The sequence below is a fragment of the Pediococcus sp. EKM201D genome, assembly GCF_011800215.1.
In the GTDB taxonomy this organism is placed as follows: Bacteria; Bacillota; Bacilli; order Lactobacillales; family Lactobacillaceae; genus Pediococcus; species Pediococcus pentosaceus.
This window is the reverse complement of record NZ_JAALFK010000007.1, coordinates 1-49845: the sequence shown is the minus strand read 5'-3', so window position 1 is coordinate 49845 and position 49845 is coordinate 1. Positions and strand designations below refer to the sequence as shown.

The following is a 49845-nucleotide window of genomic DNA, read 5'->3' as shown; positions in this document are numbered from 1 at the left end:
TTGGATTGAAGTCAATATTTGAGACAGATTTTAAGAGACATTCAGAACCGCGTTTACCTTCCACAGCTCAAATAAATCATTAATCGCGATTAATAACTTATTTGAACCCTGGAAAGCATTAAATCAGGCGGCCATTTGGCTCGTAAGTGTTGCAATTTCAACTTGTAAGGGGGCCTGGTAGCCCAGTGAACTATGAATTCTCTTCCTATTGTAGAAAGCATGCACATATTCAAAAAGGACGGCAGCGGCAGTTTCATAATCTTCAAAGACCGGCACTGGATAAACACATTCCTTTTTGAGGGAAGCGTGAAAGGATTCCATTGGCGCATTATCATACGGACAACCCTTACGGCTGTATGAGTGGCGGATATGTAGTTCAGTTAAACGTTGATTGTAATCATCACTGGTATACTGCGATCCTAAATCCGTATGGATAATCAGGTCCCCAGTAATGGTTCGATTTTTAACCGCGCTTTCAAGGGTCTTTAAGACTAAATCAGTATCCATCTTTTTTGAGAACGAATAGCCGATAATCCGTCGTGAGTGCAGGTCCATGATGGTTGATAAGTAACACCAGCCATTACGCTTCGTTTGAATATAGGTCATATCAGCGGCCCATTTTTGATTTAAACCAGTGGTCGAGAGATCCTGCTTAAGCAAGTTGGACGCTGTTCAACCTTGGTTTTGGAAGCCGAAGCCGCTTTCCACTTATTGACGGTAACGGAGTGGATACCCAGTTCCTTCATGAGCCGGGAAATCCGTCGTGGACTGCACCGAAGCTGCAGTGGTTGAAGTTCCAGATTCAATTCATGGTGGATCTTCATAACACCGTATCGCTGCTTAAATTCCGCAAAGATCCGCAGAATCCGTTGTTTCAAGTCCGCATCTTCGGCCCGGCGTTTTGAAGGTTTGAAGGATCGATAACGATAATACTGAGCTCTGGAAACACCGAGGATTCGGCACATCTTGGTTACCTGGTGGTGATGGCTTTCTTGGTGAATGTAATCAAAGATATTGGTTACTTCTGCGCAAGGAAGCCCAGGGCTTTTTTTAGGATTTCGTTCTCCTCAGACAGCGAAGCCAGTCGCTTTTCCATCGCTTTGATTTCGTCTGGCGATTTACCGGATTGAGTTTTGGCCTGGCCCTGGATCCACTTATGAACGGTTGAATAGCCAATGCCATATTCTCTGGCCAGTTGGGCAGCTGATTCGCCTTGCTTATATAGGTTGATAATGTTTTGTTTAAATTCTTTGTCGTAACGAGTTGGCATGTAAAAATTCCTTCCTTTTGAGAGATGATTTATTCATTATATCCTCTCTTAAAAGTTGTCTCAGGAATCAGCTTACATCCAGCCATATCATAAACGGGGACTGTGGATCCAATAACTATAGTGCAGGGTCTGTATATTCAAAGGAAGAATACAATGCCAATAAAAAAGCTATTCATATCTTATTAGATTACTGTACACTCAATAATCTTCACTATGAAAATTCTGTTGAATTCATGATGTCTTTTGGCATTCCCTTAAAGTTGGGCTACGTTGTAGAAATGGTATTCAAGGATAAATAAATCGTGTATTATATAAAGTGTTAATAATCTTGAGATGAGTTTAAAAATGACGATATTTGACGCTGGTATTATAACACCAGAAGAATTAATCGCTAAAAAAGAAAAAATCTTAAGATTATAAATATATTTTTGAAGGAGAATATAATTGAAAAAAACTTTATTAGGTAGCTTCATATTACTAACTCTAGTACTATCAGGGTGTGGTGACAATCACACTCACACCCACGAATCATCTAAATCATCAGAAAGTCACGTGCTAACTAAGGCAGGTGATAAAACTTACGACAAATCTCAAGGTAATATACAGCTACTTTCTGTTTCAAATAAAAGTGTTTCCAAAAACATAGACGATGTGGACTACAATATCTCAAGCGTAAAACTTCTTAAAACTGAAGCCACAAATAAAAATCAAGAATCACGCTACGAGACTACATTTGGCGATAAATGGGAATCTCCAATGAAATATATACAAGTAAAATATACATTAACGAATAATACTGATCACCCTATTTTTATTTGGGGAGCTGGTGGTATTGACGGTTCAGGTACTCAATATGATAATAACGATGGAGCACATGATTCTCTTCAAGGAAAAACTCTCCAACCTGGTGCTAAAATGGAAGGTCTTCTTCTATACAAAGCAACGTCTTTAGACAAGAAGAATTTTGATAAAGAAAAAATGATAACTGGACTGGTTGATATTAAGTCTGGAGATAGAGATATAAAAACAATTGAACATGCAACCATAGATTTAACTAAATAATTATTATAATTGGAGGAGTAAGTAATGGATCTAAATGAATATTCGGCTATTGCTGATAAACTAAATGTCGAGTTAAGAGGTTTAACAACAAAATTAATACAAAACTACAAAAATGAAGTCAATAAGAATGGTGAAACGCTTAAAACATTACCCTTTTATCATGGCTTTTATTTTATCGGGCGAAATGGTAAATTACTAAGCGACCATCATAAAATGTACATAAAGATTAACAATTCTTCTCAATCTGATGTGTACTATTCTTTAGATGATAAAGAATTAACTTATTTAACATATGATTCCGAATTAGGTTTCAAGGTTCCTACCCCTGTATCAGAAGAAAGTTTACATATTCTATTTTTAGACAGCGAATTCTACTTAGATGTTATGCATATAGTTGGCTTGAGTGGACTTCTGAAAGCCTCCGTAACAGATACCACAAATGCAATAGCTTTATTGAAGGAAGACTTAGCTGAATACCTACAATAAAATACTTATTTTATAACAAAAAAAGAACCTTTATTTTACAGGTTCTTTTTTGTATATTCTAATGGTTTATATCAATTTTAGACATTATACTTTCCGCTTCTTCTTCGTTCTCTGATAAAGAGGGTTCCAAACCTTCAACAATAAAAGTATAACTACATCTTTTGTTTTCTAGATTCCATCTAACTTTTCCATTCAAAGACTGCATTCCCTCCCAAAAAGAGATTATTTCCCATGCATTAACAACCTCTAAATCTGGAATATCTATTATAATCTGACTATCTTTTTCATTTATTACTTCATCTTTATTATTACTGATATACTCTGCTCCAAAATCAATCATTTTCCATTTATTTTCTATGAAGCTTATAACAACCATGTGATAATCATTCTTATCAAGTCTGAATACAGCTAACTTATCATTAATTATATCTCTGTATAATAAATCGCCGATGCAAGTATATGCAGGAATTCCCAATTGTTTTAATATTTTTTGGCCCGCCATCGCCCACGTTGCACAATTATGGTATTTATCTACCTTAGCTTCTTCAAAACCTTCTTCTAACTTCTTACCGATTACATTTAAATCTACTTTTTCCACTCCGAAAATCTCCTTTATTAGAATGATAAGAAGTGCATAAAAATAGCCATCTAGAATTTATCTAGATGGCTTTGTTAAAATCTCTTTTATTCAAGTTTTTAAGTGTTATTTTTAGCATTTTTCATCAACTCTTCTTAATTAATATGCACCGATACCCGATGTATTAGAATGAATTATATCATACTATATAAAAATTTCAATAGTAAATCACTCTATTATTTATGGTAAAATTACAGAGTAGAAAAGTTAAGGCGGTGGCTAATCCTCATAGAAAGTGGGGTGATGCCTATGATTAATAAGTATTATTCCACTAGAAAGGAATAGTATGTCAGTGTTCCAAGCACTAACAATCGCAATTAACTTTGCTTTGTTGGTAATTGCAATATTGAAATTTAATCAAAAAAAATAACCGTCTAATAACTTTGGCGAGTTAATCGGTTATTTTTTAATATTAACAATGTCACCGTCTTAAACGGTTCTACACGGGAAGTCATGAGCTGGAACTCATGACTTCTTTTTCATCTTCAATTATATATCTTGGTAATCTAATTCGTCAACTAATCTGACAACCAATTCGTAAACTAATACGTAAACCAATCTGTCAACTAATCTATCAATTAATCTGGCTACGAAGCCTTTTGTGTAGCAATTTGTCCATCTTTTTTAATTAAGAAAATTGGGCTACTATAGCTTGTTCCCTTTGAATTTTGGATTGAAGTCAATATTTGAGACAGATTTTAAGAGACATTCAGAACCGCGTTTACCTTCCACAGCTCAAATAAATCATTAATCGCGATTAATAACTTATTTGAACCCTGGAAAGCATTAAATCAGGCGGCCATTTGGCTCGCAAGTGTTGCAATTTCAACTTGTAAGGGGGTCTGGTAGCCCAGTGAACTATGAATTCTCTTCCTATTGTAGAAAGCATGCACATATTCAAAAAGGACGGCAGCGGCAGTTTCATAATCTTCAAAGACCGGCACTGGATAAACACATTCCTTTTTGAGGGAAGCGTGAAAGGATTCCATTGGCGCATTATCATACGGACAACCCTTACGGCTGTATGAGTGGCGGATATGTAGTTCAGTTAAACGTTGATTGTAATTATCGCTGGTATACTGTGATTCTAAATCCGTATGGATAATCAGGTCCCCAGTAATGGTTCGATTTTTAACCGCGCTTTCAAGGGTCTTTAAGACTAAATCAGTATCCATCTTTTTTGAGAACGAATAGCCGGTAATCCGTCGTGAGTGCAGGTCCATGATGGTTGATAAGTAACACCAGCCATTACGCTTCGTTTGAATATAGGTCATATCAGCGGTCCATTTTTGATTTAAACCAGTGGTCGAGAAATCCTGCTTAAGCAAGTTGGGACGCTGTTCAACCTTGGTTTTGGAAGCCGAAGCCGCTTTCCACTTATTGACGGTAACGGAGTGGATATCCAGTTCCTTCATGAGCCGGAAATCCGTCGTGGACTGCACCGAAGCTGCAGTGGTTGAAGTTCCAGATTCAATTCATGGTGGATCTTCATAACACCGTATCGCTGCTTAAATTCCGCAAAGATCCGCAGAATTCGTTGTTTCAAGTCCGCATCTTCGGCCCGGCGTTTTGAAGGTTTGAAGGATCGATAACGATAATACTGAGCTCTGGAAACACCTAGGATTCGGCACATCTTGGTTACCTGGTGGTGATGGCTTTCTTGGTGAATGTAATCAAAGATATTGGTTACTTCTGCGCAAGAAAGCCCAGGGCTTTTTTAGGATTTCGTTCTCCTCAGACAGCGAAGCCAGTCGCTTTTCCATCGCTTTGATTTCGTCTGGCGATTTACCGGATTGAGTTTTGGCCTGGCCCTGGATCCACTTATGAACGGTTGAATAGCCAATGCCATATTCTCTGGCCAGTTGGGCAGCTGATTCGCCTTGCTTATATAGGTTGATAATGTTTTGTTTGAATTCTTTGTCGTAACGAGTTGGCAGGTAAAAATTCCTTTCTTTTGAGAACGATTTATTCATTATACCCTCTCTTAAAAGTTGTCTCAGGAATCAGCTTACATCCAGACCCAGACCGCGATGACGTCGTAATCAATGTCGCTATCGATGGCGTTGGTAGCAAAGATGACTTAGCAATGGCCAAATTTGATGCGACCATCGCTTCATTCGCCCGTCACTTGCCAGCCAACAGTAAATCAATTCGTTTCCAAGCAATCCAACCGACCGAAGTGATTTCTGATCAAGCCGCCTTACAATTACTATTCAAGTTGCTAGATACTGGTCAATTGGTCACGACGATCGATGAACAACTACCGTTTAACCTCACGGGCTTCATTCAAGGTCACCAACGACTAGATGAGCCTCACGTGGGCCAAGTGGTCGCCGCGCGCTAAAAAACTGCTTTCAAAAGTTATCCTTTTGAAAGCAGTTTTTTTAGTCAGGTGGTCGCTTATTAAGACCATCGCAGAATTTTGAGCAACCCAATTCACACTAATCGTAACGATTGGGTATATTTCAAAGACCGCCTCAATTAGCCAAGTCCTGGATACCTATGCGAGTTGGTAGACCCAAGCCTCATAAGGCCGTAATTTATTTGGCTGCTGCTCGCCATAATTACTAATCAAGCATTTGGCCGTGGGCGTCAGATATTGATCCAGTGGTCGGGACAGTGTCTCGGCTGTGAAATTGCAACAAACTAGCCAGGTCCGCCCTTCCCATTGCCGTGCATATAAGAATACCTGCGGATCATCGGCCCACAAGAGCTCAAACGAACCTAACGTCACTAAGGGGTATTGATGTCGTAATTGAATCAAGTGCTGATAATAGTACCACACTGAATCCGGATCAGCCAAAGCTGCGGCAGCATTGATTTGACGATAGTTGGGATTGACCGTGAGCCATGGCGCCGCGTCACTAAAACCCGCGTTAACCTCCGTGTCCCATTGCATCGGCGTTCGCGAGTTGTCCCGAGAACGCGCCGCTAATCGGGCCATCATATCTGCCGGTGATAGCAGCTGGCGCTCAGTCACTAAATCACGATAGGCATTGAGCGATTCAATATCTCGGTAACTGGCTAGTTCAGTAAAATGAGCGTCAGTCATCCCCAGTTCCTCACCTTGATAAATATATGGGGTTCCCTGTAAGAGGTGTAAACACGTTGCGAGCATTTTAGCCGAACGTACCCGATATGCTGGTCGGTCATCACCAAAACGTGAGACCGCTCGTGGCGTATCATGATTGTTCCAAAACAGGCTGTTCCAAGCCCGCCCTTCAAGTCCGACTTGCCAGTCACTAATGACTTTCTTTAGCGCCACTAACGGTGTCTTACGCGTACTCCACTTACCAAGACCATGCTGACTATTATCAAGTCGCAGATGTTGAAATTCAAAGACCATATCTAATTCGTGCTGATCAGCGCCCGCATACTTCAGCGCATCCGCTGGTGTCACCCCGTGGGTCTCACCAACCGTCATGATATCAAACTGTGACAATACTTCTTGGTTCATTTCTTGCAAGAATTCATGAACTCGCGGTCCGTTCGTTACTCGAGCATCGCCAAACTGACTGTGCGGTTTCAGTGGACCATCTGGTAATCCGGGTAACTTAGAGATTTGGTTAATGACGTCCATTCGAAAACCGTCAACACCCTTGTTCAGCCACCAGGTCATCATCGTATAAACTGACTCTCGTAAGGTCGGATTCTCCCAGTTTAAATCAGGTTGTTTTGTTGAAAACGTGTGTAAATAATACTGCTGGGTCTGCTCATCATATTGCCATGCTGAACCACCAAAAGCCGCATCCCAATTATTGGGCGCCTTTTTGCCGTTACCTGAGCGCCAAAAGTAGAAATCACGATATTGATTGGTGCGGTCCTGGCGACTGCGTTTGAACCATGGATGCTCATCAGAGGTATGGTTAACAACCAAGTCCATGATGATCTTTAAGCCCCGGTCATGGGCGGCTTGCAATAGTTCATCAAAATCAGCCATAGTGCCAAAGTCGGCCGCAATTTGTTGATAATCACTAATATCATAACCATTATCATCGTTGGGTGAACGATAAATGGGATTGAGCCAAATGACGTCGATTCCTAATTGCTTTAAGTAGTCTAGGTGGGCCGTGATCCCCTTTAAGTCACCAATACCATCATGATTGGTATCTTGAAAACTCCGTGGATAGACCTGATAGACAACGGCTTGTTGCCACCACTTGATTGTTGCTGCCATAATTACGATTAACTCCTTAGTTACGCGGTAAGGCCCTTGATGAGCTTAACTGGTAACGTATATTTTGATTCCAGTGTACAATTCGCATCCTCAATCCGCTGCAATAGTAGAGAAACCAGTAACGTGCTAATATCCGCTAACGGTTGTTCTACTGTTGTTAATTCAGAATGATAATCACGTATGAGCGCCGTGCCATCATAACCAACAACGCGTAATTGCTCAGGAACCGTTAATGACAGTTGTTGCGCGACGTTGAGCACTAGTAAAGCGGCCAAATCATCACTACAAAAAATACCATCATACTGATGTTGTGTCATAATCGTCTTAATTTCCATCATCTTCAGCGCAGGGGTCAATTCAAACGGTAACTCATGGACATGGGGTGTTAGCTGTTGGGCAGTCAAGTAGGCTTCATATCCTTCACGGCGACCATTCGTTGGCGAACCAGCGTGTGACTTACCAGTAAAAATAGCCACGTTAGTCGCCCCCGCCTGATGCAATGTCTGGGTTGCTAGCCAGCCCCCCTGGTAGTTATCCGAACTAACGATGGGAATATTGTCGGATAAGTACCGGTCAAATGAAATAATCGGAAGACCATATTGTTGATATTCTTCAATACCTAAATTGTGGGCACCAGCAATAATCCCGTCGACCTGATTAGCCATCAACATTTGTAAGTAGTCGCGTTCTTTTTGCGGATCATCCGCACTATTACATAAAATCACCTTATAATTTTTAGCAAATAAGATTTTTTCAATCCGGGACACCAGTTCACCAAAGAACGGATTACTAATATCTGAAAAGATGACGCCAATTAAGCGCGTATTCTTTCCTTGCAGTGAGCGTGCCATATTATTCGGCTGATAATGCAGTTCTCGCATCGCCGCGAAAACTTTTTCTTTAGTCTGACTACTCAGGTAGCCATGGTTATTAATAACCCGAGAAACGGTTGTCGCTGAGACCCCCGCTAGCTTCGCAACATCATTTAATTTTGGTTTCATTGTTATCGACTCCAGTATGCTCTGATTGGCGCCATTCCCAGACTTTACCGGTAACTGCCGTAGTGTCACCTTGAACGTTAAGACGACTCGGGGTAGCGTTTAAGAAGAAACGGCCGGTCATCACGGAATAGCCGTTATCAATATAGCATTCAAAGACTGACACGTCTATGATTAGCCGGATTTTTATCGTCTTATGGGCCGTTAACTCAACTTGACGAGTCTGACCATAATCTTCAGCAAACGAATTCCCCGTATGCCGCCGATCAATCATAACCTGACCATGGTTGGCATCAACAGTCACCTGCAGCTGGCCACTTTCCTGCTGATCAGCAATGTTAACCGTGACCGTTTTATCAGCGGGAACCGTCAGTAAGAGTTCAAAGCTGCCATTCAAAGCGGCCACCGTCGCCCGTTGTTGCTCAAAGACTAGGTCATGCGCCGTCGTCCGCAAATCATCCACCGCTGCCACTGGATTTTGATAGAGGTGCTCATCTTTAAGCGTTAGTTCCTTAACTAAGCTCAAACAATGGGCCCAATTTTCACGATCAGTTGGATAGGAAATTTCAGGTAACCCAATCCAGCTGACGGCTAACGCGCGGCCATCCGGCGCATTGATTGCCTGCGTGGCATACACGTCAAAGCCGTCATCCAATTGCGTCAGGGCGTGGGGTTCAGTGAATTGTGCCTGAGCTAGGTTCAATTGATCGGCAACTAAGTACATGTTCGGATAAATATTCTGATACGGGATCGTTGCTTGCGATAACCCTTGGGGACAGAACAATAAGACGGGCTGTTGATCGATCCAGACCAGATTTGGACACTCAATCATATAACCCCGCGCATTTGCGGGAACGTTCAACTCGCCTTGACACGTCCAGGTGGTCAGATCCTTTGAGAAATAAACCAAGATAGCACCGATCTCAGTAGTCGTCTGCGCACCGATCAGCGCGTAGTAGCCGTGGTCATTCCGGATCAAGTCCGGATCACGAAACGAACTCGTGTACCCAGCCGGAGCATGCGCAATTAGTGGCCGGGACAGCTTTTTAATGTGATTATCCGTGTCCATCCAGGCACCTAATTGATACGATTCACGTTGCCAGTCGGCAGTACGGACATTACCCGTATACATAATAAATAACTGATCATCAATTGGTAGTGCTGTACCCGTGTACGCGCCGTGTGAGTCGTACGGCGTATCTGGTCGAATCGCTAAACCCTCATCATGCCAATCCACCAAGTTCTTAGAGGTCACGTGTTGCCATGACTTCAGTCCGTGTACCGGACCGAACGGAAAGACTTGGTAGAACAGGTGCCACTGACCATCAAAGTATGAAAAGCCATTGGGGTCATTTAACAAACCTGATGTAGGCTGAATATGATGTTGCATCCGCCACTTAGACTGGCGTGCCTGGGCAACGAGCTGTGGTAGCTTAGTTGCTGGCCACTGTTCATAAGGGGTATAACGGGTTTTACGATTCCATATCATGACGATGAGCTCCTTTTTAACGTTCGACTTAATTGTCACTATTATAAAACCGCTTACACCAATATGTCAATCGTTTGACATTTTTATATTATATTTTCATGTCAGCGTTTCAAATTCGGCTTTTTAACAAGATTATCAAGCAATCCAATTTTGTATCAAACGCTTGACATATTTTCCAAAATTGCTATTATTGGGTCTGTAAAGCGCTTGCATTATTAAATTAAAAATAATTTTAGACTCAGGGAGTGAATTATTATGAATCATCAAGAAGTTGCCGACCGCGTACTTAATGCAATTGGTAAAAACAACATTCAAGCCGCCGCCCACTGTGCGACACGCCTCCGTTTGGTCATCAAGGATGAATCCAAGATTGATCAACAAGCCTTAGATGACGACGCGGACGTTAAGGGGACCTTCGAAACTAACGGCCAGTACCAAATCATTATTGGCCCTGGCGATGTCGATAAAGTCTATGACGCCTTAATCGCCAAAACAGGTCTTAAAGAAGCGACACCCGATGACATCAAGGCAGTTGCCGCTGCGGGTCAAAAGAAAAATCCATTAATGGACTTCCTCAAAGTCTTATCTGATATTTTTATTCCAATCGTCCCTGCACTAGTTGCTGGGGGTCTATTAATGGCACTAAACAACGTTTTGACTGCCGAGCATCTTTTTATGGCGAAGTCAGTTGTTGAAGTTTACCCTGGCCTCAAAGGTATCGCCGAAATGATTAACGCGATGGCTAGTGCGCCGTTTACTTTCTTGCCAATCCTCTTAGGATTTTCAGCAACGAAGCGCTTCGGTGGCAACCCCTATCTGGGTGCTACGATGGGCATGATCATGGTCTTACCATCACTAGTTAACGGCTATAGCGTTGCAACGACCATGGCAGCCGGCAAGATGGTTTACTGGAACGTCTTTGGGTTACACGTTGCACAAGCCGGCTATCAAGGCCAAGTGCTCCCAGTCTTAGGCGTCGCCTTCATTCTAGCTACCCTTGAAAAATTCTTCCATAAACACATTAAAGGGGCATTTGACTTCACGTTTACCCCGATGTTTGCCATTGTGATTACTGGTTTCCTAACTTTTACAATCGTTGGTCCCGTCTTACGAACGGTGAGCGATGCATTAACTAACGGTTTAGTAGGCTTATATAATAGCACCGGCTGGATTGGTATGGGAATCTTTGGTTTATTATATTCTGCAATTGTTATTACTGGTCTCCATCAAACTTTCCCAGCAATCGAAACCCAGTTGTTGGCCAATGTTGCCAAAACTGGTGGTTCCTTTATCTTCCCAGTCGCCTCGATGGCCAACATTGGGCAAGGTGCCGCCACTTTAGCTATTTTCTTTGCCACTAAGAGCCAAAAGCAAAAAGCCCTGACTTCTTCAGCCGGGGTCTCAGCGTTACTCGGAATTACGGAACCTGCTATTTTCGGGGTCAACCTCAAGATGAAATTTCCATTTGTCTTTGCAGCGATTGCCTCAGGAATTGCTTCAGCTTTCTTAGGACTATTCCACGTTCTGTCCGTGGCGATGGGTCCCGCATCAGTCATCGGATTCATTTCGATTGCTTCAAAGTCGATTCCAGCATTCATGCTCAGTGCTGTCATCTCGTTCGTCGTCGCATTTATTCCAACTTTTATCTATGCCAAACGAACACTCGGTGACGATCGTGATCAAGTAAAATCACCAGCACCAACGAGTACCGTCATCAATGTTAATGATGAGATTATCAGTGCACCGGTAACGGGGGCTAGCGAAAGTCTCAAACAAGTTAACGACCAAGTTTTCTCAGCCGAAATCATGGGGAAAGGCGCCGCAATCGTGCCAAGCGCTGATCAGGTCGTCGCACCAGCTGACGGGGTCATCACTGTCACTTATGATAGCCATCATGCTTATGGCATCAAAACAACTGCTGGTGCCGAAATTCTGATTCACTTAGGATTAGATACGGTCAATTTAAATGGTGAACACTTCACTACTAACGTTCAGAAGGGCGATACCGTTCATCAAGGTGATCTACTCGGAACGTTTGACATCGCTGCCTTAAAAGCCGCTAACTATGATCCAACCGTCATGCTAATCGTCACAAATACGGCCAATTACGCTAATGTTGAACGACTCAAAGTCACGAATGTCCAAGCTGGTGAACAGCTCGTTGCGTTGACTGCACCGGCAGCTAGCTCAGTTGCTGCTACAACTGTCTAAACTTTATTAGGAGGACGTCATGCCTGTTGAATATGACCCCAAAACCGGCTTAATCAATCTTCATAATGACCAAATTAGCTATGTTATTCAAATTTTAGCTCATCGTTACCCAGTGCATCGATATTTTGGACGTTACTTTTCAAAACAACCGTACTTTGAGCCGATGCCATCCGGTAGCCATGCTTTTGCTAATGACCCAACAGAACGCTTTCCATATTCCGTGACTTCACTGCCACTCGAATATTCCACTATTGGCAGTGGTGACTATCGCCAGCCAGCTTACGTTATTAAGGATGCTAACAATCAATTACTGCCAATTTTAGAATATACTGGTTTTTCTGTGAATGATCAGCCAATCAACTCGCGCCAATTGCCACCCACCGTTAGCAAACACACGCCTGTAACAACCCTAGTCATTCATTTGACCGATGCAGTGACCAAGTTACAGATGGATCTTAACTACACTATTTTTGAAAATCAGCCGCTTATCTTGCGAAGCACAACTCTGCGCCATCACGGTACTACTAATTTGCAAGTAACAGCCCTATCCAGCGCTCAACTAGATCTACCAACTGACCAATATACTGCGCTGACATTAAGCGGTACCCATGCACATGAAGCTAATCCATCGTTTAACCGTTTACACCCAGGGTTACAAACGGTTCGCAGTCTGCGCGGCACTAGTGGACCACAACACCAACCGTTCATGGCTCTAGCAGAACCTAACACGACAGAATTAGCTGGGACTGTTATTGGTTGTGCACTAGCATGGAGTGGTAACTTCGACAGTACTGTCGAAGTTGACCAATATCAACATAGCCGCCTAACAATCGGTCTTGAGCCCGACACATTCGAATGGCAGCTCAAACCAAATAGCAGTTTTCAGACTCCTGAAGCCGTGCTAACTTGGACAAATACTGGTTTTAACGGCATGTCGCAAGTATTTCACGACTTTAGCTATCAGCTGATGCCCTCCCAGACTAACATTCCAAGTGTGCTTAACACTTGGGAAACACTGACATTTGCCGTTTCGGAGTCTAAAGTTCAACACTTAATCGAACACGCCCACCAGTTAGGCTTACAAATGCTTGTCTTAGACGACGGCTGGTTTGTCAACCGTAACGGCGAAAATGGGCAATTAGGTGACTGGTTTGTTGACCCCATTAAGTTTCCTAATGGTCTGAACCCCCTTGCCCAACAAGCCCATCATCATCGAATGAAATTCGGTCTCTGGGTGGAACCAGAGATGATCACCACTAACAGTCAGCTCTACCAACAACATCCTGACTGGGTATTACAATATGTTGATCGGACACCCATCACAGCTCGCCACCAGCTAGTCTTAGACCTTTCGCAGGCCGCTGTCCGTGACCACTTAATCACTACTCTGACGAACTTGGTTCAAAATAACCAACTCGATTATCTTAAATGGGATATGAATCGCCATCTTACACAGGTTGGCAGCACACACTTACCGGCTGCACAACAGGGGGAACTGTATTATCGCTATGTCTGTGGACTTTATGATATTCTCACACGCTTGAAGCGCGCCTGCCCCAAGCTGATTATCGAAAATTGTTCAGCTGGTGGTGGCCGGTTTGATTTTGGTATGCTACCATACACCAATCAGACGTGGATAAGCGATTTGACTGATCCAGTCGACCGAGCAACCATCGAGAACGGATTTAGTTATCTATTTCCACCACGGATATTCAGCAACCATATAACCGCATCACCCAATGCGCAAAATGGCCGAATAACACCATTTGAAACTCGATTACAATTAGCCTGCATCGGGCAACTAGGATTGGAACTTAATCCTAAACAACTTGCTCCTAGTGAACAGCAACTTCTTCGAGGAGCCTTGATTAAATATCAGCAACTGAAATCTACTTTTATCAAGGCCCACTTTTATCGTCTACCAACAACAAGACACGTTGTTGCGTGGTTGCTAGTAACGGCAGATAAAAAGCAGGCAATTTGCTGTTACTTAAATGGGCTTAATTCTGCTGTCAAAACTCAGCACCCATTACCATTACACTATCTCGATGCTGAATTAGCGTATAGCGATTCATCGGGTAATCGCTATACGGGGCATCAGTTAAACACGATGGGGATTCCACTTAAACCCACCAACGCTGATTTCACTAGTCAGCTAATTTATTTATGTCAAAATTAATGTAATCGTTAACAAAATTTCGAATTAAGAATATATTATTAATAAATAAGACTACATTTTTAACTACAGGAGGCACACTATGCTTTTAGGTGCAATTGAAGCTGGTGGTACAAAATTTGTTTGTGCCACGGGCGCTGAAAACGGGCAAGTTAGCGACCGAATTTCGATCCCCACGACAACCCCCGCTGAAACCATGACTGCGGTAGACGACTATTTTACGACTCATCCCGTTGACGCGATTGGTATCGGTTCATTTGGCCCCATCGGCGTTAATCCCGATGATCCGAAATATGGTTACATTACCACGACTCCCAAACCCGGCTGGGGTGACTTCGACTTTTTAGGCCATCTTAAAAGTCGATTCAACATCCCACTCTACTGGACCACTGATGTTAACGAAGCCGCTTATGGCGAATCAATGATTGGAATCGCTAAGGACGTCCCTAACAGCATCTACATGACGATTGGTACCGGTGTTGGCGCTGGCGTCATTAGTCAGAACCACATTTTTAATGGTCGCACTCATACTGAGCTTGGTCACATGCGACTCAACCGGTTACCTGGGGACGATTTCAAGTCCAACTGTCCTTACCATGACATCTGTTTAGAAGGTTTAGCTGCTGGGCCAGCAGTTGGAAAACGAACGGGGAAAGCTGGGAAAGATATTCCCGTTGACGATCCGGTCTGGCCAATCATCGCTGACTACATCGCACAGGCATGTGTCAACCTCACCGTCGCCTTCGCACCTGATAAAATTATTCTTAACGGTGGTGTTATGAATCAACGGCAGCTCTTTCCCATGATTCGTGAAAAGTTTGCCGCCTATCTAAATGGCTACGAAGAAGTCCCACCACTGGATGACTATATCGTTCCCGCTGGACTGGGTAACAATTCTGGCATTGCCGGTGGCCTATTGTTAGCTCAGGCTGCTTTAAAGAACGCTTAACACCATGCAAAAAAGTCCGCCGATACGTGTTTAAACGTATTAGCGGACTTTTAGTTTACAGTCAATTTGTCATTCGGTTAATGAATATATACGGTTAAAACAGTGATAAATCCAAAAATCACCCCGGGAACATTTGAAATAATAACGGGCCAATCCTTATAAGTCTTGAACCAGCCGTAACCAGTCCATAATATCCCATTAATCATTGCCACGAGTGGTTGTAGCGGCGATACTGGGTCACCTGAGAAATTCGAAATGATTTGCGGAATATACGACACGTACATGGTAGATTGTAAAATTAATCCGACGCTGTTCGGACAAAAAGATCAGCTTCCTTTAAAATGGTGTTTACCACAAACCCATCTTTTAGGAGCTGATCTTTTGTCTAGTATAACCTATTCCGAACGAATTAAAATCGAAACCTTTTGTGAACTAGGGCTGTCCAATATCCAAATGGGCGTTCGGCTGAACCGATCACCGTCAACAATTTCTTATGAATTATCTCGATGTCAACCTTATCAGGCTGAATTAGCACAAACAGATGCCGAATACAAGCGATCACGATGTGGTCGGAAAACTAAGCTGAGCGATGAGTTAAAGCAAAAAATTCTCAACCATTTACGTCTAAGCTGGTCACCAGGAATGATTGCTCACGAATTTAAACTAGCTACTAAATCTATTTATAATTGGCTAAATCAGGGGAGAATTGGTTTCTCCTTGAATGATCTACCTGAACATGGCGTACGCCAACGGCGTAACGTTGACCAACGATCCAAATATAATCAATCTTTGGGGCGATCAATTGAACAGCGTCCCATGATGATTAATCAACGTAAGCGCATCGGCGATTTTGAACTAGATACAGTCGTTGGTCCTCGTGGGCATAGTAAGGCAGTTTTATTAACTTTAATCGATCGAAAATCACGGTTCCTTTGGGCCTGCCGGTTAAAAGATCGGACGACAGCGACTGTTAATGAAGCCCTAAATAAGTTTCTAGCAACTTTTAATGGTCCGGTGCACAGCTTCACGGTGGACCGTGGCACTGAGTTTAGCGGTCTAGTATCACTTGAATCACAATATGGTATTAAGACCTATTACTGCCATGCTTATACTCCAGCTGAACGTGGTAGTAATGAACGCTTTAATCGGAATTTACGTTGTTTTTATCCTAAAGGGACTCGTTTTGAGCACATTAGTACTCAAGATTTAACGACGACGTTACTCCAAATTAACCAGCGACCGCTTAAAATACTCGACTGGCAAACACCGTATCAGGTTATGCTGACAAATTTGTCCAAAAATTCGGATTAAATTTGCAATCTACCAATTATCAAAATTATCCGCGCGTTTTATAATTAAGTTAGCCACGCAGCCAAAATGGTAAAAAAAAGACACCAAGACGAAAAATTCAGGTATCATTGAAGTTCCTACAACAAACAATGAAAGAAGTTTTCGTCTTGATGCAAGAACAGTCTATCACACCACGCCTAAAAGGTCACCATTTATCGGAAATCGAACGCGGTTAAATCGCCGCTTGGCACATTGAAGGATGCTCAGTACGGCAAATAGCGATTCGATTAGGCGTCTGCCACCAGACCGTCAATAATGAGCTCAAGCGTGGTCGAGTCACGCAAGTTAAACGCGTTAATAATCAGAAACACTACTTTGAAATTTACAGCCCTGAAGCCGCTCAGAATCGCTATGAAATAAAGCGGCAAAACTTTGGACGTCCATTAAAATTTAGCCAAGTGACGGCCTTCTTAGCCTACTTTGATGATAAGTTCTGCCATGAGGGCTGGTCACTGGACGCTGCCGTTGGTTATGCCCGTAAGCACCGGTTATTTAAGCCGGCCAAAATGGTCTGTACGAAGACTTTGCACAACTATATCGATGCGCAACTGTTAGAGATCCGTAACCTTGATCTGCTGAAAAAAGCAAAACGCCGGATGACCCAGCACCACTCGCACCAACATCAGCGCCTACTCGGTCGTAGTATTGAAGAACGGCCAAAGCGAGTAGAAATGCGCCACGAGTTTGGTCATTTTGAGATCGATACTGTCATTGGCAAACATGCTAGTAGCGAGAGTGTCCTATTAACGTTTACCGAACGTAAAACGCGCTATCTGTGGCTTATGCATGCAAAATATTACGGCTGAATTCGGTGACGTTATGCGGACAGTTACGGCGGATAACGGAACAGAGTTCACCACGCTAACGGCTGCGCTTGAGGGTATTGCCGGGACTTATTATGCCCACCCTTATAGCTCGGCCGAACGCGCCGCTAATGAGGTCCACAATCGTATACTCAGACGTTACTTTCCTAAGGGGCAATCACTCGATCTAGCTACACCCAGTCTGGTCCGTCAAGCTGAATCTCGGCTCAACCATCTCCCGCGCCGCTTACTTAAGTTCTGTACACCAGCTGAAGTATTTCGAAAGGAATTAGCACGTGCGCGTAAAGGCCGCGCCGCCTGATCCTGATCCACCTGGAACTCCCATGAGCCCTTTCGTCTGTGTACTTTACCGGCACTGGCTAACTTACTATTGCAATTTGCGTAAAAGTTAGTTCTCAGTGACTGCTTTAAAATGATAGACCTTCGTTGTGTAATCTTGGTAGACTACTGGATCATAGAAGCCAAGTTGCATCAATTCATCACCACCAAATATCGCCTTAGTAGCAATATTTTGGTAATTCAGCTTGGGATTCAAACCGACTAATTTGGTTTTTGTCAAACTGGGCTGGGCATAGGATGTCAGATTAAATACCATGACAATCGCTTCATCTTGTTGAGGTGAAACAAACATCCATGCTGCTTGATTGCTAGTAATTGGTGATTTTAAGCGATAAAATTCACCAAATTGAATCAGTGGTCTAATCTGTTTATACTGTACAACTTGCTTTTGGACTATTTGTTTATCCGCTGAACTGAGTTGTGTTAGATCCAATTCATAACCTAAGACACCACTTGCCGCTACTGCACTTCTAGTCGACATTGACGTTTCACGACCTGTTTGCTGATTAGGGCTCACTGAGACATGGGCGGTAGTTAACGAAATTGGATAGGCTAAACTAGTCCCATATTGAATCGTCAATCGCGCAACTGCATCAGTGTTATCACTAGCCCAAATTTGTGGCATATAGTAAGCCATCCCAGCATCAAATCGACCGCCACCACCTGAGCAACCTTCAAATAAGATATGCGGATAAGCTGTCGTCAACCGTTCCAATAATTCATACAGACCTAAAACATACCGATGATAGACCTCACCCTGGCGTTCTGGTGGTAAAGCAACGGAATAAATATCTGAAAGGTGGCGATTCATATCCCATTTAATATAATCAATTTGCTTCGATTTTAGAAGTTGATCAAGCTGGTCAAAAATATTATTTCGTACGGCTTGCCGACCAAGATCTAAAATATACTGATTACGTGATGGACTTGGTGATCGGCCAGGAACTTGCATTAAATAATCTGGATGTTGCTGATATAGCTTTGAATCATATGAAATCATTTCTGGTTCTAACCAAATACCAAATTTAAGGCCTTGTTCATGCACATATTTCACAAAATGATTTAAGCCCTGTGGAAATTTTCTATGATCAACTTGCCAGTCACCTAATGAAGAATTATCATCATCACGATGTCCAAACCAACCATCATCTAAAACAAACATTTCAATGCCTAACTGCTTGGCTTCATCCACGATCGGCTTCAATTTTGCTTCGTTAAAATCAAAGAATGTTGCTTCCCAGTTGTTAACTACAATCGGACGCTCTTGGTTTTTAAACTCACTACGTACTACTCGTTCACGGATTAAATGGTGGTAGGCTTGGCTCATCGCGTTCAAACCTTTATTTGTATAGACCATTAATACTTCTGGTGTTTGGAAAGTCGCGCCAGCTTTAAGTTGCCAATTGAAATTATAACTATTAATACCGACCATTAGATGAAGTTGGTCAAGTTGATCCTTTTCCAGTTCAAATGCGTGATTGCCAGAATAAACCAAGTTAAACCCATATGCATCACCGCTAAACTCTGTCGTAGTGTGATCAACCAAGGCCAAAAATGGATTCATTTGATGACTGGAAGTACCACGCAAACTACCAAAAGTCTGTATTCCATAATTGATCGAACCCCGCTCTGGATGGCGTTCATTGGCATGCGCTCCAGGTAATGTAATTGTTTCGAACTGACGATCCGTAAAATCGATTTGCATTGAAGCAACTTTTTCTAAATTAACTGCATGATCACCTTGATTACAGACTTGCACCGAGCGCGTGATCACTGGTCGATCACGGTAGATCGTATATTGTAGATCAAACTCGACTTGGCTTACTTGATCAACTAATACGATGGTCAAAGTTTCTGCCTCTGTTTCATCCTCCACAAAAGCTGCCGGTAGCCCGCTTAACTTTGGTTTACCCGCTTCGATCCGATATCCCTGATAAACTAAGAATAATGCATTAGCCCCATCAGTATGACGAACGATTGCTGCTGGTAAATGATAATCCATTTCACCAGCCGTACTGTATTCTTTCGGCAAAGTATCACGTGAAAAAGTGCGATCAGTCGATCCCGGTAAATTACCGGAAAAACCACGATCGACTCGTGGATAGCGCAATTCGCCGTGGTAATGGTCCACATGCCCACCAAAATATAAATGACTTAAAGTACCGCCCTGCTCAACTGCAAAGATATAAGAAAGAGTTTGATTATGCAAATGAAAAACGCGATTCGCTTGATCAACCGTAATTAATGACATTTTATTTCCTCCTCGGGGAATTACTAATTTTAAAATTAAATGATAACCAGTGGCACATTATGCTTTAGTATGCAACTGTAAAATATTATCAGTTGCTTTAACGGCTTGACCTGGCTTGACTAACCAATCCATCATAGTGAATTCGGTTGAATTAGTCACTGTCATAATAACCGTATCATCTAAACCAGCTTGTTTGATCGTTGGATCCCAAAACTCAAGTAATTCATCCCCTTGTTGTACATACTGCCCCTCCTCAACATAAGAAATAAATCCCGTTCCTCTAAGTTTAACAGTTCCCAAACCAATATGGATCAATAAGACGATCCCATTATCACCGACTAAGCCAACTGCATGTCGTGTGGTAAATACTTGACGCACCGTTGCATCAAATGGAGCTAATATTCGGCCATCACTAGGTTTAATAGCAAATCCGTCACCTAACGTTCCAGCCGCAAAAGTTGGATCATTGACTTGGGCAAGTGGAATCACTTGCCCAGCGATTGGTGTAGCTAAATCAAGTGATGTAACTACTTTTTCTGCTACCTGATCAGTGGTATTATCGAACTTTGTTCTCCAGGTTCTTTCAAGTTCAGCCACAATTTCGGCGTGTTTTTCTTCGGTTAAGAATATTTGCTTTGAAAAAATGCCAATAGCGATAAGTAGCATTAACGCGGGAAAGGCAAACATCGTTAATTTAAAATGTAATTGTCCTGCAGCAGTGATAGAAGAAGCAGTCGCACCAGTCGTCATCCCAGAAATAATGGCAATTTGGCCAACAACCCCGTTAGAGATAGCGCCACCAAATTTATCGATCAACGGCCGCACTGATAAAGCCAGCGACTCATCACGATGCCCCAGCTTCAATTGACCGTATTCAACAGAATCCGTGATTACCATCAAAACTACTAAAAAGACCATCTGTTGCGGGAACCCAAACATAGTTGCCGCTAATAGAACCAGCCATAAATTACTGCCAGCAATGGTAAAAATCGCAATACCACCTAGCATGAACACTAAACAGCCAGCAAAAACACCTTTACGACTGAATTTTTTCGATAATACTGGAAATAGCGATGTAGCAATCAAACCTAAGAAAATATTAATGATCGATAGAATAGAAAATGATTTCGGCTTACCCATAATATACGTGAAATAATAGACTTCCAGTGAACCTAAAATATTAATGCCCACACCATAGAATAAATAGGCTAAAGCTGCCCATAGCAACTGATCATTTTTAGCCAGTGCCTTAAAAATCTCCATCACACCAACTGTATCTTGTTTATTTTTACGAATATCACTATCAACTTCACGTGTACCTAAGCCAACACCCCAGGCTGAAATTAAAGCTATCAAGCAGATGATCAAGGCAAAAATGAACCAACCACGATTATCGCCAGTACTAGTCGCCTTGGCAGAAAAGAAGATAACTGCCGGCATGACCAACACACCAACCAAGCCACCACCAATAGTTGACCCTAAGCGGGCAAAAGTAGCAGTTTTTTCGCGTTCTCGTGAATCAGTGGTCAAGGAAGGTAACATTGACCAAAAACCAACGTCTTTAAACGAATAGAAAATATCCATCGTAATATACAAAATTGCAAAAACGACCAAATAAATCATTGCGTTTTTAGCATAGAGGCCGCCTAAATTAGTAAATAATAGCAAGAGAATAATTGAAGAGACGGTCCCACCGACTACAACCCATGGCCGGAAATGACCCCAGCGTGTTTTAGTTCGGTCAATTGCGTTACCGATAAAGGGATCAATGAATAGCTCAACGATTCGTAACACCATAATAATCAAGGTCACCAAACTGACCATTCGATTATCTAGTGCTTTGTTACCGGTATCAAAAAGGTGTGAAGTAATGAAGATAATTAAATATCCGGAGAGGATACTATAGAAAGCATCATTACCAAAAGCACCAAAACCATAGATTAGGCGACCTCCTAACCCCATTTTATAATTATGTTCTTCCTGCATAAATGAATTACCTGCCCTTCAAATCATTTTTTGTATCCGTTTTCATTAACAAAGCTCATTATAATTCCTGTCTATTGGGTTGCCCATAGTAATCTTTATCAATTTTTTGTTATTTTTATTAGTAAACAATTTGACATGTTTTTCTAAATAGCAGTATAGTGTAGCTATTTATTAATTAGTTGAAAAACATTTTCACATATTTAGCAAGATATTTTAAGTAAATGGAGAACTCATATGAATGGTGAATATAAAACTTTAGCGAATAAAAGCTTCGAAAGTAATGTACTCTTTTTCGGGCAAGAAGCTTGCCTACCGAATTACACTTACAAAGGTAATAACGTCAGAGACAGCTATGTTATCCATTACATCCAGGAGGGTAAAGGTACCTTTGCTGCAGCTAACCATCCAGCAACCGTATTAAAAGCCGGCGATATTTTTATACTACCTAAGGGAACACCTTGTTTCTATCAAGCTGACAATGACCAACCGTGGAAATACTTTTGGATCGGTTTTTCCGGTATCCGTATCGAAGCAATGCTTTCTGGTTCTTTATTAGCTCAGAAATGCTACTTACGCCAAGTACAAAATGGCCAATTTTACGCCGATCTCTCTGAACTTTATAAAGTTTTACACATCCCTAATTCATTGATAAATGATGTTCTATTAGGGTCTTTGATCTATCGAATGTTCTATGACTTATTGCGCTGGTATCCCGCTAACGCCACCAACATAAAAGTAAAGTCAACTGAACAATTTAACTTAGCTGTTTCTTACTTGCAAGAAAATTATAGTACTGGTTGTACCATTATGGACCTCTGTCATTATCTTAATTTATCACGAAGCTATCTCTACACCTTGTTTAAAACGCACGCTAATACCTCGCCACAAAAATTACTAACTAAATTGCGCTTAGAAGATGCTAAACAGCGTCTAAGCACTAGTAATAATTCGGTGCAAAGCATTGCCAATATGGTAGGCTACAAGGATAGCTTCACTTTCTCCAAGGCATTTAAACGCTACAGTGGTGCTAGCCCCAGCTATTATCGTAAAAGCATTGGAATCTAAATCATAATGACCACTATGTTGCCCGTGTGATTTGTCTTTCTGCTAATGCTATCGAATTACATAAGGAATAGTTGACCTGTAAAAATTATGGTACCACCGTAATAACGCGCGACTTTTTTCAATTTTGCTGTGTGTTGATATTAACTGATACAGCCTTTTTTAAACAAACAAAAACCGACAATCAACGCGCTATTGTCGGCTTTTGCAAATAAGAATTATTTTGTTTATGCGTCTGCAAGATACAAAGTTGAGCTTCGAAATCCCGCAGCAATCGCGTTTATTTAATTATCTTTGAGTTCTGTGTGTTTCGTGTGTGTGTTTGAGAAATTTAGTCAATCATACCCACTTAGCAAGCATTTCTAACGAACGATTCTGATCAACATGAACATAAGTCTGCATGAACTCTTCTAACGTATGTCCCATACGCGCTGCCGCCCACGGATAACTCATCCCGGCTGTATTCCCAAGTCTTGTTGCAACTGTATGCCGCAATGAATACATCGACCACTGCATCTCTTTAGGCGCAGTAATATCGGCTTCATTACCAAGTTTGATTAACATTTCATTCAAACTAGCTTGAGTTACTGGATATCTTAACTTAGCAACACGATAGTCATTTAAATTCAATAGAATAAATTTATTATGGTTTTTAATTCCTTTTTCTCGCAAAAATTTATTCTCGCGCGTTTTATAATTAAGTTAGCCATGTAGCTAAAATGGTAAAAAAAAGACACCAAGACGAAAAATTCAGGTATCATTGAAATTCCTACAACAAACAATGAAAGAAGTTTTCGTCTTGATGCAAGAACAGTCTATCACACCACGCCCAAAAGGTCACATCAGGATTTGGGTTAGAATCGTTTGGCTTAGGTTCTGGGTTAGGATCAGCAAAAAATTGCAAATTTGTTTTCATCATCAAAACTCCTTTTTAAGTCCGTAGACTAAATTGTTTGTAAGTGCAATAACTAAATCAATTATTCTTTAACGCCTGTAATTGAGAAAAAGGCAAATCAAAAATTCCTATTTTAAAAAGAATGGCACAATCGAATAACTTGTATGCAAATATTCAATTGCCTATAATTAGATTTAGAAGAATGCAATTTAGATAATGGAGGATTTCATATGAAAAGATTTGGACTTTGGTCAAAATTATCAATTATCATTTCTATATCTCAACTTTTATTAGCCATTTTTAAAGAAATTCAAAACTATAACAAATCTAAAAAACATCCTTCGAAAAATAAGAGAGGATGATGTTTTATGCATTGGTTATGGGTTTTAATTATTGGTGCCATCATTGGTGCTATTGCTGGAGCAATTACTAGCAAAGGAAAATCAATGGGGTGGATTGCTAATATTGTTGCCGGATTAGTTGGTTCCTCTATTGGAGAAGCTATACTCGGATCTTGGGGCCCTCAATTAGCCGGAATGGCAATTATTCCTTCAATTATTGGAGCAGTAATTGTTGTTGCTGTAGTTTCTTTCTTTGTCGGTAAATCAAAGAATTAGTTTTTAAGCTTCATTTAAGGTTCTTATACTAAATTATAGATGCTAACTTAGTTAGCACCCCTCGACTTTGTTGTGAGCGAAGCCAATTAATAATATTCCTGACCCACTTAGTTTTAAACTAAGTGGGCTTTTTTTGTTCCTTAAATACCCTATCAAGTTCACCAGACAGCAGATTCCCATCTTCATCACAGGCTACCAGCTGGCAACGACACCTTGGATGAGTATCCGTGACTGGAATCGGTGCTTGTCCATAGGCAAATGTTTGTCTATCAAGTGGTTCACAAATATCACAAACACGATCATCTTCCTCGGTTAACCACATCACATACTGAACATTCTGTTCATCATACGCTCTATTCTTACCACCGTTGCTATTGCGTATAGCTTCATTAGTTGTTAACGTATGAATTCTGGATAGCATTTGGTTCATAGGCGTTGCTAAATTGTCATCAATTCGATCACCGCTTTGAGGAATACTGCGGGTCACTTTATTGATGTCTGATTTTTTCATGCGGCGACTCAAACCCTTGTTCAGGGTTTCTTTCATTCGTGTCGTCATGACGTCGCCATGCACCCAAATTCGTTGAGAATACTCAGCTTGATTGGCTACTTTATCTGGAACTGTTGATAGTTTATTAGGGCTTGAATTATTATAGCCATCGATATACTGCTGTTTGAGTTCATTAACTGCAAATGATTCACTTTTTGCTGTAGCAATATTCATACCGCGCCAATCATTGCACCCAACATATCACGCCGAGAAATAGATGCTTGGGCAAAGATTGCTTGCAAGCGTTTAGACAATTTATCACTAGGACTAGCGTTAGCTAGCATTTCATCAATTGCTTGGTAAAAGGTAGATTGTAAAATTAATCCGAACAGCGTTCGGATTAATTCTACAATCTACCATAACTGCTATACTAAAAGTGAAAAGAAGAGGAGTGATCGTTTTGAAATTGTATCAAAGCCTTACCCAAGTCCAAATCAACGAACAATTCGCTGGTCAAGCAACCGGCTACAAGCTTTCCACGACCCTTGATAAGCCGCTGAACTACGATCCAACGATTCTCTATCAGTATTTGGATACCGTCCTGAAACCGGGCAGTCGCCACGACGAAAACAACTTGCGCTACGTGACTGATCCGAGCTATATCGGCGAAAACTTTAATTACCAAAGCGTCCCGTTTACTTTGCACATGACCGAATTCGACGAGAAGATGGCCTTCGCACGCAAACTGGTGGCCGACCTTAATCGTCATTTATCTGTCAACATCAAACCGGAAGATGAAACTATCGAACTGGTCTTTGTTGACTAAAGCAATCGTGTTGCCCTCCTTTCCTAGTCGCGATGCTTCTCTCCTGATCATTTGCGGCTAAGTACCCAGTCAAGCATGCTTAGTTGCAACAAAAATGACCGTCTACTTTTTGGTAGGCGGTCATTTTTGTAGATGCAAAGCACGAATTCGCAGCTATACCGCTTTCTTTGCGACTTCCTTTGGTAACGTCAACGCCAACAGCAAGCCAATCAGGCCCACGCCAGCAAACACAGCGAAGGTAACAGCAAAACCGCCAGCATGACTTCGCAGCGTGGTTTGCATGCCATCCAACAACACTGTGGCGAACATGACACCGGCAGAACCGAATAACTGACGAGCCGTCGTTGTAACCGCAGTGCCGTCTGCCACGAGCTCATTCGGCAAAGCATTCGCGCCAGCCGTCACTGAAGGCATCATCACAAAGGCATTGCCGGCTTCAGTCGCCATCGCCAACATAATTGCCCCAATCAGCGGTAAATGATGGGCAAAGACTGCTAACAGACCAAAGCCGCCAGTAATCAACAACATGCCAATCATGGCCACGACACGCGGTCCAAAGCGATCCAGTAGGCGCCCGCTAATTGGATTCAAAATACTCAGCAACACCGCAGCTGGCACTAAGGACAAGCCAGAAATCAACGGTGACAAACCAAGTAGCGTTTGAAAGTAAAGCGGCATCAGGATAGTGGTGACAATCAAACCGACGTATGAAATTCCGGTCAGAAACACCGCTTTAGTAAACATACCAGTGGCAAAAACTCGCATTTGCAACATTGGTGGTTGGCGATTCAATTGCCGAACAACGAAAATACCAGCTGCCAGAACGCCTAAAATCAACAAACCAACCACGCCAACAGTTAAGCCTTTTTTCGACAAAGCACCCAAGGCATAAAGTAGAATTGGAAAACTTGCGGATAAAAGGAAGGACACCCAGTCCAGTTGCGTCGGTTGCAATGGCATGACAGACGCAATGGTCACCGTTGAAACGGCCAGCACAAGCAGCGAAACGACCAAGAAGAACAAGAATAAAGCCTGCCAAGGGAACCATGTCAGCAAAACACCGGAAATAATCGGACCGACTGCCAAGGCTGAGCCCATGACCAATCCCGCCGTGCCCATCACCCGACCACGCTCACTATGCGGCGTAATCGTCAGCAACACGGTCTGGAAACTCGGGAAAATAATCCCGACCGCAATCGCTTCAAGCAACCGGCCAATCATGAGCACGGTAAAACTCGGTGCCCAGATACATAAGCCTGTCCCAATGGCAAAAATGAGTTCAATCGCTTGGAAAAGCCGTTGGAAAGTAACATTATGCAACAGCCATGGGCTAACCGGAATCATCAAGGTCATCACCAACATAAAGCCGGTTGTCAGCCAAGCAACTGTATCCGCTCCTAAACCAAAAGCTTTCATAAAAGCAGGATAAGCGGTGCTTAAAGAAGACTGAGAAATTGACATCGAAAAGGTACCTGTCAGTAACGTGGCGACAAAAGCCCCGCGATGTTTGATCGTTGGAGAGTGCATATTAAAATCATCTTTTTCTATATTAGTATTGTGGGACGTTTACATTTTCATTCCCATTTTTTCATAAGACTGCATACCGCCCATCCAAATCTCAGATGGTTTGACGCCACGTTCTTTAGCCAAGGCCATCATTAACGTATCCATATCCATCAATTTATATTCTTGCTTTGGCTTGGCTGGATCGAATGTTTCAATCTGTGCCATCATGCCACCATCTTCGTGCTCAATGATATGGCAGTGATACATATAAACCCCTGGCAAATCAAAGCGAACCAGCAGCCGAACCGTTTCACCAGGATTCACGCCAATTGTATCTTTGAAACCATGTTCATTTGGATACGGCGCATGCCCATTCCGCGACAAGACTAAGAATTGGGTTCCATGCACATGGAATGGATGAACCATTCCAGGCGCATCATTGCTATTGGTAACATCCCAGTACTGGGCTTTGCCAATTGGTTGCGTGGCATCAATCCGTTGCATGGCAAACTTTTTACCATCAATCGCAACACCTTCGTCCATCCCCTGCATCACAACGTGGCGAACTGACAAAGCCGGGTCAACCACTGGTGCCTTCACATCGAACAACTTATCAGGCAAGGTAGTCTGATCCGGTTTGAACGCATGAATGCGGAACTTTAGCAATGGCACATCATCCGTATATAAGGTGACCTCGTCGCCTTCATGGTATTGGCCAAAATCAACAATCACTTCGGCACGCTCAGCACAAGTCAGCATCAAATGGGTAAATTTGACCGGCTCCGGTAACAGTGAGCCATCCCCGCCAATTTGCGTAAATGGCAGGTCATCGGAAAAATGCAACCGCCATTCACGGCGATTAGCACCATCCAGAAAACGCAACCGGACCTTTTGCGTGGTGACATCAAAATAGGGATTGATTGTACCGTTAATCATTGCAGTTGGCCCAGCAACACCGTCAGGATCATAATCAGCCCGGTAGTCCCACTGGTTGTTCTCATGAAAACGCCGGTCTTGCAAAATGACCGGAATATCGTCAACGCCATAGTTCCTTGGCAATGGCAGGCTGGCTTCATGGTCGTCTTTGACAATCACCATGGCAGCCAAACCATGCCAAACCTGCTCGGCTGTGGATGGGCACGGATGCGCGTGCAGCCACAAAGTCGTCGCCGGTTGTTCCAATGTGAAGTCGATATGCTTACTTTCACCCGGATAAACCGGCGCATGGCATCCGCCATCAACATAAGGGCCACTGACATTAGCCCCATGCCAATGAAAAGTGGTCAACTCAGGCAGGGTGTTTTTCAGTGTCACATGCGTATGCTGACCACGGCGATACACAATCGTCTGACCTAACAGACTGGTATTATAGCCCCACGTCTTGGTCTTCGCCCCAGGTAACAGTTGCGTTTCCCCAGCCTCTGCTGTCACCGTGTAATAAACGTCGGTCGCCGTCTCTTTATCCGGTTTCAACAACGGCGGCACATTTAAAGGCTTCTCAGGCGCATCACTGACCTCAAGCGGCACGTAACCTCCATCGTGGAGATCAAATGCTGGCTCATCAAAGAAATAGTCCGTATAGGTTTTCATCGTGATTTCCCCCTCTGACAAGAATTTTAACACTTTTTAGGATTGCCATAAACATAATTTAGAATTAATCTAAAGTAGTATCGAAAAATGGTATAGGTCTTATCCATACACTTGAGGAGGATTTTCATGCAACAAATGTCGAAAACAATGGGCTGGCTCATGCTGGCGTTAAATGTGGTGCTGCTGATTCTAATTGGTACCATGCACAATATGGCAGCGATGTGGTTAATGGGTCTGATTATGACTTTGGACGCTGTGACAGGGTTAGCTGCCGCTTATCGGCCCCAGTCAAGTCAACAACACGCCCACCAGCACTAGTTTGTTAAGAAGTTACTGCAAGACCTTTCATGGAGTCATTGATCGGCGTTATATGTTGACATATTGTAGATTGTAAAATTAATCTGAACGACGTTCGGATTAATTTTGCAATCTACCTTTTAAAATAAATTTTTAAACAGTTACCGTTAAAGTAACTTATTCCTCGTGTTAGTAACACGGGGGATTTTTATATAGACGTTTTTAAACCCCCGTTGCGCAATTAAACTGAACTTATATTTCTAAAACATACTAATTAATAAAAGGCTAGTTACTGACCAATTTTTGGTTAGTGACTAGCCTTTTATTTTATTCATAAGCGTTGTTGTAACTGATAAGTAATATCTTCGTATCCTGGCTTCCCCAACAATCCAAACATATTGCGCTTATATGCCTCCACGCCTGGTTGGTCAAATGGATTAATTCCATTCAAGTAACCAGAAATGGCAACATCTACTTCAAAGAAGTAGATGGCTTGTCCACCTCAATAATCATGTTAGGTACACCACCGTCAACGGGGCCAACAAGGTTCCTTCTGAAGCAGTACGGTTAACGTAGCTCATCTTCTCACCTTGCAAGTAACCCAAACCGTCGTCAGAATCCATTTCTGGAATCACAACGTCCGTCACTGGCTCAGTTACGCTGAACAACGTCTCAAACAAGTTGCGACGGCCGTTTTGGATGTATTGTCCGAAACTGTGCAAGTCCGTTGATAAGTTTCCAGTCGCTGGGAAGATACCCTTGCCGTCCTTACCTTCTGACTCACCTTGCAATTGCTTCCATCACTCACCGAATTGAACCAACGTTGGATCATAGTTAATCAACAATTCTGTTGTATAACCCTTCCGGTACAAGATGTTATGGTAAGCAGCGTATTGGTAAGCCGGATTATTTGCCAAATCGGCATCAGCGTATTCCGCTTCACCAGCAACTGCTCCAGCCATCAATTGCTCGATGTCACCACCAGCAGTTGCAATTGGCAACAAACCAACAGCCGTCAAAACTGAGAATCGTCCACCAATACCATCAGGCACAACGAACTCTTCGTAACCTTCTGTATCAGCCAATGTCTTCAAAGCACCACGTTTTGCATCAGTCGTTGCATAGATGCGCTCACGAGCGCCTGCAACACCATCTTTCTCTTCCAACATTTGCTTGAACACACGGAATGCAATCGCTGGCTCAGTCGTCGTTCCTGACTTGGAAATCACGTTAACTGAGAAGTCACGGTCGCCAATTACCTTGATCAAGCTGTTCAAGCAAGCTGGTGCAATTGAGTTTCCAGCAAACAAAACTTGTGGGAAGTCACGTTGCGTTGCTCGTCTAGCAAGTAGTTATTGAAATATTCGTTCAAGAAGTCAATTGCCGCACGAGCGCCCAAATATGAGCCCCCGATTCCAATAACAACCAAAACCTTTGAGTCTGATTGGATCTTCTTTGCTGCTGCTTGAATACGAGCAAACTCATCATTGTCGTATTCAGTTGGCAAGTGAAGCCAGTCAGTGTAGGTTGAACCAGCCCCAGTCCCCTTACGTAGCATTTCATCCGCAACTGTAACCATTGGTTGCATCATGGAAATTTCTGCATCTAAAATAGATTTTTCTAGATGTTGGGTCTTAAATTTTAATATAGAGTTATTCAAGATTAGCATGCCTCTTTTTTAATTCGAATTCGGAAATATTAAATTTATTCATATAGTTCATGACAAATAAATCTCCATATAACCAAACAGATTGTTCAAATAAACTTCCCATTGGCTGTTGTGTTATGTCGTTATTAGTAAACTTACTTTTACCTGATAGTATAGTGTCATAGTCTGCTTTTTTATAGATTGTATTATGCGTGTTTGTACTCCATAGCCAAACTTTCGCACCAATATTTTTTGCAGTATCAACATATTGAATTAATTGACTCGTTTCTCCAGATGAAGAGGCAATAATTAATAAGTCTTTATCCTGAATAGCAGGTGTAGTTGTATCTCCTACAAAAAAGTCTCTTTACCTAATTGCGCAAGGCGCATAGCAAAAGCCTGTAATGCTAGTCCTGAACGTCCAAATCCCGTCAAAAAAATTCTATTAGTTGAATTGATAACCACTAATAACTCATCGGAAATATTTTTATCTGAATTATTATTTAGTTCATAAAGTATGCTTTCCCAATTCATAACAAACTCCTATATTATCCAAGCAATTTCTTGAATTCAGCTGCGGCTGTGGCTGGATCATCTACTGTAGAAATTGCTCCACCAATAATTAATAGATCTGGATTAGCCGACTTAATTTCCTCCGCTGCTGTTAATTTAATTCCACCAGCGATTGCGGTCTTTGTATTAGAAACATTGTTCTTAATGATATTAAAGGTTTCAAAGGAATCTTGACCCAAGGCTTGTAGATCATACCTTGTATGAGTGCCAATATAATCTGCTCCAAAAGCATCTATTTCACGAGCACGGGTTGCAACGTCTTGGACCCCAATCATATCAACCAACAACTCTTTTCCAGCTTCATGAGCTGCTTTTACAGCGTCCTTAATAGATTGATCTTCGGCAACACCTAAAATCGTTGTAATATCAGCTCCGTAAGCAAATGCCTGGTTCACTTCATATGAAGCGACGTCCATGATTTTCAAATCAGCAAGTAGCGTAATCTCTGGAAATTCTGCACGAATTTTTTTTAGTCCTTCAAGTCCAAAATTAATTACCAAGGGGGTTCCATATTCAAAAACATCAATACTATCTTTCGTCTTTTGAATTAAATCAATGGCTCCTTGGACATCTTCTAAATCAATTGCTAATTGTAGTTTCATAATAAAATAACACCTTTTTTTTTAAGAATATATATACATTATTTACCTTACTGGTAAAACTTAATAGAGGGCACTTCAAAGTAACCTAGTGTCTCTTTATATTTATTGTTCATAAAGGAGTAGTATGATGTCAGATTATTTTCGAAATACTGTTATGAAAAAACTTAGTAATGGTGATTTTGATTGTACTAAAGAATTTACAGTATCAATGTTTAGCGGTAAGCATAAATTATTAATATTATGGATCTTAATAAATGATGGGCCACATGGCTTTTCATATTTTATGAAAAATCTGAAGGGCATCAGTAAAAAAGTTTTATCAAACCAACTGAATGAGTTAATGGCGGACCAAATTGTTTATAAACGAGAATACTTAACTGGTAAAGTAAAACACACTGAATATCAACTAACGGATATAGGAGAAACTTTAATTCCCATCATAGTTGCTTTAAATGACTGGGGAGAAAATAGACTAAAGCAGGTTACTTTAGTGAAAACTTTTAATAATGATTTATAGATTTTTATCTGCTGTTTAAGATGCCAGCAGCTTGCCCACATTAAAATAATCGTTAAATGTAAGTGTATAGTAAAATTTTGGCGGATTAACCTGCTCAGGAGTCAATAGATTGGGCTTTTGATCAACAGTCACCACAGTTTTGGGCTTGCGATAACGTTTTTGCATGCGGAATTTATTCCCTAATTCACGCATCAATTTGAGTGTTATATACTCAGATACTTTCGGCCCGTCGGTTTGTTGACTATAAGCAGCAATACGACGATAGCCATAAAATTTAAAGGTTTTCCAAACGTCTAAAATATAAGGTTTTAGGGATTCTCTACGCTTTGCTTGTCGACTGGGCTGCCAATGGCGCCAGTTGTAATAGGTACTAGGTTTGATTTTAAGTGCACTTAAAATACGCACAAGCGCGTAGCCTTGTGCTAAAAATTGATTAACTAGCGGCAATCCCACATTACGGACTATTTTTTGGCTAGTAAGATGGACGCTCGCTTTAAAATTTCGTTTTCTTCCTCCAAAATAGCGAGACGCTTTTCTAATTGCTTGACCCAAAGAGCAATAGAATCTTTTGAAGGCCCGAATACCTCTGCCAATGATTTAAGTTAACGTCCTTCTTGGTGAAGTTTAACCAGTGAATCTTTAAAATCTTGTGAATAACGAATTGACATAAAAATACTCCTACACTTTCATTTTACGGACTGAATAAAAATAGTCCATTTTTTTAGTATAAGAGCATTAAAAACTTGAAAATATCTTGTATCAATTTGTGTAAGCATTATTAAACCATATTATTTAGTAAGTGATATAATTATAATATTTTAGAACCAAAAGGAGAATAGAAAATGGGTATTATTTGGACCTTAATAGTCGGTGCAATAATTGGAGCAGTAGCCGGAGCGCTTACTAGTCGAGGTGCTGCTATGGGTTGGATTAGCAATATACTTGCTGGATTAATTGGCTCATGGTTAGGCGAAAGTTTGTTAGGTAACTGGGGGCCTAGTCTTGCTGGCATGGCATTAGTGCCTTCTATCATAGGGGCAGTTATTCTAGTAATTATTGTTTCTTGGATCACAACTCGAATCAAACATTGAAATAAAAGGGAAATTTTGATCATAGCAGAAGAAAATAATGAAGTAGAAAAGCAAAATAAAAAAGATGATCCTAAATCTAATGATAAAGAAAATATTTTTGATCATAATGATCAGACTGCAGATTATAGGAAGGCAGACTAGAATCATGGGATTTTAGATTACTACGCGAGCCCTAAATTGCTTTTACAGTGTTTGGGCTTTTTTTTTAAGCGAATATTTTTTTGAAATTAGAAACTTTTTAGGAATTTGATGAAAAACAGTATAGAAAATTAAAGAAAGAAAAAAGAAAAATGACGAGTAAAAAACCTAATTTAAAATTTTTGAATTATTGTGTTTATGTAATATCTTTGGGAGGCTTTTTATTTGGTTACGACACAGGAGTAATAAATGGAGCGCTAGCTTTTATGAGCCGTCCAGATCAACTTAATCTTAACCCTTCCTTACAAGGCGTAGTATCGAGTTCCCTTGTAATTGGTGCTTGTATTGGAGCATTAGGATGTGGGAAGATAGCCGATCAAGTAGGGAGGAAAAAAACGCTACGCTTGATTGCAATTATTTTTACCATATCAACCTTTCTTTGTGCATCAGCTATTAATTTCTGGTTCATGGCTATTTTTAGATTTATTTTAGGGATTGCCGTGGGAGCGGCATCGAGTCTTTCACCAATGTATTTAGCTGAAATATCACCAGATAATTTACGCAGTGCGAATGTTAATAACAATGCTATTTTTATTGTTCTTGGTCAACTCAGTGCCTTTGTTGTCAATGCTATTTTAGGAAACATCTGGGGTCATTGGGGTCCTATATGGCGTATTATGGTCTTATCTGCGGCAGTTCCATCGGTGATTTTATGGATTAATTCATTTCGAATCAGTGGAAGTCCGCAGTGGCTTTTGTTCAAAAGACGAGTTAATAAAGCTAGACAATTATTTCGTCGGTTAGGGTTCAGCAATACTAAACAGCTCGTAATAAGTGGAACTGAAACGATTGATGAATCTGATGACCAAGAGTTTAGCTGGTCGGTTGCTTTGAAAAATAAAAAATTACTTTATTTATTAACTACCGGAATAGTTATTGCGTTGATTCAACAAATTTCTGGTGTTAATACCGTCATGTATTATGGCACGATTTTACTTGAAAATGTGGGAATGGGGGCCGGAGGCTCACTTTACGCAAATATTTTAATAGGTGTGGTGTCAGTTATTGCTAGTATCTTTGGTACGCGTACGATTGAAAAAGCTAATCATCATAAAATGCTAGTTATTGGTTTGATTGGCAATGTCGTTTTCTTAGTACTATTAGGTTTGATTATGGAAACAACGATGTTTCCGCAGACCATAACAAATATATTGGTACTGATCGCTTTGACTTTATTCTTGGCCAATCATCAAGGTATTGTTAGCCCGGTCACATGGTTATTATTAGCAGAAATGTTTCCGGGAAAAGTTAAAGCACAATTTATGTCAGTCGCAACAGCGACAACGTGGATTACTAACTTTATTATTAGTTTAATTTATCCGCAGCTTATTGCATTGTTAGGAACAGCTATTGTTTTCTTCGTCTTTGCACTAACCAACGGTCTTAGTATCTTGTTATCCGTTATATTTGTGAATGGTCGTAAAATGAAAAAAGCATATGAAAATGCTGAAGTATAAAAATGAAAGGGGTATTAATTCACATGGCAAACTTTTATGTTAACACAACAGAGGTTGTGCACAAACTTCCTAATAATGATCGACCAAAATTTTACATGTTTGGTGTTCCAAGCTACACGAACATGGGGGATCAAGCAGTTTCGTTAGCAGAACGAAAATATATTGAAAACGAATTCCCCGAATATCAATATATTGAAATTATTGAAGAAGACGATGACTATGCTATTCCCATTGTCCAAGAGCATTTACAGTCCTCTGATATTATTGCGTTTACTGGCGGGGGAAATATGGGTAATTTGTACCATAATCATGAGGAGGCACGGCGTAAGGTTTTTTCAACTTTTGTGAACAACCTGACAATTTCATTTCCTCAATCAATACATTTTGAAGACAATGAAGATGGTGAGATTGAAAAACAAAAGAGTCAAGAGGCTTACCGGAAAAATCCTAATCTCGTGTTAGTGGCACGTGATGCTCAAAGTTTTCATCGTATGCAATCAACGTTTGATAACCCAGTCATTTTCACACCTGACATGGTTTTATATATGAATTCTGTCAACTGGAAGTTCAATCGAAATGGGGCTTTATTCGTTTTACGGCATGATTCAGAAAAAGTTGTTAAAAAAACTACGATTGACAATATAAAAGATATTTTAGGAAATGAACGCCCTGTAAAAAGAGTTGATACCGTTCTAGATGAACCACAAAAGATAACACCTGTTACTCGGGAGACATTATTTGATTCAGAACTAGAACTATTCTCGCACCAGGAAATAGTTATTACAGATCGCTGGCATGCAATGATATTTTCCGTTTTAACAGGAACACCTTGCTTGTTATTTGGAAATAGTTATGGAAAAGGAAAGCATGCCTATATTGATTGGTTAGAGCACGTCGACTGGATCAATTACACGGACGAAACTGACGTAGAGCGTATAGAAGAACTGTTACAACAGCTAATTTCGCAAAAGCGGCACGATTACGACGTAAAAAATGATTTTCGTCAATTACGTGATTTAATTAAAAATAATATGCACAATAAGAACTAATAATTATTGATTATCAAAAATTGAATATCAAAATTATTGGTAATAAAAAGAATAGAAAATGTATGGGCTATAATGGATGATCTTATACTAAAAAAATGGACTATTTTTAGTATAAGATCAGTTGGGATTGATTTGAGATTTTTGACCCAGCCCGTAACCGTTTGTACAGCCAAATGATATTCATTGGCCAGCGAATTAGCAGAGCGACCCTCGTTGTACAAGGCAACAATTGATGATTTAAATTCAGTTGAGTATCTCTTAGCTTTCATAATAAAAAAAACTTATACTTGATTATCTCGGATTATGCCCTAGAAATAAAGCAATCCGGATTTTCCGTATACGAGCAAAATTTTTTATAGGTTAACCCAAATCAATTTGATCTAACATCGTTTCGCGACTAGCTTGGTCTGATCCGAGATAAGTCAGGGTCATGGCCTCACTCGAACGATTCAATAAGTGCATGACTAAACCAATATTGTAGTTTGATTGCGTATAAACGCGATAGGCGCCTGTTTTACGCATGGTATGTGTGCCCAGATAGTTGGATAGTTGATGCCTAAGAGATCACCAACGCGTGCCATCACCTTGTAAAACTGCTTCTCAGTGATATGACGGTCTGGATGGGCCGTTGAGGGAAATAACCAGTCTGGATTGATATTCTGTTGGACTAGCCAATCATGATATTGTAGCAAGTATTGTTGGACAGGCTTTAGATACAATGTATTCGCCTTACCTGTCTTTTTATCGTGAATAAGGGCTGTGTTTTTGACCGAACCATCAGGATTGTAGACGTCTGATTTCTTCAACGTCATGACATCACTCACACGTAGTAGCGTGGCCTTACCAACTTGAAAAATGGTGTAATTCCGGCGACCAGCACGGAAACTATCGAGTAAAGTGTCTTGTACCCTCTTTAAGACGTTGGAGTCTTTGATGGGTAGGACAATTTGTTGCACCATGATTCATATATACCTTTCTGAAAATAATTAAATAAATAATTAATTAAATTGTTTATTTATTGATGACCAGGACCGTATTTATAAACTTCTTTTATGGTTTATTATAGCATTTATAAAAAAATAGCCCCCAATATCTAAAGAGTAGATATTGGGGGCTATTTTAATAGGTTTTCACAGGGGTGATTATGTAATTATAGACCCTGAGTTAAGGAATGTACTGATGTTTTCTAGTATAGTCCCTAGTCTGAGAATATTTGTTGTATTTTTCTGTATTTAGTTATTCAATGATATCGAGGCTAATATGTCAGTCTTCCAATCAGCGTCGAAATCAGTTTCGATTAGTGGATTATATGAAGTATCTACGGCACCCCAAATAACCTTTTCGTTTACACCTTTATCATGTAACCATTTAATCAACGTATCAATTGTCAGAGGATATATGGTTGCACGAACAGAGCGATGTTGGACAGCGGTTTCCTCTAAATCGGTTGCAGCCACAGAACGCCAAATATTTTCGGTGTTCTTATCAACAGCGTCAGTAATGAAATATGTTTGAACCGGAACAGTGCGACTAGCAGAAAGATTAACGGTATGCCTGAGTACTGGTTCCCACTCCCCACGTTTAATGGCATTCTTATCTATCAATGTTACTTCAAGCAATAAAGTACGATCCTTGTATTCTATGGTAATGTCACCAGAATTATCATCTTGCTTCTTCTTTTGTCCTCCTGCTTGTGCCACAGGTAACCCTTCTGAGTCCAGCGTAAGGTTCATTGACTATCGCAAACTATACTCCTCCTCTGAAATGTAATACCAGGCAACCGCAATTTGAAAAACTGGTCCTTCTGATTGAACCCAATGACACATTGATCATCACAAAGTTAGATCGTTTTGCTCGTAATACTAGAGAAGCATTGAACTTGATTGATGACTTATTGAAAGAAAAAATAATGATTAAGATTTTAAATTTAGGAACGATAGATAACACCCCAATTTGGCGTATGATTGTCAGAACTTTGCTATCGGTTGCGGAGATGGAGCGTGATATGATTATCGAGCGTACGCAAGCCGGTAAAATATTTGCAAGCCAACACAATCCCAACTATAAGGAGGGTAGACCCAAAAGAAAAAAGATAGCCGGAATATGGCTATCTTTGAATATTCTAACTCTCATACTGTGAAGGAAGCCGCTGAAGCTTTTAATATTTCTCCGCGCACAGTGCAATACATTAAAAAGCTATTTAGATAAATAACAAATACCACTGTCTATTTATATTACAATTCCTGACAAAAGCTATTAAATTATTGAAAGGAATCAGCCTTTTAAAAAGTCAACAAAGCAATTCTGCTTTAAATCATATTAGGGTATCACAAATACTTTAATATTTTTTGCGTCGCAACCAAAACCAGCAAATTAGGCTTAGTATAACAGAGATAATCAGCACAGCAAAAAAACCATAAGAAGATTTTTCAAACGGGACATCGACATTGATTCCCCAAAAACCAAAAATAATCGCTGGAATAGTCAAAATGATTGATATCTCTGTTAGAGTTTTCATAATCATGTTTAGCTGATACGAAATCATATTGTTTATCATATTTTCCAAATTGTCCAAATATTGGCCGTAACCTAAAATGATTCTATCCATTGTATCACTTGTATCGTATAACTCATCAATTATTTTTTTAGTACTAAAATCAATATCGTCAATAGTTGTGAAATTTTTTTTAATGAAATCAAGCGCTTTATGGTTAGCTTTATAAGTTGATGACAAAGCTATCCTGTATTTTTGAAGAGTCAATAAATCACCAAACGTTGGTCTGAGTGGACCGGACGTTGATATTTTTGAGTCTAAATCATCAATTTTTTCCTTGATTCCACGAAGGTCGTTAAGCATCACATAGAAATCTTTTTGCATGATCTTTAAAAGTACTTCCTCCGTGAAATTATTGACATCACGTAAAACCATATTGGATAAGAGTTCGGAAATGGAATTTAATTTGTGGTTTGTAAAAATTATCAACTTATTTTTAAATACCAAGAAAACAACAGATGTCGTCAGATTATCTAGACGCCCACCTTCGTGTATCTCGGGAAACAAAAAACTTACGAGCAAACTTTTTTCATCGTTCCGATCTATCATCGTGTCATATGCAACTTGATCATCAAACGTTAGTATATTGCCTATTTTAAGGTCATATTTATGTTCAAAAGATTCGATATATTCTCGTTCGTCACCATAAACATAAACAACAGAAGAATTTTTGATATTTGATTCTGACGAAACTAATAATGTATCTTTTGTTAAAGAATAATTTTTCAGCATTGTAATCCTCCTGCTTTATATTTTTCTCAAAAATAAATGCGTAATTGTTGTGAAATAAATACGTTATCAGTTTTAAAAACATTTTGTCTTATGTATGATAACCTGCCAAAAATTTTATCTCACACATTATCTGGACAATCTTGTCTCCAGCTTCTAATGTATTATCTAATTTATAATTATAGCCCCTAAATTAAGGAATGTTTTAGTGACCACCTAGGATCATAGTTAACTCATAGCAAAACTCCTGGTATTTTACTTAGAAGTCAATAAATTAATTGGACTGCTTTATGGTGGTAAGTTATGGCGTATTTTAACACCTTTAATTATAAGGCACAAAAAAAAGCGACACAATTGTTGAGTTATGACCTGTTTGAGTTCAAATATTATATCCGACTTTCGTAAAAGCCGTCATATACTTCCGCTTTAATAACATCTATATCTGTACCGCCATTATCAACGTATTTTAGAATGTTATACAAAGAATTATGCAAATATTCAGCTTCAATTACTAATTCTTTTTTACTCATATCACTGTATTCACCTAAATTATGTTCATCATAGCACTCATCAAATATACTCAATTAGATCCCACCTTTTTAAATATTTTAAATAAACGTATTACATCAATAATTTAGACGTCGTCATTAACTATTTGGTATAATTACCTAATCTATTAACTGAAAGCGTGCTTATAATGCGTTTCTCAAACATCAAAACATAAAAAAGCACCTATTTCTAGGCTTTTTCACGAAAATGGTTACGGTGTAACTATATATTTTTACATTTTCGAATTCGCCTACTACTTTATCTGTGAATCGTACCACCACGACGTCCATGTTTATGATGTTGACGTTTCTTTTTATCTAACTCGTATTCCAATTCCTCTTGTGCTTTCCTTTGTTTGTTCAGCTCATAATCTTGGGTATTTGAATAAAGCACGCTCATTAAGGCATCTGATAATAATGTACTCATATACTTTATTGGAGTATTTTCATTATAATTAACGGCTCTGTACCCTTCTATATTCTCTTTTCGGAAATCATCACTCCTTAAATTATGTTGTTTTACTGCCTGCTTAGCCTGTTCAATTTACTTAGCAGAAATATTTTTATCTTGTCCTGCTTCACCAATAAACAACTGTTGTGTGCCTCTATTGTTCAACACACATAACAAATTAGCATTTTTAATCCCATCTGGTTTAACCTGTCCGCTTAAATAAGCAAGTCCTTGTACATGCTCTTGCGTTGTAAATTTTTCTGGTGGATTGTTTTTTAGACGGGTTATATCCTGTTTCTCCAGTGGTTGAAGCTCAGGATTGTAATAAATAACTGACGTATATAATCGCTCTTTTCCAGTCATTTTTACTTTGTTTAAGTCTATATCAGGAAAAGACTTGGTTAGAACGCTGTTGTATTGTGTATCAACCACTTTTTTAACTTCATTAATTGCTGAAAGTTCTTTAATGCTTCGCTTTAATACGTTTTGTTCATTTTCTTCAAAACCGTTTAGTAAAGCACCTTTTGTTAGCTTAATATCTTTAAAGCGGTAGCCTTTTTTAGCCAAAATATCGCTAGTATTTTCCTTGACTCGCTGTTCTTGCTTTTCAAGCATTAACCAACTAACGAATGGACGCTTAGTAAATGTTAGAATTTGTTGATTTATAATATTAGTTCTTATCATTGCCAAGCGGTCTTTTAATTCATTTCCTGCAAATACCTTTTGTTCACTATCTGTTTCTTTAATTAGTTCACGTTTTTCTGCCATTGTTACCCGTTCAAAATCAATATCAGGGTAAAGCTTTCTAACGGTTCGATTAACTACTTTATCTAGCAACTGATTAGCTTCTGCTAATGAATTTTCTTGTTGATTAATAGTTATTAGTTGCTTTGTCATATCCTGTCCAATTGCTTGCTTAATCATAGTGCTATTTTTCCAATTAAATAGCATACGTTGTTTTTCGTCTAAATTTTCTAGGCTAACAAATGTTTTTAATTCTTTACTTAGTTGAGAAACCATACGTTTCTCATCAAACGAATAATGACGTTGTAGGGTTTGTATACGACGTTCATTATGAATTTTATCATTCACATTTTTTACTTCTGATTTTGCTTGACGTTGTAGCTTAACACTACGGTTAAATTCTTGGCGATTTTCTCTCTGTGAATTAACCCCTTCATGTTGCGTTGCAACTTCATCTATTCCCTGTTCTTCATATGACTTTTCACTAATACGGTCTAGTAAATTTTTAGCCTCTAAAACTTTATTAACAGCGGTAGCCCAATTGTGACGCCATTCAGTTATTTTTTCTTTTTTATCCCAATCAACTAACCATACTTTTCTTTGTTTTGGAAAGCCACTTTTAGTAAATGTTTTATTTCCATTTTTATCTAAAATATATTGTGTTTTTGCCTTTAATCCCCATGTTCCGTCAGGATTAAACGGGCGGTTTGTTAGCATAACATGCGCATGCGGATTATCTGTATTATCTCTGTGAATAGCAACATCTGCTACCATGCCTGCATTAACAAAATTTTCTTGTACATACGCTGTCAATAATTCTTTTTGTTCTGTGTTTGGTAATTCAATCGGTAAAGCAACATTAAATTCTTTTGCGTAACGTGAATTTGCTTTACGGTCTTTGTCTTCAACTTCATTCCATAATTTTTGCCTATCTTTTGCCCAATCAGGGGCATTTTTCGGGGTTAAAATAAATACTTCTGGTTTAATATCTCGTGGATAAGAATAAGTTTTCCCCTCTTTATCAGAAAACAACTTTTCGCCACTTCGATAACTCGCACTAGCAACCGCACTACGCATTTTTCCTGCGCTTATATTTTGAAAACTCATATGAAAAATTGCCATGCTGTTGTCTCCTTTCTTTTGAGGGTTTGGTTTTTGGTTTTTGTTGTCACCATCGGCGACTTCTGATACAGGTTTTTTAGGGGTTTTAACACGACATAGATTTTCTATGTGTAAGTGCGCATTGACCTCATTTCACTCGGCCTACTGATCACCTAGACTCTCCATTTAGAGTAGATCCTCCGCTTCGCTTTTTCAACTTTTATACTTTGACTTGGCGTTTTCATTATGACGTAGTGACCGTGATTATTTATAAAACGATTGGAGGAATCCTCATGTCTCAAAGTAATTTAGAAAAACAAGAAGCTAAATTAGAACAGCTTAACAAAAAAATTAAAGAAGAAAAATATAAAATTGAACAACGGCTAGGTAAACAAATTATCAGCCAAGCCAATTTGGAGTATACTAATTTATCTAATGACCAGATTAAGCTTTTAGCCAAGCAATTTTCTGAATTTTTAAAGGAAAAGACTGTAGATCATTAATCATAAGAGATGAGGAAATTCCATGCCTAATCAATATGAAAAATTAGTTAAACAACAAGCACGTTTAAAGCAAAAAATTGAACAAGAAGATTTTAAATTACGGCGATCTAAATACTATGAAAACCGCCAAGCACGTAAAGCCCGTTCTCGCCGACTAATTCAAAAAGGAGCCTTACTCGAAAAATACTTTCAGGCTGATAACTTATCAGTCGAACAAACCGAAGAGCTTTTAAAAACATTTGCCGATTACGTTAATTCCCATAAGCCGAATAAGCTCAAAAACGATCAGCCTAGTAACTAGGCCGATCGTTTTTATTTTCTGAATCATTCATGGGATTTCTAATTTTTAAATCTGGATTATTTTTAACAAAGTCATTTAGTTGCTTTTAAATGGCGGTTTCAAAGGTAATTTTTGGATTTATCCAAAGAAAGTTACGCAAATTATTTTTGATCACCTGGTCATGATCTCGTCTGTAAACTGACACAAATTTTTGGCTATTATCATAGATCACGACATTATCAGCTTTGAATGCGACTGTTGCTAAATAACGTTTTTCAACAACTTCATCTGGTACACCGTGCCCACCTTTTTGACCCGTTCATGAACCCGATTAATTGCTACTTTTTTGTTTTTTAACGCCACGTATAAAAGCGTGACCTCAAACCCATTTTGGTGAGCCCGCTCGATTAAATTTAATTGTGCCTTTCCTTGCCCAGATAAGGTTGTTTCAACATGAATACTCTGCCCAGTATTTAAAGCCGCGTGGAGTTGTTTTATTTCTTCGCGCATCGCCCTAAAGTTATCACGATTTTTATGCCAATCGCCACCCATTTTTTGGAGGATTTCATCGGTATTTAATCGTTTGGAGTGAGTAAATAATTCGGGTCTCGCGCGATATAAAGTCTTTTTACCAGCGCCGCTTATCCCAGCCAAGATGATGTATCTCTTTGGCTCACTCATGTTAAATCACGAAATGCTTGTCATTGATAATTTGCTCTTGGCGTTTATCTAAGAGGTAAGTGTGTAACGCGTCAAACAGTTTGCATTTATCAGGATCTGGATTATGGGCTGCTTGCTCCCAAATGCCTTGAATATCGACTGCCCAGGGGTCCGTCAACAATTGCTCTATTTTTTCGACTTCTTTGCTGGGTTTGATCATTTAAAAGGCTCCCTTCACTTTCACTTAGTTCAGTCATCGCCAATTCAGCCACTCAAGATGCCTATTTTCGCTTCTAAGCGATTTTAAAGCGATTTTAAAGCAGTTTTAATAAATTATGCACTTGCAACACTTAAAACGGCTTAAACGAGCCCATATGACGTTTAATTTCAAGCACGCTCATTGTCAGTGTTCTGTTCTTCGGGGTGTTTAGCCGCTTGTTTATTCCACCAAATCCCAAATAGGTTTTGCATGGTGCCGTATAAGTAGTTCTCCACGTTCTTGATATGCTTCTCATTGCTTCTTAGGGCGTTAAAGTAGCGTCTTAAGGCTTTAGTCATCAAAGGTTTTAGTTCTTCGTCGTCAAGCGGGATTAGAACCCCAATATCTTGATGATCCTTTTCAACTCGGTATTTAGCATTTAAGATAATGCCAATAAATTGATGCATTTATTTAAGTTAGATACATATTATATGTACGAAGGCATTTCATTTACACAAGATTCTTGACGCTACCTATCTAAGAGATAAAAAATCTAAGGGCAATTGGTAGCACTAAATTAAGAGATTTCACCCCGTACTTATATTGGTTCCAAATCTATCTACTTCATCATCAATTCCTTCAACATCTGAGAATACGCTTTGTTCCTCAATATACTGCCTATTCTGTAACTTCAAAAAAGCCTCAAGGTAATTAACCCAAGCTATTGATTCTGCTTCTCTTTTCCGATATAAAGCTCTTAATACCATTTCTAAAGTTGCAATTTGTGACGCTTGATTTCCTTTCCCCTTTTTTACAATTAGCTTATTAGATGAAATGGCTTGTTTCATCACCCTATTCAAGGTTGAGGGAGAAATATCAAGAGCATCACGAATAGCCCTGGTTGACATAATAACTTTGTCTGCTCCAGAGCTAACTTTATTAATTAGTTCAATCACATCATTTAGCCATTCTGACACGTGACTATAGACGCGTTCTGTGCGAGGCTTCGCCCACTTGTACCATTGAACGTTACGTTCTTGCACCACAATGCGCTTCTCATCAGGTGTTGCCCAGGTATCTATTAATTCATCAATATAAAGTTTAGATGCACCTTTATAATTGCCAGAATAAGCGTCACGGACGCAACGCTGCATATCTCGTACGTCTAAAGGATCTTCAAGGTATGAATTAAACTCATCTAATAAATTGAAGGCATCGTTTTGGTTTTTTCCAGAAGAGTAGCACGCTAAGGCCAGTGTAAGTATAGTATTGTGACGTCCTAGCCCTTGACCTGGTTTAATGTTGTGCTTTGTCAACATAATTCTAAACCAAGCTTGATCGGTTTGTTTTCTATATTGAGAATGCGGACTATTAATTACTTTTAGATTGCTCTTACGCTTTTCCTTACTTTTTTGTGTGACTGACTTACTCCACATTAAAAAACCAGCAAATGAGTAGGTCAATTCTGGTTCAAAAAAAATAATATTATCTTCCCGCGGGATCCGAAAAATTCCAAAACTATTACATCCTACATCAGTAGCAGGTATTTTTTCCATAATCGTACCTTTTATATTTTCAGAAATCTTTCTAGCCGCGCTTAAAACAGGCATACTACCATTTTTATGTTTTGATAAAAATGCTGGGCGATCCAAGATATAGTAAATTTGATACCCTTTATCAGTTTTTAAGACAAGTGTGGGTAGAATATGGTCATCTAAGACTATGCTGCTATTAACCAGATTCAGATTTCGATCTCTATCTAGAGCATCTTTAAAATCAATATCAACTACAAACGCATTAATTTGGCTTAGATTACGTTCTGAATGCCCTTTAATATGTTTACGGCTGTTATCATATCCTAACCAATTAAAGGTATTAGGTGTCCAATGTGTTAGTGTCTCAATGTTTTCTATTAATGCTTCTTCAGAAGTCACGACAAAACCCATGTCACGACTCATTGATGATTTATTACGAAAAACAGCAATTGAACCAGTCTTATTATCGTTATGTACTTCTTGATTGAGTTGAACTAGTTTACTATTTTTTGGTTTATATTTTTTTAAACCATTATGTAAAATAAGACTAATTGCAGACCAAGATTTGTAGCTTAATTTTTCCGTTACGGACATAATATTTGCACTCCTTTCAGAACGATATTAACCAAAGGTAGATTTGTTTTGAAACAAATAGTAGTTAATGCCGTTGATTAACTCGAAAGAAAAAGTGAACCAGCATATCACTGATCCACTTAGAGTTAACAGAATCAAGATGTGCCGTTCAAAGCCATATTAATCCGCAAATCATGTCATTATCTATGTTCTATAGCAGTATTGAATTTTAGAGAAAAATAGCATACAATATCCTATGAATAAGTTTTATGAACATTTATTTTCTTTATATTTTTTTGCGGGTCGCTGTGAATGCCAGTTCACAGTGGCTTTTTTTATTTTCTTTTGCACTTACAATAACCTACCCAAAAACCTATGTCAATCGCATTTTTGAAAAAAGATACTTTTACTATTGTATAAAAGTATCTTTTTATCTTTATATCTAAAGATACATTTATCTTTTTATCTTTAGATAAATGTATTTCTTGATTTGTCGCTGTTTATTGTCCATATTTTTATATCTTTGTATCTTTAGATAAAAAGATAAACTTATCTAAGGATACTTTTATCTTTTTATCCTTGTAAAATTTTTTTTTTATATTATAATAAAAGTGCAAAAGGATACTTTAACAGAAAATAAAAATCATTTACTTATTTATATTAGGAGGCAAACATGCCACAAGTTATTATTAACGCACAACAAAAAGGCGGCGTTGGGAAAACAACTGATACTGTTATGGAAGCAATCGTAGCTTCTACAATATTTGATAAAAAAGTATTGGTGATTGATACAGATTTACAAGGTAACGCTACAGATTTTTTAGGCCGAACCTTTAATTTAAAGAAAATAGATTACACACTTATGAGATGCTTAGAAATAGGCGACTTAAGTAAAGGTATTGTAGAGTTAAGCGATAATCTCGATTTGATCGGTTGTAAATATGATATGCGTAAATACGGGGATTTTCTTATAGAAAAATTTGATAATATCTATGACCGTACTTTTTATATGTCAAACCTATTAGACGCCATCAAAGATCGTTATGACTATATATTTATAGACGTTCCACCTTCAACAGATTTAAAAGTTGATAATGCAATGGTTTGTGCGGATTATGTTGTGGTGGTCCAAGAAACACAACGATTCTCTTTTGATGGATCTAAACGTTTAGTATTTTCTTACCTACAAAGTTTGGTTGATGATTTTGGATCGAAGGTAAAAGTACAAGTAGCAGGCGTTTTGCCTGTACTCCTTCAGAATCGAAGAGAGTTACACAAAAAAATTGTTAACGACACAGTCTCTTTCTTTGGTCAAGATAATGTGTTCAACACAATCATCTCAAACCATGCAAGGTTAGAATGGTATACAGCACAAGGTATACAATTTAATGATTTTCACGACAAAAAAATGTTTGCACTTTTTGCGGATATTTTTTGTGAATTAGAAGAAAGAATACAAGCCTTTGAAACTCAGGGAGATATATCTGACTACATATATAAACGTCGTTACTTGACAAAAGACAACAAACTTACGAAGCTTGGAAAGGGGTTAGATGTTAATGGGCTTAATTAATCGAGGAAATAAAGAAACCGAATCACCAGAAGCACTCCATTCAGCTGATGTCAGTAGAGATACATCTTCTCTTAATCCAAAAACAACGGAAACAAGGAAATGGACTGGAGCAGAGAGGAAAAATGTTAAAGTGGCTCCGCCTGTCTTAGATTTAATAAAAACAATGTGTAATATGACCGACAAAAATAAACCAGAATCGAAAGCATATGGTTTAGTCAGTACGGCTGTAAATGAATATCTAAAAAATCACTTTACTGAAAGAGAACAAGAAATTATTAGGAATAGCATCGAAATTAAATACCGGTAATACAATTTCAAAAAGACGTTATTAGAACTTACTTATTCTAATAACGTCTTTTGTATCTTTATATCTTTATATCTTTATATCTTTAGATACAAAGATACTTTTGAACTAAACTATTTTTTTAAGCTCACTTGAGTATTTCTAATTGGATACCTAATTTAAAAAAGGGTAGATTGTACTATATCCTTGTATCTTAAGATACAAGGATATTTAGATATAAAAATTGAAATGACATATTAATAATGTAACTAGTGTTTAATGTTTAAATTACTAAGCTGCTAAGCTATTGGTCTTGCCATTTATATATGCTTTATTAAAAAGTATCTAAGTATCTTTAGATACAAAGATACTTAGATATTTAGATACTTTTGATATCTAGTACTTTTCACAATAGATATTGAAAATCTATTATAAGAAATTTTTTAAGAACTATAAACTGCTTTAAATTAACATTGATAACGATAGTTGCAATATACTCATCATCCTCTATAAATCATTAATCGACCTAGCATAGTCTCGAATTCGATAAACCTGTGTTCGTCCGATACCAGTTTCTCTGGAAATTTGAGCAATACTTTTTCCGTTCTTTATTCCGTTTAAAACCCCATTATATATGAAGCGTTTTGAACCATTTGGAGCATATTCTTTTTTTCTTCCTTTATATATGCCCTTTGTCTTAGCTATTTTTATTCCCTGACTTTGCCTTTTTAAGATTTTTTGGCGTTCTTCTTCTGCCGTATATTTGTATATTTCCAATACAAGATTTGTTAATAGAGCTCTTAAATTGCCGTCTTCAACACCTGCAAACGTAGGTAAATCTAGAACATCCAAAACTGCTCCTCTCCGTCTGATTTTATCAATAACATCTGTTAAATCACGCGAATTACGCCCTAAGCGATCCAAACTTATTACTGTAACTACATCGTCATCATGAATATACTCCAGCATTTTTTTTAACTTTGGGCGTTCCATGTTTTTACCAGAAATTTTCTCTTCAAATATTTTTTGAACTCCGGCTTTTTTTAAAGCAAAGATTTGACGGTCTAAATTCTGATCAGTGGTAGACACTCGTGCATATCCTATTTTCAATTTTTTGACTCCCTTTTTAAAGTATTTATGTGACAACTCTATTGTGTCATACATAAATACCGAGATTTCAACAAATTAATTGTAACACAATAGGGTACACTCTATTGTTACATCTATACTGTTGGTTTAATATTATAATATAGCTTATAAATTTGATTTGAACTCTAATCCGAATTAAACAAATTAAAGTGTAATAGTTCACACGTTAACACTATTAACCTCCACTTAAGGCAAGTTTTTATATCTTTTAAAGGAACCATAAATAATTATATTCCGTTACATTATTAAGGTAGCGTCAAGAATTGGATTGAAGTCAATATTTGAGACAGATTTTAAGAGACATTCAGAACCGCGTTTACCTTCCACAGCTCAAATAAAT

General features: G+C 39.3%; 51 protein-coding genes and 6 pseudogenes. 24 read left to right on the top strand and 33 right to left on the bottom strand.

Annotation, left to right across the window (positions count from 1 at the left end; translation table 11 throughout):
- Nucleotides 1-123 precede the first annotated feature (123 nt).
- Genes HFC68_RS09035 through HFC68_RS09405 form a run of 3 tightly spaced genes read right to left on the bottom strand, consistent with a single transcriptional unit; the run spans nt 124 to nt 1270 of the window.
- The gene (locus tag HFC68_RS09035; RefSeq protein ID WP_256677796.1) at nt 124-660 is read right to left on the bottom strand and encodes an IS3 family transposase; all 537 of its coding nucleotides are present in this window, start codon (nt 658-660) and stop codon (nt 124-126) included.
- Complete coding sequence (locus HFC68_RS09445) at nt 627-965, bottom strand: IS3 family transposase (RefSeq protein ID WP_372237467.1); 339 nt, start codon at nt 963-965, stop codon at nt 627-629. The genes HFC68_RS09035 and HFC68_RS09445 overlap by 34 nt, the downstream gene beginning before the upstream one ends.
- Nucleotides 966-1018: 53 nt before the next feature.
- Nucleotides 1019-1270: an IS3 family transposase gene (locus tag HFC68_RS09405; RefSeq protein ID WP_002816285.1), complete on the bottom strand. Its 252-nt coding sequence runs from the start codon at nt 1268-1270 to the stop codon at nt 1019-1021.
- 444 nt (nt 1271-1714) lie between these two features.
- Here HFC68_RS09405 and HFC68_RS09025 point away from each other — a divergent pair, with 444 nt between their 5' ends.
- Nucleotides 1715-2332: a hypothetical protein gene (locus HFC68_RS09025; protein ID WP_159277804.1), complete on the top strand. Its 618-nt coding sequence runs from the start codon at nt 1715-1717 to the stop codon at nt 2330-2332.
- A 24-nt stretch (nt 2333-2356) separates the two neighbouring features.
- Nucleotides 2357-2818: a hypothetical protein gene (locus HFC68_RS09020; protein WP_159277805.1), complete on the top strand. Its 462-nt coding sequence runs from the start codon at nt 2357-2359 to the stop codon at nt 2816-2818.
- A gap of 58 nt (nt 2819-2876) precedes the next feature.
- On the opposite strand, the gene HFC68_RS09015 is transcribed toward HFC68_RS09020, so the two are convergent.
- A complete protein-coding gene (locus HFC68_RS09015) occupies nt 2877-3416 on the bottom strand; it encodes a hypothetical protein (RefSeq protein WP_159277807.1) in 540 nt (179 codons plus the stop codon).
- Nucleotides 3417-3741: 325 nt separating this feature from the next.
- On the opposite strand from HFC68_RS09015, the gene HFC68_RS09440 reads away from it, so the two are divergent.
- Nucleotides 3742-3825 (top strand): putative holin-like toxin, encoded by an 84-nt coding sequence (locus HFC68_RS09440; protein ID WP_350028812.1) that lies wholly within the window; start codon nt 3742-3744, stop codon nt 3823-3825.
- Nucleotides 3826-4246: 421 nt separating this feature from the next.
- On the opposite strand, the gene HFC68_RS09010 is transcribed toward HFC68_RS09440, so the two are convergent.
- The 3 genes from HFC68_RS09010 to HFC68_RS09395 are packed head-to-tail and all read right to left on the bottom strand — an operon-like array spanning nt 4247 to nt 5428.
- Entirely contained in the window at nt 4247-4870 is a 624-nt protein-coding gene (locus HFC68_RS09010) for an IS3 family transposase (RefSeq protein ID WP_256682586.1), read from the bottom strand.
- Nucleotides 4867-5088, bottom strand: a complete 222-nt coding sequence (locus tag HFC68_RS09400; protein ID WP_256677791.1) for an IS3 family transposase — start codon at nt 5086-5088, stop codon at nt 4867-4869. Before HFC68_RS09400 ends, HFC68_RS09010 begins: the two co-directional genes overlap by 4 nt.
- Nucleotides 5089-5128: 40 nt before the next feature.
- Nucleotides 5129-5428 (bottom strand): transposase, encoded by a 300-nt coding sequence (locus HFC68_RS09395; RefSeq protein WP_159277811.1) that lies wholly within the window; start codon nt 5426-5428, stop codon nt 5129-5131.
- Here HFC68_RS09395 and HFC68_RS09000 point away from each other — a divergent pair.
- Entirely contained in the window at nt 5410-5799 is a 390-nt protein-coding gene (locus HFC68_RS09000; RefSeq protein WP_235022270.1) for a hypothetical protein, read from the top strand. The two genes, HFC68_RS09395 and HFC68_RS09000, sit on opposite strands and share 19 nt — an antisense overlap.
- A 156-nt stretch (nt 5800-5955) precedes the next feature.
- On the opposite strand, the gene HFC68_RS08995 is transcribed toward HFC68_RS09000, so the two are convergent.
- Genes HFC68_RS08995 through HFC68_RS08985 form a run of 3 tightly spaced genes read right to left on the bottom strand, consistent with a single transcriptional unit; the run spans nt 5956 to nt 10119 of the window.
- Nucleotides 5956-7632: an alpha-glucosidase gene (locus HFC68_RS08995; RefSeq protein ID WP_159277813.1), complete on the bottom strand. Its 1677-nt coding sequence runs from the start codon at nt 7630-7632 to the stop codon at nt 5956-5958.
- 20 nt (nt 7633-7652) lie between these two features.
- Nucleotides 7653-8633 (bottom strand): LacI family DNA-binding transcriptional regulator, encoded by a 981-nt coding sequence (locus tag HFC68_RS08990; RefSeq protein ID WP_011673114.1) that lies wholly within the window; start codon nt 8631-8633, stop codon nt 7653-7655.
- Nucleotides 8614-10119, bottom strand: a complete 1506-nt coding sequence (locus HFC68_RS08985) for a sucrose-6-phosphate hydrolase (RefSeq protein ID WP_167399845.1) — start codon at nt 10117-10119, stop codon at nt 8614-8616. Before HFC68_RS08985 ends, HFC68_RS08990 begins: the two co-directional genes overlap by 20 nt.
- Nucleotides 10120-10374: 255 nt before the next feature.
- Here HFC68_RS08985 and HFC68_RS08980 point away from each other — a divergent pair, with 255 nt between their 5' ends.
- The 3 genes from HFC68_RS08980 (at nt 10375) to HFC68_RS08970 (ending at nt 15455) form a co-directional block, all read left to right on the top strand.
- The gene (locus HFC68_RS08980; protein WP_055126657.1) at nt 10375-12330 is read left to right on the top strand and encodes a sucrose-specific PTS transporter subunit IIBC; all 1956 of its coding nucleotides are present in this window, start codon (nt 10375-10377) and stop codon (nt 12328-12330) included.
- Nucleotides 12331-12349: 19 nt separating this feature from the next.
- Nucleotides 12350-14509, top strand: coding sequence for an alpha-galactosidase (locus HFC68_RS08975; protein WP_005919311.1), 2160 nt, complete (start codon nt 12350-12352; stop codon nt 14507-14509).
- Nucleotides 14510-14588: 79 nt separating this feature from the next.
- Nucleotides 14589-15455 (top strand): fructokinase, encoded by an 867-nt coding sequence (locus HFC68_RS08970; RefSeq protein ID WP_003641780.1) that lies wholly within the window; start codon nt 14589-14591, stop codon nt 15453-15455.
- Between the two features lie 77 nt (nt 15456-15532).
- On the opposite strand, the gene HFC68_RS08965 is transcribed toward HFC68_RS08970, so the two are convergent.
- Complete coding sequence (locus HFC68_RS08965) at nt 15533-15739, bottom strand: SemiSWEET family transporter (protein WP_021730470.1); 207 nt, start codon at nt 15737-15739, stop codon at nt 15533-15535.
- 97 nt (nt 15740-15836) lie between these two features.
- Between HFC68_RS08965 and HFC68_RS08960 the strand changes: the two genes are divergently transcribed.
- The gene (locus HFC68_RS08960; protein ID WP_167399844.1) at nt 15837-16766 is read left to right on the top strand and encodes an IS30 family transposase; all 930 of its coding nucleotides are present in this window, start codon (nt 15837-15839) and stop codon (nt 16764-16766) included.
- Nucleotides 16767-16894: 128 nt separating this feature from the next.
- Nucleotides 16895-17930 (top strand): annotated as a pseudogene (locus tag HFC68_RS08955) (IS30 family transposase).
- A gap of 87 nt (nt 17931-18017) precedes the next feature.
- Here the strand turns inward: HFC68_RS08955 and HFC68_RS08950 are convergent.
- Together HFC68_RS08950 and HFC68_RS08945 are read right to left on the bottom strand one after the other, a co-directional pair.
- Nucleotides 18018-20219, bottom strand: a complete 2202-nt coding sequence (locus tag HFC68_RS08950; protein ID WP_167399843.1) for an alpha-galactosidase — start codon at nt 20217-20219, stop codon at nt 18018-18020.
- 57 nt (nt 20220-20276) lie between these two features.
- Nucleotides 20277-22205 carry a PTS sugar transporter subunit IIA gene (locus HFC68_RS08945; RefSeq protein WP_167399842.1) on the bottom strand — a complete coding sequence of 643 codons (1929 nt, stop codon included), beginning with the start codon at nt 22203-22205 and terminating at the stop codon, nt 20277-20279.
- Between the two features lie 234 nt (nt 22206-22439).
- Between HFC68_RS08945 and HFC68_RS08940 the strand changes: the two genes are divergently transcribed.
- A complete protein-coding gene (locus HFC68_RS08940; RefSeq protein ID WP_167399841.1) occupies nt 22440-23270 on the top strand; it encodes an AraC family ligand binding domain-containing protein in 831 nt (276 codons plus the stop codon).
- 336 nt (nt 23271-23606) lie between these two features.
- Here HFC68_RS08940 and HFC68_RS08935 read toward each other — a convergent pair whose 3' ends face one another.
- Nucleotides 23607-23939, bottom strand: a complete 333-nt coding sequence (locus HFC68_RS08935) for a tyrosine-type recombinase/integrase (protein WP_041526953.1) — start codon at nt 23937-23939, stop codon at nt 23607-23609.
- 453 nt (nt 23940-24392) lie between these two features.
- Between HFC68_RS08935 and HFC68_RS09390 the strand changes: the two genes are divergently transcribed.
- Together HFC68_RS09390 and HFC68_RS08930 are read left to right on the top strand one after the other, a co-directional pair.
- Nucleotides 24393-24524: a hypothetical protein gene (locus HFC68_RS09390; protein ID WP_011673104.1), complete on the top strand. Its 132-nt coding sequence runs from the start codon at nt 24393-24395 to the stop codon at nt 24522-24524.
- 6 nt (nt 24525-24530) lie between these two features.
- Nucleotides 24531-24779, top strand: a complete 249-nt coding sequence (locus HFC68_RS08930; RefSeq protein WP_003606447.1) for a GlsB/YeaQ/YmgE family stress response membrane protein — start codon at nt 24531-24533, stop codon at nt 24777-24779.
- 118 nt (nt 24780-24897) lie between these two features.
- On the opposite strand, the gene HFC68_RS08925 is transcribed toward HFC68_RS08930, so the two are convergent.
- A complete protein-coding gene (locus HFC68_RS08925) occupies nt 24898-25503 on the bottom strand; it encodes a minor capsid protein (RefSeq protein WP_011673103.1) in 606 nt (201 codons plus the stop codon).
- Nucleotides 25504-25729: 226 nt separating this feature from the next.
- Between HFC68_RS08925 and HFC68_RS08920 the strand changes: the two genes are divergently transcribed.
- Entirely contained in the window at nt 25730-26095 is a 366-nt protein-coding gene (locus HFC68_RS08920) for a hypothetical protein (protein ID WP_167399840.1), read from the top strand.
- Nucleotides 26096-26248: 153 nt separating this feature from the next.
- Here the strand turns inward: HFC68_RS08920 and HFC68_RS08915 are convergent, their stop codons facing one another.
- Nucleotides 26249-27622 (bottom strand): MFS transporter, encoded by a 1374-nt coding sequence (locus tag HFC68_RS08915; protein ID WP_003690687.1) that lies wholly within the window; start codon nt 27620-27622, stop codon nt 26249-26251.
- 39 nt (nt 27623-27661) lie between these two features.
- Complete coding sequence (locus tag HFC68_RS08910; RefSeq protein WP_167399839.1) at nt 27662-29191, bottom strand: multicopper oxidase family protein; 1530 nt, start codon at nt 29189-29191, stop codon at nt 27662-27664.
- 126 nt (nt 29192-29317) lie between these two features.
- Here HFC68_RS08910 and HFC68_RS08905 point away from each other — a divergent pair, with 126 nt between their 5' ends.
- Nucleotides 29318-29509, top strand: coding sequence for a hypothetical protein (locus HFC68_RS08905; RefSeq protein WP_167399838.1), 192 nt, complete (start codon nt 29318-29320; stop codon nt 29507-29509).
- 310 nt (nt 29510-29819) lie between these two features.
- On the opposite strand, the pseudogene HFC68_RS08900 reads toward HFC68_RS08905, so the two are convergent.
- The 4 genes and pseudogenes from HFC68_RS08900 to hxlA form a co-directional block, all read right to left on the bottom strand.
- A pseudogene (locus tag HFC68_RS08900) lies at nt 29820-31157 on the bottom strand (glucose-6-phosphate isomerase).
- Nucleotides 31141-31443: a hypothetical protein gene (locus tag HFC68_RS09385; RefSeq protein WP_256677797.1), complete on the bottom strand. Its 303-nt coding sequence runs from the start codon at nt 31441-31443 to the stop codon at nt 31141-31143. The pseudogene HFC68_RS08900 and the gene HFC68_RS09385 overlap by 17 nt, the downstream one beginning before the upstream one ends.
- Before the next feature lie 44 nt (nt 31444-31487).
- A complete protein-coding gene (locus HFC68_RS09380; protein WP_256677792.1) occupies nt 31488-31670 on the bottom strand; it encodes a hypothetical protein in 183 nt (60 codons plus the stop codon).
- A 14-nt stretch (nt 31671-31684) separates the two neighbouring features.
- On the bottom strand, nt 31685-32311 hold the full coding sequence (gene hxlA / locus HFC68_RS08890) for a 3-hexulose-6-phosphate synthase (protein ID WP_167399837.1): 627 nt from the start codon (nt 32309-32311) through the stop codon (nt 31685-31687).
- 127 nt (nt 32312-32438) lie between these two features.
- Here hxlA and HFC68_RS08885 point away from each other — a divergent pair, with 127 nt between their 5' ends.
- Entirely contained in the window at nt 32439-32828 is a 390-nt protein-coding gene (locus HFC68_RS08885) for a helix-turn-helix domain-containing protein (protein WP_138492879.1), read from the top strand.
- Nucleotides 32829-32843: 15 nt separating this feature from the next.
- On the opposite strand, the gene HFC68_RS08880 is transcribed toward HFC68_RS08885, so the two are convergent.
- A complete protein-coding gene (locus HFC68_RS08880) occupies nt 32844-33380 on the bottom strand; it encodes an IS3 family transposase (protein ID WP_178084811.1) in 537 nt (178 codons plus the stop codon).
- A 290-nt stretch (nt 33381-33670) separates the two neighbouring features.
- On the opposite strand from HFC68_RS08880, the gene HFC68_RS08870 reads away from it, so the two are divergent.
- The 4 genes from HFC68_RS08870 (at nt 33671) to HFC68_RS08860 (ending at nt 36623) form a co-directional block, all read left to right on the top strand.
- The gene (locus tag HFC68_RS08870; protein WP_056947903.1) at nt 33671-33919 is read left to right on the top strand and encodes a GlsB/YeaQ/YmgE family stress response membrane protein; all 249 of its coding nucleotides are present in this window, start codon (nt 33671-33673) and stop codon (nt 33917-33919) included.
- A gap of 15 nt (nt 33920-33934) precedes the next feature.
- Complete coding sequence (locus HFC68_RS09375; protein ID WP_256677793.1) at nt 33935-34060, top strand: hypothetical protein; 126 nt, start codon at nt 33935-33937, stop codon at nt 34058-34060.
- Nucleotides 34061-34209: 149 nt separating this feature from the next.
- Entirely contained in the window at nt 34210-35574 is a 1365-nt protein-coding gene (locus tag HFC68_RS08865; RefSeq protein WP_167399835.1) for a sugar porter family MFS transporter, read from the top strand.
- Nucleotides 35575-35597: 23 nt separating this feature from the next.
- Complete coding sequence (locus tag HFC68_RS08860) at nt 35598-36623, top strand: polysaccharide pyruvyl transferase family protein (protein ID WP_167399834.1); 1026 nt, start codon at nt 35598-35600, stop codon at nt 36621-36623.
- On the opposite strand, the gene HFC68_RS09370 is transcribed toward HFC68_RS08860, so the two are convergent.
- From HFC68_RS09370 to HFC68_RS08845, 3 genes and pseudogenes are all read right to left on the bottom strand, one after another.
- Nucleotides 36620-36892: a transposase gene (locus HFC68_RS09370; protein ID WP_256677794.1), complete on the bottom strand. Its 273-nt coding sequence runs from the start codon at nt 36890-36892 to the stop codon at nt 36620-36622. The two genes, HFC68_RS08860 and HFC68_RS09370, sit on opposite strands and share 4 nt — an antisense overlap.
- 91 nt (nt 36893-36983) lie before the next feature.
- Nucleotides 36984-37582: pseudogene (locus tag HFC68_RS08850) on the bottom strand (site-specific integrase).
- A 273-nt stretch (nt 37583-37855) separates the two neighbouring features.
- On the bottom strand, nt 37856-38323 hold the full coding sequence (locus HFC68_RS08845) for an AlwI family type II restriction endonuclease (protein WP_256677795.1): 468 nt from the start codon (nt 38321-38323) through the stop codon (nt 37856-37858).
- Between the two features lie 71 nt (nt 38324-38394).
- Between HFC68_RS08845 and HFC68_RS08840 the strand changes: the two are divergent.
- Nucleotides 38395-38831: pseudogene (locus HFC68_RS08840) on the top strand (recombinase family protein); the annotation flags it as partial.
- A 130-nt stretch (nt 38832-38961) separates the two neighbouring features.
- On the opposite strand, the gene HFC68_RS08835 reads toward HFC68_RS08840, so the two are convergent.
- The 3 genes and pseudogenes from HFC68_RS08835 to mobQ form a co-directional block, all read right to left on the bottom strand.
- The gene (locus HFC68_RS08835; protein ID WP_167399833.1) at nt 38962-39909 is read right to left on the bottom strand and encodes a magnesium transporter CorA family protein; all 948 of its coding nucleotides are present in this window, start codon (nt 39907-39909) and stop codon (nt 38962-38964) included.
- Between the two features lie 383 nt (nt 39910-40292).
- Entirely contained in the window at nt 40293-40490 is a 198-nt protein-coding gene (locus HFC68_RS08830; protein WP_167399832.1) for a hypothetical protein, read from the bottom strand.
- Nucleotides 40491-40713: 223 nt separating this feature from the next.
- Nucleotides 40714-42771: pseudogene (mobQ, locus tag HFC68_RS08825) on the bottom strand (MobQ family relaxase).
- 272 nt (nt 42772-43043) lie between these two features.
- Here mobQ and HFC68_RS08820 point away from each other — a divergent pair.
- On the top strand, nt 43044-43253 hold the full coding sequence (locus tag HFC68_RS08820) for a hypothetical protein (protein ID WP_167399831.1): 210 nt from the start codon (nt 43044-43046) through the stop codon (nt 43251-43253).
- Nucleotides 43254-43275: 22 nt separating this feature from the next.
- Nucleotides 43276-43554, top strand: coding sequence for a hypothetical protein (locus tag HFC68_RS08815; RefSeq protein ID WP_167399830.1), 279 nt, complete (start codon nt 43276-43278; stop codon nt 43552-43554).
- Here HFC68_RS08815 and HFC68_RS08810 read toward each other — a convergent pair.
- The 4 genes and pseudogenes from HFC68_RS08810 to HFC68_RS08795 form a co-directional block, all read right to left on the bottom strand.
- A pseudogene (locus HFC68_RS08810) lies at nt 43544-44214 on the bottom strand (AAA family ATPase). The gene HFC68_RS08815 and the pseudogene HFC68_RS08810 overlap by 11 nt on opposite strands.
- Before the next feature lies 1 nt (nt 44215).
- Complete coding sequence (locus HFC68_RS08805) at nt 44216-44413, bottom strand: hypothetical protein (RefSeq protein ID WP_167399829.1); 198 nt, start codon at nt 44411-44413, stop codon at nt 44216-44218.
- Between the two features lie 167 nt (nt 44414-44580).
- Entirely contained in the window at nt 44581-44859 is a 279-nt protein-coding gene (locus HFC68_RS08800; RefSeq protein ID WP_167399828.1) for a replication protein, read from the bottom strand.
- Nucleotides 44860-44979: 120 nt separating this feature from the next.
- Nucleotides 44980-46521, bottom strand: coding sequence for a primase C-terminal domain-containing protein (locus HFC68_RS08795; RefSeq protein WP_167399827.1), 1542 nt, complete (start codon nt 46519-46521; stop codon nt 44980-44982).
- A gap of 652 nt (nt 46522-47173) precedes the next feature.
- Between HFC68_RS08795 and prgP the strand changes: the two genes are divergently transcribed.
- The gene (prgP, locus tag HFC68_RS08790) at nt 47174-48073 is read left to right on the top strand and encodes a ParA superfamily DNA segregation protein PrgP (RefSeq protein WP_055126653.1); all 900 of its coding nucleotides are present in this window, start codon (nt 47174-47176) and stop codon (nt 48071-48073) included.
- Entirely contained in the window at nt 48060-48380 is a 321-nt protein-coding gene (locus HFC68_RS08785; protein WP_167399826.1) for a hypothetical protein, read from the top strand. Before prgP ends, HFC68_RS08785 begins: the two co-directional genes overlap by 14 nt.
- Before the next feature lie 483 nt (nt 48381-48863).
- Here HFC68_RS08785 and HFC68_RS08780 read toward each other — a convergent pair whose 3' ends face one another.
- Entirely contained in the window at nt 48864-49520 is a 657-nt protein-coding gene (locus tag HFC68_RS08780) for a recombinase family protein (protein ID WP_055126654.1), read from the bottom strand.
- Nucleotides 49521-49845: the final 325 nt, after the last annotated feature.

Excerpts from the sequence above, each read along its gene's own strand:
- HFC68_RS08860 (WP_167399834.1), top strand. The coding sequence starts at position 35,598 with ATGGCAAACTTTTATGTTAACACAACAGAGGTTGTGCACAAACTTCCT.
- HFC68_RS08915 (WP_003690687.1), bottom strand. The coding sequence starts at position 27,622 with ATGCACTCTCCAACGATCAAACATCGCGGGGCTTTTGTCGCCACGTTA.
- HFC68_RS08805 (WP_167399829.1), bottom strand. The coding sequence starts at position 44,413 with ATGATCAAACCCAGCAAAGAAGTCGAAAAAATAGAGCAATTGTTGACG.
- HFC68_RS09380 (WP_256677792.1), bottom strand. The coding sequence starts at position 31,670 with ATGAATTGGGAAAGCATACTTTATGAACTAAATAATAATTCAGATAAA.
- HFC68_RS08835 (WP_167399833.1), bottom strand. The coding sequence starts at position 39,909 with ATGCTGAAAAATTATTCTTTAACAAAAGATACATTATTAGTTTCGTCA.
- HFC68_RS08985 (WP_167399845.1), bottom strand. The coding sequence starts at position 10,119 with ATGATATGGAATCGTAAAACCCGTTATACCCCTTATGAACAGTGGCCA.
- HFC68_RS08970 (WP_003641780.1), top strand. The coding sequence starts at position 14,589 with ATGCTTTTAGGTGCAATTGAAGCTGGTGGTACAAAATTTGTTTGTGCC.
- HFC68_RS09440 (WP_350028812.1), top strand. The coding sequence starts at position 3,742 with ATGTCAGTGTTCCAAGCACTAACAATCGCAATTAACTTTGCTTTGTTG.
- HFC68_RS08910 (WP_167399839.1), bottom strand. The coding sequence starts at position 29,191 with ATGAAAACCTATACGGACTATTTCTTTGATGAGCCAGCATTTGATCTC.
- HFC68_RS08990 (WP_011673114.1), bottom strand. The coding sequence starts at position 8,633 with ATGAAACCAAAATTAAATGATGTTGCGAAGCTAGCGGGGGTCTCAGCG.
- HFC68_RS08930 (WP_003606447.1), top strand. The coding sequence starts at position 24,531 with ATGCATTGGTTATGGGTTTTAATTATTGGTGCCATCATTGGTGCTATT.
- HFC68_RS09390 (WP_011673104.1), top strand. The coding sequence starts at position 24,393 with ATGAAAAGATTTGGACTTTGGTCAAAATTATCAATTATCATTTCTATA.
- HFC68_RS09395 (WP_159277811.1), bottom strand. The coding sequence starts at position 5,428 with ATGAATAAATCGTTCTCAAAAGAAAGGAATTTTTACCTGCCAACTCGT.
- HFC68_RS08980 (WP_055126657.1), top strand. The coding sequence starts at position 10,375 with ATGAATCATCAAGAAGTTGCCGACCGCGTACTTAATGCAATTGGTAAA.
- HFC68_RS08940 (WP_167399841.1), top strand. The coding sequence starts at position 22,440 with ATGAATGGTGAATATAAAACTTTAGCGAATAAAAGCTTCGAAAGTAAT.
- HFC68_RS08945 (WP_167399842.1), bottom strand. The coding sequence starts at position 22,205 with ATGCAGGAAGAACATAATTATAAAATGGGGTTAGGAGGTCGCCTAATC.
- HFC68_RS09400 (WP_256677791.1), bottom strand. The coding sequence starts at position 5,088 with ATGTGCCGAATCCTAGGTGTTTCCAGAGCTCAGTATTATCGTTATCGA.
- HFC68_RS08995 (WP_159277813.1), bottom strand. The coding sequence starts at position 7,632 with ATGGCAGCAACAATCAAGTGGTGGCAACAAGCCGTTGTCTATCAGGTC.
- HFC68_RS08905 (WP_167399838.1), top strand. The coding sequence starts at position 29,318 with ATGCAACAAATGTCGAAAACAATGGGCTGGCTCATGCTGGCGTTAAAT.
- HFC68_RS09370 (WP_256677794.1), bottom strand. The coding sequence starts at position 36,892 with ATGAAAGCTAAGAGATACTCAACTGAATTTAAATCATCAATTGTTGCC.
- HFC68_RS08925 (WP_011673103.1), bottom strand. The coding sequence starts at position 25,503 with ATGAATATTGCTACAGCAAAAAGTGAATCATTTGCAGTTAATGAACTC.
- HFC68_RS08950 (WP_167399843.1), bottom strand. The coding sequence starts at position 20,219 with ATGTCATTAATTACGGTTGATCAAGCGAATCGCGTTTTTCATTTGCAT.
- HFC68_RS09020 (WP_159277805.1), top strand. The coding sequence starts at position 2,357 with ATGGATCTAAATGAATATTCGGCTATTGCTGATAAACTAAATGTCGAG.
- HFC68_RS08820 (WP_167399831.1), top strand. The coding sequence starts at position 43,044 with ATGTCTCAAAGTAATTTAGAAAAACAAGAAGCTAAATTAGAACAGCTT.
- HFC68_RS09010 (WP_256682586.1), bottom strand. The coding sequence starts at position 4,870 with ATGAAGGAACTGGATATCCACTCCGTTACCGTCAATAAGTGGAAAGCG.
- HFC68_RS09405 (WP_002816285.1), bottom strand. The coding sequence starts at position 1,270 with ATGCCAACTCGTTACGACAAAGAATTTAAACAAAACATTATCAACCTA.
- HFC68_RS08785 (WP_167399826.1), top strand. The coding sequence starts at position 48,060 with ATGGGCTTAATTAATCGAGGAAATAAAGAAACCGAATCACCAGAAGCA.
- HFC68_RS08965 (WP_021730470.1), bottom strand. The coding sequence starts at position 15,739 with ATGTACGTGTCGTATATTCCGCAAATCATTTCGAATTTCTCAGGTGAC.
- prgP (WP_055126653.1), top strand. The coding sequence starts at position 47,174 with ATGCCACAAGTTATTATTAACGCACAACAAAAAGGCGGCGTTGGGAAA.
- HFC68_RS08865 (WP_167399835.1), top strand. The coding sequence starts at position 34,210 with ATGACGAGTAAAAAACCTAATTTAAAATTTTTGAATTATTGTGTTTAT.
- HFC68_RS08885 (WP_138492879.1), top strand. The coding sequence starts at position 32,439 with ATGTCAGATTATTTTCGAAATACTGTTATGAAAAAACTTAGTAATGGT.
- HFC68_RS08975 (WP_005919311.1), top strand. The coding sequence starts at position 12,350 with ATGCCTGTTGAATATGACCCCAAAACCGGCTTAATCAATCTTCATAAT.
- HFC68_RS08795 (WP_167399827.1), bottom strand. The coding sequence starts at position 46,521 with ATGTCCGTAACGGAAAAATTAAGCTACAAATCTTGGTCTGCAATTAGT.
- HFC68_RS08800 (WP_167399828.1), bottom strand. The coding sequence starts at position 44,859 with ATGCATCAATTTATTGGCATTATCTTAAATGCTAAATACCGAGTTGAA.
- HFC68_RS08815 (WP_167399830.1), top strand. The coding sequence starts at position 43,276 with ATGCCTAATCAATATGAAAAATTAGTTAAACAACAAGCACGTTTAAAG.
- HFC68_RS09445 (WP_372237467.1), bottom strand. The coding sequence starts at position 965 with ATGTGCCGAATCCTCGGTGTTTCCAGAGCTCAGTATTATCGTTATCGA.
- hxlA (WP_167399837.1), bottom strand. The coding sequence starts at position 32,311 with ATGAAACTACAATTAGCAATTGATTTAGAAGATGTCCAAGGAGCCATT.
- HFC68_RS08870 (WP_056947903.1), top strand. The coding sequence starts at position 33,671 with ATGGGTATTATTTGGACCTTAATAGTCGGTGCAATAATTGGAGCAGTA.
- HFC68_RS08780 (WP_055126654.1), bottom strand. The coding sequence starts at position 49,520 with ATGTATGACACAATAGAGTTGTCACATAAATACTTTAAAAAGGGAGTC.